Here is a 57,671-nt window from a genome sequence, read left to right as displayed (position 1 = left end):
AGCGCCCTGGCGCTGGTAAAGAAATGCGTCCAATGGTGAAATTGGTTGACGGTTCTGGTAACGACGTACTTATTGCCGGTACTGATATTCCAGCTCAGTACTTCTTGTCTGCAAAAGCGATTGTAAACTTAGAAGATAATGCTGAAGTAGGTGTTGGTGATGCAATTGCTCGTATCCCACAAGAATCAAGCGGTACTAAAGATATTACCGGTGGTCTACCTCGCGTAGCCGACTTGTTCGAAGCTCGTCAGCCTAAAGAGCCAGCTATTTTGGCAGAAATTACCGGTACTATTAGTTTCGGTAAAGAAACCAAAGGTAAGCGCCGCTTGGTGATTACTCCTGCTGAAGGCGATGCTTACGAAGAAATGATTCCTAAGTGGCGTAATCTAAACGTGTTTGAAGGTGAGAAAGTTGCTAAAGGTGAAGTAATTGCCGATGGTCCAGAATCACCACATGACATTTTACGTTTACGTGGCATTAGCCCTGTTTCTAACTACATCGTAAACGAAGTACAAGACGTATACCGTTTACAAGGTGTGAAGATTAACGATAAACACATTGAAACTATCGTGCGTCAAATGCTTCGTAAGTGTTTGATTCTAGATGCTGGTGATTCTAGCTTCTTGCTAGGTGAGCAAGCTGAAGTTGCCCGTGTGAATATTGAGAATCGTCAATTAGAAGCTGAAGGCAAACGTCCTGCGGTATACCGTCGTGAGTTACTAGGTATTACTAAGGCGTCACTATCTACAGAGTCGTTTATTTCTGCGGCTTCGTTCCAAGAAACTACTCGCGTGCTTACCGAAGCAGCAGTGGGTGGAAAACAGGACGAACTACGCGGTCTTAAAGAGAACGTTATTGTTGGTCGCTTGATTCCTGCTGGTACTGGTTATGCCTACCACGAGAATCGTCGCAATCAAACTGAAGCGCCAGCTCCAATTACTGCAGATGAAGCAGCTGATAACTTAGCAGCTCTACTAAATGCAGCCCCTGGTGGCGAAACAGAGTAGTAGCTGACTCTACTAAGATAAAAAAGGCAGCCATTGGCTGCCTTTTTTAATGTCTTCGCTTTAACTATCCCTCTGCAAAATATTTGACAAGTGTTAGCGTTCGTCACAGACTCCATTTTTAAAAACAACAAAATCCAGAGCATTTTATGAGCAAACAAATTGTATCGACAGAAGCGGCTCCAGCTGCAATTGGCCCATATTCTCAAGCAACTAAAATTGACGAATTGGTCTTTACTTCAGGCCAAATCCCGTTAGATCCTGAATCGATGGAGATCGTGGAAGGAGGAATAAGCGAGCAAACAAAACAAGTAATGGAGAATCTAATGGCGGTATTAGCTGCTGCTGGTGCAGATGCTTCAACAGTGTTTAAAACTACCTGCTTTCTAAGTGATATGGCTAATTTTGTTGCCTTTAATGATGTTTACGCGAGTTACTTCCCAGAAAGTGCACCTGCGCGTTCATGTGTAGAAGTAGCGCGTTTACCTAAAGATGTGTTGGTAGAAGTAGAAGCTATTGCGCATATTAAGTAGTTTATGAGCCTTACCTATACTCTGGTTGTTACTAGCCCCTTGTATGGCAAGCAGGGAAGTGCTTCGGCGCTTAACTTTGCCAATGCTTTGATTGAAGCTGGCCATCAGATAAAAACGGTATTCTTTTATCTAGATGGGGTGAGTAATGGCCTGTCTACTTCGCTACCAGCAAGTGATGAAGTAAATATTCATCAGCACTGGCTCGATATAAAAAAAGCATCTGCGTGTTCGCTTCTTGTATGCAGTGCAGCTGCCTACCGCAGAGGAGTTATTGGTCAGGAAGAAGCAGCAGTAAATCAATTGCCGGCGAATATGCACAACGAGTTTAATATGTCTGGTTTAGCCGAAATGGCTACTGCGATGTTAAGTAGCGATAGAGTGGTGCATCTATGAGCAAATCATTAGTGTTTGTATTTAGTCACGCACCACACGGCAACTCTTTAGCACGAGAAACACTGGATGCTGCACTTGCTGCCTCTGCCGTATCGGAAGATATTGTCGCCTATTTTGAGGGCGATGGGGTTTATCAGTTATTGAAGGGGCAAAACCCCACTAACATTAAGCAACGAGATGTGCTTCCTACCTATGGTTTGTTGGATCTTTACGACGTTGAAGAGATCTACGTTGATCAACAATCATTAAAAGAACGTGGCCTTTCTTTAGAACAACTTGCTATTAGCGTTAGAGTTAAACAAGCAAAACAGTTCTATTCAGAATGCTGTCATGCTCATGCAATATTGAGATTTTAGCATGCTACATATTATGCGACATCCTTATGCAAGTGACCCTTACGAACGCTGCCTTGCTCAGCTTGAAAACGGTGGGCATCTAGTACTCATCGAAGATGCTGTTTACTCATGGCTGCGTGATGACACGCGTTTAACGGTACTTGCACAAAGCGCTAGAGTCTCTGTGTTAAGTGCCGATGTGAGGGCTCGGGGTATTGAAGTCTGCGATAGCGTACTGATCGATTACCAAGATTTGGTAATGTTAACCGAACAACACACGCCCTCTATGACTTGGTAACTCAGCTCCCATTCATCAAAAATATCAAGCTTGTGATCATTGCAAGCCTTGACTCTTTACCTGCAAGCGCATAAAATTTCGCCTCCCCAAAATTGGGGTAGATTTTTTCACATGTTTAAATGTAATTTCAGGAGCTATTTCGAATGGCAACGATTAACCAGTTGGTTCGCAAGCCACGTGCAAGTAAGGTTGCTAAAAGCAACGTACCAGCACTAGCTGCGTGTCCACAACGTCGTGGTGTATGTACTCGTGTATATACCACCACACCAAAGAAACCAAACTCAGCACTACGTAAAGTAGCTCGTGTTCGTTTAACTAACGGATTCGAAGTGACTTCTTACATCGGTGGTGAAGGTCACAACCTACAAGAGCACAGCGTAATTTTGATTCGCGGTGGTCGTGTTAAAGATTTACCAGGTGTGCGTTATCACACCGTACGCGGCGCATTAGACTGTGCTGGCGTAAGTGATCGTCGTCAAGGACGTTCAAAGTACGGCGCTAAACGTCCTAAGTCATAACGGCTCTCCGTTAAGTAAGGCCAAACATTTAGTTATAGCGAAATTTTTTTAAAATTCGTTTTGGGGAAACCTGAAGCAAACCGGAGATATTAAAATGCCAAGACGTCGAGTGATCGGTCAACGCAAAATCTTGCCAGATCCTAAGTTCGGATCAGAACTACTGGCTAAGTTCATCAACGTAGTAATGGTTGATGGTAAAAAATCAATTTCAGAAAAGATTGTATATGGTGCATTAGACGCTGCTGCTGATAAATCAGGCAAGTCTCACCAAGAAATTTTTGAAGTTGCTCTTGAAAACGTGCGCCCATCGGTAGAGGTTAAATCTCGCCGTGTAGGTGGTTCTACTTACCAAGTACCTGTTGAAGTACGTCCAGTACGTCGTAACACTCTAGGTATGCGTTGGATGGTAGATGCAGCACGTAAACGTGGTGAAAAATCTATGGCTTTACGTCTAGCGGGTGAAATCCTAGACGCAGCTGAAAACAAAGGTTCTGCGGTTAAGAAACGTGAAGACGTTCACCGTATGGCCGACGCAAACAAAGCGTTTGCACATTACCGCTGGTAATTGGTTGCGCAGCTGCTTAGCAGCTGCGCTACTTTCTATGTGAGACTAAGGATTACTCCTTAGCAAGAGGATAACAATGGCTCGTACAACTCCAATTGAGCGCTACCGTAACATTGGTATTGTTGCTCATGTTGACGCTGGCAAAACAACAACTACAGAACGTGTCCTTTTCTACACCGGTCTATCTCACAAAATAGGTGAGGTGCATGATGGCGCAGCCACCATGGACTGGATGGAGCAAGAACAAGAACGCGGTATTACCATCACCTCTGCGGCTACTACCACCTTTTGGCGTGGTATGAACGCCCAGTACGACGAACACCGTATTAATATCATCGATACCCCTGGACACGTTGACTTTACTATTGAAGTTGAACGTTCATTGCGTGTATTAGATGGTGCAGTTGTTGTATTTTGTGGTTCATCTGGTGTTGAACCTCAATCAGAAACAGTGTGGCGCCAAGCTGACAAATATTCTGTTCCGCGAATGGTATTCGTGAACAAAATGGATAGAGCTGGTGCAGACTTTGAACGAGTAATTGATCAAATCCGTGATCGCTTAGGTGCCAACTGTGTACCTATTCAGTTGAACATAGGCGCTGAGGACGAATTTGTTGGTGTTATTGACCTGATCAAAATGAAGGCCATTAACTGGAACGAAGCAGACCAAGGTACCACCTTCAATTACGAAGATATTCCTGCTCATTTGGTAGAGCGTGCAGAGGCTTTACACGAAGAACTCGTTGAAGCTGCTGCAGAAGCTACCGATGAATTAATGGATAAATATCTTGAAGAAGGCGAGTTGACTGAAGCCGAGATTAAGTTTGGTTTGCGTAAGCGCACCCTAAACAATGAGATCGTGCTAGCGACTTGTGGTAGTGCATTTAAAAACAAAGGTGTTCAAGCAGTGCTTGACGCGGTTGTAGAATACTTGCCTGCTCCAAACCACGTTGAAGCAATTAAAGGTACAGACGAAAAGGACAATGAAGTTGCTTGTCCGGCAGATGACGACGCGCCGTTTGCGGCTCTTGCGTTTAAAATTGCCACCGACCCATTTGTGGGTACACTTACCTTTATGCGTGTTTATTCGGGGACGGTTGAAACCGGCACTGCGGTGTATAACTCGGTTAAACAAAAACGTGAACGTTTAGGTCGTATGGTGCAAATGCACTCAAATGATCGTAAAGAGATCAAAGAAGTTCGTGCTGGTGATATCGCCGCTGCGATTGGTCTTAAAGACGTAACCACGGGTGACACTTTATGTGATATGAATCGTAAAGTGATTCTTGAGCGTATGGAATTCCCTGAGCCGGTAATTCAGATTGCCGTAGAGCCTCGAACCAAAGCTGACCAAGAAAAAATGGGCGTAGCTTTAGGTAAGTTGGCTGCCGAGGATCCATCGTTCCGCGTAGAAACTAACGAAGAATCTGGACAAACCCTTATCTCTGGTATGGGTGAGTTACACTTAGATATCATCGTAGATCGCATGAAGCGCGAATTTAGCGTTGATTGTAATGTAGGTAAACCTCAAGTTGCTTATCGCGAAGCAATTCGCAAGCAAGTTGAAGTGGAAGGAAAGTTTGTACGTCAATCGGGTGGTCGTGGTCAATACGGTCATGTTTGGTTGCGTATGGAACCTCTAGAGCCAGGTGCTGGTTACGAATTTGTCAACGAGATTGTTGGTGGTGTTGTTCCAAAAGAATACATCCCAGCTGTTGATAAAGGCTGTAAAGAGCAGATGGATCAGGGTGTATTGGCTGGCTATCCGCTACTTGATGTTAAGGTCACCTTATTCGATGGATCATTCCACGATGTTGACTCTAACGAAATGGCGTTTAAAATTGCCGGTGCAATGGGCTTTAAGAAAGGTGCATTGGACGCTGATCCAGTACTGCTCGAGCCGATGATGAAAGTAGAAGTTACAACCCCTGAAGATTGGATGGGGGATGTAGTGGGTGACTTGAATCGTCGTCGTGGCATAATTGAAGGCATGGACGATGGGGCTGCGGGCTTAAAGATTGTTAAGTCTAAAGTGCCGCTGTCTGCAATGTTCGGCTATGCTACAGATCTACGTTCGGCAACTCAGGGGCGAGCCTCTTACTCTATGGAATTCCTAGAGTACAACGAAGCGCCGAAAAATGTTGCTGATGCTATTGTTGAAGCAAAGTAAACTAATTCAACTATGATTGGTCTGTCTCGGGTGAGGCAGATTGGAATGGAAAAGAAGGTACATATCGTGTCTAAAGAAAAATTTGAACGTTCAAAACCGCACGTAAACGTTGGTACAATTGGCCACGTTGACCACGGTAAAACAACTCTAACAGCAGCTATTACCAACGTACTTGCAAAAGTATACGGTGGTGAAGCTAAAGATTTCGCAGCAATCGATAACGCTCCAGAAGAGCGCGAGCGCGGTATCACCATTTCTACTTCACACGTAGAGTACGACACTCCAACTCGTCACTACGCACACGTAGACTGTCCTGGACACGCCGATTACGTTAAAAACATGATCACTGGTGCAGCACAGATGGACGGCGCTATCCTAGTAGTAGCTTCTACAGATGGCCCAATGCCACAAACACGTGAGCACATCCTACTTTCTCGTCAGGTTGGTGTACCTTACATCATCGTATTCATGAACAAATGTGACATGGTAGACGACGAAGAGCTTCTAGAATTAGTAGAAATGGAAGTACGTGAACTTCTATCTGAATACGAATTCCCAGGTGATGACATTCCAGTAATCCAAGGTTCAGCGCTTAAAGCCCTAGAAGGCGAAGAAGCGTGGGAAGCAAAAATTGTAGAACTAGCAGAAGCGCTAGATACTTACATCCCAGAGCCAGAGCGTGACATCGACAAGCCATTCCTACTACCAATTGAAGATGTATTCTCAATTTCAGGTCGTGGTACGGTAGTAACAGGTCGTGTAGAGCGCGGTATCATCAAGGTTTCAGAAGAAATTGAAATCGTAGGTGTTAAAGAGACTACTAAGACAACTTGTACTGGTGTAGAAATGTTCCGCAAGCTTCTAGACGAAGGTCGTGCTGGTGAGAACTGTGGTATTCTTCTACGTGGTACTAAGCGTGACGAAGTACAGCGTGGTCAAGTATTGGCAGCACCTGGTTCAATTACTCCACACACCAAGTTCGAAGCTGAAGTATACGTACTAAGCAAAGACGAAGGTGGCCGTCACACGCCATTCTTCAAAGGCTACCGTCCACAGTTCTACTTCCGTACAACTGACGTAACTGGTTCTGTAGAGTTACCAGAAGGCGTAGAAATGGTAATGCCAGGCGACAACTTGAAATTTGTTGTAGAGCTAATTTGCCCAATCGCGATGGACGAAGGTTTACGCTTCGCAATCCGTGAAGGTGGCCGTACAGTAGGTGCGGGTGTTGTAGCTAAAATCTTCGAATAAGAAGAGTAGCACAGCAGAAAAAAGGTCGCTTAGGCGGCCTTTTTTGTTTTTGAAGGCAAGATCTTTAAGTTCTGCTCTGGTGTTATAAATACCCGGGCAATTTATTGTTTGCCTAGTCGCGTTTTTTCGACATTCAAGGGTTACAATCTTGAAACAAAGTGCCTATAATGTCGGGCTTCGTGCTATAGGGGTGTAGTTCCAATGGCAGAACGTCGGATTCCAAATCCGAATGTTGGGAGTTCGAATCTCTCCACCCCTGCCACTATCCCTATATGAAGGGATTTATGATTTTGTGGGATTATTTGTAGGTTGTTTGATGAGTACCAGTACTGAAAACCAAAGTGGGTCGTTAGATGGCCTAAAATGGGCATTAGCTGCTCTAATTTTAATCGCCGCTGTTGTAGGTAACTACCTATATACAGATATGTCGATCTTGGTGCGTGTAATCGGTGTTGTGATTGCCGTGATTGCTGCTTTAGGCATTGCATCGCAAACCAATAAAGGCAAGCAAGCCTTCGAATTTGCTAAAGAGTCGCGTATGGAAGTGCGTAAGGTTATCTGGCCTACTCGTCAAGAAGCCATTCAAACTACCATGATTGTATTAGCTGCTACTGCATTCATGTCACTAATTTTGTGGGGCCTAGATGCGATATTGGTTCGCCTAGTTGCCTTTGTAACAGGGGTAGGTATCTAATGACTGAAGAGCGCAAATTGCGTTGGTACGTGGTTCAGGCTTTTTCTGGCTATGAAGCTCGCGTATCTAAATCATTAAAAGAGTACATCCAAATCCATTCTATGGAAGATTCTTTTGGTGAGATTCTAGTACCGACTGAAGAAGTAGTTGAAATGCGCGCTGGTCAAAAACGTAAGAGTGAGCGCAAGTTCTTCCCTGGTTACGTTTTGGTTCAAATGGATCTAAACGATGAAAGCTGGCACTTAGTGAAAAGTGTGCCGCGGGTACTAGGCTTTATTGGTGGAACGGCAGAGCGCCCAGCTCCAATTTCTGATAAAGAAGCGAAAGCTATCTTGGATCGCTTGGATGAAACCAGTGATAAGCCAAGACCAAAAACTCTATTCGAACCAGGCGAAGTGGTTCGTGTTACCGATGGCCCATTCGCCGACTTCAACGGTACTATCGAAGAAGTGGATTACGAAAAGAGCCGTGTAAAAGTATCAGTATTGATTTTCGGCCGAGCTACGCCAGTAGAGCTAGAATTCGGACAAATCGAGAAAGGCTGATAAAAAATAAACAATCAGTTGTTTTTAGGGCAGGGGATCGACTATAATCCGCTGCCCTTTGTTCTATCGGGAAGCTAATCGCATGTGCGAAAGGCGTTTGAACCCAAAATAAGGTAAATTTAAAATGGCTAAAAAAGTCCAAGCTTATATTAAGCTTCAAGTTGCTGCGGGTGCCGCAAACCCGTCACCACCAGTTGGTCCTGCTCTAGGTCAACATGGTGTAAACATCATGGAATTCTGTAAAGCATTCAACGCGAAAACAGATTCAATTGAAAAAGGCGCGCCAGTACCAGTAGTAATTACTGTTTATTCTGACCGTTCTTTCACTTTTGAAACCAAAACTCCACCTGCTTCTTACTTATTGAAGAAAGCGGCTGGCATCAAGTCTGGTTCTGGTGTTCCAAACAAAGAAAAAGTTGGCAAAGTAACACGCGCTCAACTAGAAGAAATTGTTAATACTAAAGCAGTAGATATGACTGGTGCTGACGTAGACGCAATGGTTCGTTCAATTGAAGGTTCTGCCCGTTCTATGGGCTTGGTTGTAGAGGGCTAATACGATGGCAAAACTTTCTAAGCGCATGCGTGCGATCAACGAAAAAGTTGATTCAACAAAAGAATACTCAGTAAACGAAGCTGTTGCTCTTCTAAAAGAATTAGCGTCAGCTAAGTTCCTAGAAAGCGTAGATGCAGCGGTTAACCTTGGTGTTGACCCACGTAAATCTGACCAAAACGTTCGTGGTGCTACTGTACTACCACACGGTACTGGTCGTAACGTTCGTGTTGCTGTATTTACTCAAGGTGCTAACGCCGAAGCCGCTACTGAAGCTGGTGCTGACGTAGTTGGTATGGACGACTTGGCTGCTCAAGTTAAAGCAGGTGAGATGGACTTCGACGTAGTAATTGCTTCTCCAGATGCAATGCGCGTTGTTGGTCAACTAGGTCAAATCCTAGGTCCACGTGGTTTAATGCCTAACCCTAAAGTGGGTACAGTTACTCCTAACGTAGCTGATGCAGTTAAACTAGCTAAAGCGGGTCAGATTCGTTACCGCAACGACAAAAACGGTATTATCCATACTACTATTGGTAAAGCCGATTTTGATGCTGACAAGCTTAAAGAGAACCTTGAAGCATTGGTTGTTGCTCTTAAAAAAGCAAAACCTGCTCAATCTAAAGGTCAGTTCATCAAGAAAGTTAGCCTATCAACCACTATGGGTGCTGGTCTAACTGTTGATGTAGCTACTTTAGATACTCAAGCTTAATCATTTACAAAGCGCAAAATTTATACTATCATTTTGCGCTTTGTATTTATGGGTCAGGGCTTATGCCCTCATCCAAGACCGTAGGTGCTAGTTTCTAGCTTAATCTCCTACGTAGATGGTGAGGAAACCCAAGAATAAATTTTTTATTCTGGACAACCAAACCGTAAAGGCCTCTAAATCTAATGACTTAGAGGGAAGTAAACACCAGATTTATCTGGTATTGGAATCCAGGAGTAAAGCCAATGGCCTTAAGACTCGAAGACAAGAAGCAAATTGTTGCTGGCGTCAACGAAGCTGCCAAAGGTGCACTTTCTGCAGTAGTTGCTGATTCACGTGGCGTAACTGTAGATGCGATGACTTCACTTCGTGCTAAAGCACGTGAAGCTGGCGTATCTATGCAAGTGGTACGTAATACCCTTGCTCGTCGTGCAGTAGCTGGCACAGACCTAGAATGTCTTACTGAGTCATTCACTGGTCCTACTTTGATTGCCTTCTCTAATGAGCACCCAGGTGCTGCAGCGCGTCTATTTACAGACTTCGCTAAAGAGCAAGACAACTTTGAAGTACGTGCAGCAGCATTTGAAGGTGCATTAGCAGACGTAAACGTTCTTGCAAAACTACCAACTTACGAAGAAGCAATTGCCAAGTTAATGGCAACTATGAAAGAAGCTTCTGCAGGCAAGCTGGTTCGCACTCTGGCCGCACTACGCGATCAAAAAGAGTCAGAAGCAGCATAATTTGCTTGTTGCTACATTATTTTATAAATTTAATTGAATTTAGGAATTTGAGTCATGTCTATCACTAAAGACCAAATTATCGAAGCTGTTGCTGAAATGTCAGTAATGGACGTTGTTGAACTAATCGAAGCTATGGAAGAGAAGTTCGGCGTATCTGCTGCTGCAGCTGTTGCTGTTGCTGGTGACGCTGGTGCTGCTGCTGAAGAGCAATCAGAATTCGACGTAATTCTTACTGCTGCTGGCGCTAACAAAGTTGCTGCTATTAAAGCGGTACGTGGCGCTACAGGTCTAGGCCTGAAAGAAGCTAAAGGTCTTGTTGATTCAGCTCCTGCTGCAATCAAAGAAGGCGTTGAGAAAGAAGAAGCTGAAGCTCTTAAAGCTGCTCTTGAAGAAGCTGGTGCTTCTGTTGAGCTTAAGTAATCTACCTATAAGTAGATTGCAGCCTTTATAGGCTATGGCTGGTGGTTATTTAATCACCGGCCTTTTTGCGCTGTAGGACGCCGTCTTTTTTATCACCGTTTTAGATGGTGCGTCTAGCAAAAAACTTAGAGAAGGAATTCTCTTCGACAATGACAAACGGTATGTAAGAACTGTCCCAGATTTTGCGGACAGAGTGGGTCACTTATCAGCGAGCTGAGGAACCATATGGTTTACTCTTATACAGAGAAAAAACGCATTCGTAAGGACTTTGGAAAACGTCCTCAAGTAGTGGACACGCCTTACCTGCTTTCAATACAGCTTGACTCTTTTGAGAAATTCATAGAGATCGATCCTGAAGGCGAGTATGGGCTGGAAGCTGCATTCCGCAGTGTATTCCCGATTGCCAGTTATTCAGGATATTCAGAGCTACAATATGTTAGCTATCGTCTTGGCGAGCCGGTTTTTGACGTTAAAGAATGTCAAATTCGTGGAGTCACCTACTCTGCTCCCTTGCGCGTTAAATTGCGTTTAGTGTTGTTTGATCGTGAGGCTCCGGCTGGCACGGTTAAAGACATCAAAGAGCAAGAAGTATACATGGGTGAAATCCCATTGATGACAGGTAACGGTACCTTTGTAATTAATGGTACAGAGCGTGTTATCGTATCTCAGTTACACCGTAGTCCTGGTGTATTCTACGATCATGACCGTGGTAAAACACATTCATCAGGTAAAGTGTTATATAACGCGCGCGTTATTCCTTACCGTGGTTCATGGTTAGACTTCGAATTCGATCCTAAAGACAACTTGTTTGTTCGTATCGACCGTCGTCGTAAGCTTCCAGCATCTATTATTTTGCGCGCGTTAGAAATGACCACGCAAGAGATTCTAGAAACCTTCTTTGACTCTACTGCTTTCGAATTGAAAGACGGTAAGGTGATGATGGAGCTAGTACCAGCCCGTTTACGTGGTGACACTGTTTCTTTCGACGTTATGCTAAACGGCGAAGTATTGATTGAAGCAGGCCGTCGTGTAACAGCGCGCCATATTCGTCAACTGGAAAAATCAGGCGTTGAGCAAATCGAAGTGCCGGTTGAGTACCTTGCTGATAAAGTATTGGCTGAAGAGTATGTTGACGAAAGCACTGGTGAAGTTATTGCCGAGGCTAACAGCGAATTAAACCTAGAGTTAATTGCTGCGCTTTCGCAAGCAGGTCACTCGGTGATAAAAACGATTTATACCAATGACTTAGATCATGGTTCATTTATCTCTGATACCTTGCGTGTTGATTCTTCAACAAACCGCCTAGAGGCGTTAGTTGAAATCTACCGTATGATGCGTCCTGGTGAGCCACCAACAAAAGACGCAGCAGAAGCCTTGTTCGAGAACTTGTTCTTTAACGGCGACCGTTACGACTTGTCAACAGTAGGCCGTATGAAGTTCAACAGCCGTGTTGGCCGTGAAGACGGTTCAGTGGCTGGTGTACTTGATAAAGAAGACATCGTTAAGGTTATGCAAACGCTAATCGAAATTCGTAACGGCCGTGGTGAAGTTGATGATATCGACCACCTTGGTAACCGTCGTATTCGTAGCGTAGGCGAAATGGCTGAAAACCAATTCCGCGTTGGTCTAGTACGTGTAGAGCGTGCTGTTAAAGAGCGCCTAAGCTTAGGTGACCTTGATGCATTGATGCCACAAGACTTAATTAACGCTAAGCCAATCTCGGCTGCGGTTAAAGAGTTCTTTGGTTCAAGCCAATTGTCTCAGTTCATGGATCAAAACAACCCGCTTTCTGAAGTAACACACAAACGTCGTGTTTCTGCATTAGGCCCAGGTGGTTTAACTCGTGAACGTGCTGGCTTTGAAGTGCGAGATGTACACCCAACGCACTACGGTCGTTTATGTCCGATTGAAACGCCGGAAGGTCCAAACATTGGTTTGATTAACTCGTTGGCGGTTTACTCTCGCACTAATGAGTTTGGTTTCTTAGAAACCCCTTACCGCAAAGTAATTGAAGGCCAAATCACTGATGAAGTAGATTACTTATCAGCGATTGATGAAGGCACTTATGTGATCGCTCAGGCAAACGCTGAAGCCGACGCAAATGGTAAATTACTTGAAACAGATTTAGTACCTTGTCGCCACAAGGGTGAATCAACCTACATGCCTACTGACCAAATTCAGTACATGGACGTAAGTCCTCAGCAGATTATTTCTGTGGCGGCATCGTTGATTCCGTTCCTAGAACACGATGATGCAAACCGTGCATTGATGGGTTCTAACATGCAACGTCAAGCTGTACCAACACTGCGTGCTGATAAGCCGTTGGTAGGTACTGGTATTGAACGTGCTGTAGCGGTTGACTCTGGTGTAACTGTTGTATCGAAACGTGGCGGTACGGTTGACTACGCAGATGCTAGCCGCATCGTAGTTAAAGTAAATGAAGACGAGATGCTTCCTGGTGAGGCAGGTATCGACATTTACACGCTAACAAAGTACACCCGTTCTAACCAAAACACCTGTATCAACCAACGTCCGGTAGTTAAATCAGGCGAATTGGTAGCTAAAGGCGACGTACTAGCAGATGGTCCTTCAACTGACTTAGGTGAGTTGGCATTGGGTCAAAACATGCGCGTAGCGTTCATGCCTTGGAATGGTTACAACTTTGAGGATTCAATCGGTATTTCTGAGAACGTAGTTAAAGAAGATCGCTTTACTACTATTCACATTCAAGAGTTAAGCTGTATCGCTCGTGATACTAAGCTTGGCAGTGAAGAAATCTCAGCCGATATTCCAAACGTTGGTGAATCAGCGCTAAGCAAACTTGATGAGTCAGGTATTGTTTACGTTGGTGCTGAAGTTAAGCCAGGTGACATCTTAGTGGGTAAAGTAACCCCTAAAGGTGAAACACAATTAACACCTGAAGAGAAGCTATTGCGTGCCATCTTCGGTGAGAAAGCGTCTGATGTTAAAGATACATCACTACGTGTACCTAACTCTGTATTTGGTACCGTAATCGACGTTCAAGTCTTTACTCGCGATGGCGTAGAAAAAGACAAGCGTGCTCAAGAAATTGAGTCTATGCAGCTTAAAGAAGCGAAAAAAGATTTAACCGAAGAATTCAAGATCCTTGAAGACGGTATCTTTGCTCGTGCTAAATCTGTATTGATTGCAGCCGGTAAGTCAGAAGCTGACTTAGACCGCCAGCAACCAGCAGAGTGGCTAGAAGCGGCATTAAGCGATGAAGACGCGCAAACGCAGCTAGAACAAATTGCTGCGCAATACGACGAAATCAAAGCTGAATTCGACAAGCAGTTCGACATTAAGCGCCGTAAGATCACCCAAGGTGATGACTTAGCGCCTGGCGTACTGAAGATTGTTAAAGTTTACTTAGCAGTTAAGCGTCGTATTCAACCTGGTGACAAGATGGCTGGTCGTCACGGTAACAAAGGTGTAATTTCTACCATTGTTCCTCGTGAAGATATGCCTTATGACGAAACTGGTCGCCCAGTAGACATCTGCTTGAACCCACTAGGTGTACCATCGCGGATGAACATCGGTCAGATCCTTGAAACCCACTTAGGCCTAGCAGCTAAAGGTGTTGGTGAAAAAATTGATGAAATGCTGAAAGTTCAGCGTGAAATCGAAATGGATAAACTGCGTGACTTCATCCAGAAAGTGTACAACGTAGGTGATGACGCGCTTAAAGTTGACGTTGCTAGCTTCACTGATGAAGAAGTAATGACTTTAGCCAAGAACTTACGTGGCGGTGTGCCAATGGCTACCCCTGCATTTGATGGTGCTAAAGAAGCTGAAATTAAAGAGCTATTACGTTTAGCCGACTTACCTGATTCAGGTCAAATCGTGTTACGTGACGGCCGTACCGGTCAAGAATTTGAGCGCCCTGTAACTGTTGGTTACATGTACATGTTGAAACTTAACCACTTGGTTGATGACAAGATGCACGCTCGTTCTACTGGTTCTTACAGCTTGGTTACTCAGCAACCTCTAGGTGGTAAAGCACAGTTTGGTGGTCAGCGCTTCGGTGAGATGGAAGTATGGGCACTAGAAGCATACGGTGCTGCTTACACCCTACAGGAAATGCTAACGGTTAAATCTGATGACGTTAACGGTCGTACTAAGATGTACAAGAACATCGTTGATGGTAACCACCAGATGGAGCCAGGAATGCCTGAGTCGTTCAACGTGTTGCTCAAAGAGATTCGCTCTCTTGGTATCAACATTGAGTTGGATGAGCTGTAAGCACAGGACTTCACCTGAATTAAAAGCAAGGCGGGCGTTTCATTAGAAACGCCCCAGGTTTAACTCCAACCTGGAGAGAAACGTGAAAGATTTACTTAAGTTTCTTAAGCAACAAAGCAAGACCGAAGAGTTTGAAGGCATTAAAATTGGCCTAGCTTCACCAGACCAGATCCGCAGTTGGTCGTTTGGTGAGGTGAAGAAACCAGAGACGATTAACTATCGTACTTTTAAGCCTGAGCGTGACGGTTTATTCTGTGCCCGTATTTTTGGCCCAGTAAAAGATTACGAATGTTTGTGTGGTAAATACAAACGTTTGAAACACCGTGGTGTTATTTGTGAGAAGTGTGGCGTAGAAGTTACCCAATCTAAAGTTCGTCGTGATCGAATGGGTCATATCGAATTAGCTTCTCCTGTAGCGCACATCTGGTTCTTAAAATCATTACCATCGCGTATTGGTTTATTACTAGATATGACTTTACGTGATATTGAACGAGTGCTTTACTTCGAATCATTTGTTGTGACTGAGCCTGGCATGACCAGCTTAGAGCGCGGTCAAATGCTTACCGAAGAAACTTACTTGGATTCACTTGAAGAGTACGGTGACGAGTTTGAAGCTAAAATGGGCGCTGAAGCTGTATTAGCTTTATTGCGTCATTTAGAGCTTGACCAAGAAATCGAAGTAATGCGCGAAGAGTTACAAACTACTAACTCTGAAACTAAGCGTAAGAAGACCACTAAGCGTCTTAAGCTTATGGAAGCGTTCCGCGATTCAGGTAACAAACCTGAGTGGATGATTATGACCGTATTACCGGTTCTTCCACCAGATTTGCGCCCACTAGTACCACTAGATGGCGGCCGTTTTGCTACGTCTGATTTGAACGATTTATACCGTCGTGTAATCAACCGTAACAACCGTTTGAAGCGTCTATTAGACCTAGCTGCTCCAGACATTATTGTGCGTAACGAAAAGCGTATGCTGCAAGAAGCAGTTGATGCCTTGTTAGACAATGGTCGTCGTGGTCGTGCTATTACTGGTTCTAACAAGCGTCCGCTTAAATCTTTGGCCGATATGATCAAAGGTAAGCAAGGTCGTTTCCGTCAGAACTTGCTAGGTAAGCGTGTAGATTACTCAGGTCGTTCGGTAATTACCGTTGGTCCAACACTGCGTCTACACCAGTGTGGTCTTCCTAAGAAAATGGCACTTGAGCTATTCAAACCATTCATCTATGGCAAGCTAGAGCTGCGTGGTCTTGCGACTACAATTAAAGCTGCTAAGAAAATGGTTGAGCGCGAAGGCGGTGAAGTGTGGGATATTCTTGAAGAAGTTATCCGCGAACACCCAGTATTACTTAACCGTGCACCAACCTTGCACCGTTTGGGTATTCAAGCCTTTGAGCCTGTGCTAATTGAAGGTAAAGCAATTCAATTACACCCGCTAGTGTGTGCGGCTTATAACGCCGACTTCGATGGTGACCAAATGGCGGTACACGTACCGTTGACCTTAGAAGCACAGTTAGAAGCACGTTCGTTGATGATGTCGACCAACAACGTACTATCACCAGCTAACGGTGAGCCTATTATCGTTCCTTCGCAAGACGTTGTATTGGGTCTGTACTACATGACTCGTGAACGTGTTAACGCTGAAGGTGAAGGTATGTACCTTTCTGGCCCTAAAGAGGCTGAGAAGTTATACCGCGCTAAACAAGCCAGTATTCACGCACGTGTAAACGTACGTATTACTGAGGTTGTTGTAGCTGAAGACGGCTCTAAAATCGAAAAAACTGAGATTAAGCAAACTACCATTGGTCGTGCCATTTTATGGTTAATTGTACCTAAAGGTTTGCCATTTGATTTAGTTAACCAGTCAATGGGTAAGAAGCAAATCTCAGGATTGCTAAACACCTGTTACCGTAAACTAGGTCTTAAGCACTCAGTTATTTTTGCTGACCAATTAATGTACACCGGTTTCCATTACGCAACCTTGTCTGGTGCCTCTGTAGGTATTAACGACATGGTTATCCCTGATGCTAAGAAAGACATCGTGGAAGAAGCCAGTGACGAAGTAAGCGAAATTCAAGAGCAGTTCCTAGCTGGTTTGGTAACCGCAGGCGAGCGTTACAACAAAGTAATCGATATTTGGGCTTCGGCTAACGAAAAAGTATCGAAAGCGATGATGGACAACTTGTCTACTGAAACAGTTATCAACAAAGATGGCGAAGAAGAGAGTCAAGACTCATTCAACAGCATCTTTATGATGGCCGACTCTGGCGCACGTGGTAGTGCTGCACAGATTCGTCAGCTAGCTGGTATGCGTGGCTTGATGGCTAAACCGGATGGTTCGATTATCGAAACGCCGATTGTGGCTAACTTCCGTGAAGGTTTGAACGTACTTCAGTACTTCATCTCAACCCACGGTGCGCGTAAAGGTTTGGCCGATACCGCATTGAAGACTGCTAACTCTGGTTACTTAACACGTCGTCTAGTAGATGTTGCCCAGGATTTGGTTGTTACCGAAACTGACTGTGGTACCGAAGACGGTATTATCATGACGCCTCACATTGAGGGGGGTGATGTTGTTGAGCCATTACGTGAGCGTGTTCTTGGTCGTGTTCTAGTAGGCGATGTAATTAAGCCTGGTACTGAGAACGAAGTACTGCTTAAAGACAAAACACTACTTGACGAGAAACTGTGTGACCTTCTTGAAGAGAACTCAGTGGATACCGTTAAAGTACGCTCAGTAATTAGCTGTGCTAACGACTTTGGTGTTTGTGCTCTTTGTTATGGTCGTGACCTAGCTCGTGGCCACTTGGTTGGTCGCGGTGAAGCGGTTGGTGTAGTTGCAGCTCAATCAATTGGTGAGCCAGGTACTCAGCTTACCATGCGTACCTTCCACATTGGTGGTGCGGCATCGCGTGCGGCAGCAGAGAACAGCATTCAAGTTAAGAACGCAGGTACTATTAAGCTACACAACGCTAAAGTAGTAACTAACAGCGAAGGCAAGTTAGTTGTAACCTCTCGTTCTACTGAATTGACCATTATTGATGAAATGGGTCAAACCAAAGAAAGCCACAAGCTTCAATACGGTGCAATACTTGAAGTAGTAGACGGTGGTGCGGTTACCTCTGGCGACACAGTTGCTAACTGGGACCCACATACACACCCAATTATTACTGAAGTACCGGGTCGCGTTAAGTTCATCGACATGGTTGAAGGCGTAACTGTTAGCCGTCAAACTGATGAACTAACTGGTCTTTCTAGTATTCACGTTATGGACCCTAACGAGCGCCCTGGCGCTGGTAAAGAAATGCGTCCAATGGTGAAATTGGTTGACGGTTCTGGTAACGACGTACTTATTGCCGGTACTGATATTCCAGCTCAGTACTTCTTGTCTGCAAAAGCGATTGTAAACTTAGAAGATAATGCTGAAGTAGGTGTTGGTGATGCAATTGCTCGTATCCCACAAGAATCAAGCGGTACTAAAGATATTACCGGTGGTCTACCTCGCGTAGCCGACTTGTTCGAAGCTCGTCAGCCTAAAGAGCCAGCTATTTTGGCAGAAATTACCGGTACTATTAGTTTCGGTAAAGAAACCAAAGGTAAGCGCCGCTTGGTGATTACTCCTGCTGAAGGCGATGCTTACGAAGAAATGATTCCTAAGTGGCGTAATCTAAACGTGTTTGAAGGTGAGAAAGTTGCTAAAGGTGAAGTAATTGCCGATGGTCCAGAATCACCACATGACATTTTACGTTTACGTGGCATTAGCCCTGTTTCTAACTACATCGTAAACGAAGTACAAGACGTATACCGTTTACAAGGTGTGAAGATTAACGATAAACACATTGAAACTATCGTGCGTCAAATGCTTCGTAAGTGTTTGATTCTAGATGCTGGTGATTCTAGCTTCTTGCTAGGTGAGCAAGCTGAAGTTGCCCGTGTGAATATTGAGAATCGTCAATTAGAAGCTGAAGGCAAACGTCCTGCGGTATACCGTCGTGAGTTACTAGGTATTACTAAGGCGTCACTATCTACAGAGTCGTTTATTTCTGCGGCTTCGTTCCAAGAAACTACTCGCGTGCTTACCGAAGCAGCAGTGGGTGGAAAACAGGACGAACTACGCGGTCTTAAAGAGAACGTTATTGTTGGTCGCTTGATTCCTGCTGGTACTGGTTATGCCTACCACGAGAATCGTCGCAATCAAACTGAAGCGCCAGCTCCAATTACTGCAGATGAAGCAGCTGATAACTTAGCAGCTCTACTAAATGCAGCCCCTGGTGGCGAAACAGAGTAGTAGCTGACTCTACTAAGATAAAAAAGGCAGCCATTGGCTGCCTTTTTTAATGTCTTCGCTTTAACTATCCCTCTGCAAAATATTTGACAAGTGTTAGCGTTCGTCACAGACTCCATTTTTAAAAACAACAAAATCCAGAGCATTTTATGAGCAAACAAATTGTATCGACAGAAGCGGCTCCAGCTGCAATTGGCCCATATTCTCAAGCAACTAAAATTGACGAATTGGTCTTTACTTCAGGCCAAATCCCGTTAGATCCTGAATCGATGGAGATCGTGGAAGGAGGAATAAGCGAGCAAACAAAACAAGTAATGGAGAATCTAATGGCGGTATTAGCTGCTGCTGGTGCAGATGCTTCAACAGTGTTTAAAACTACCTGCTTTCTAAGTGATATGGCTAATTTTGTTGCCTTTAATGATGTTTACGCGAGTTACTTCCCAGAAAGTGCACCTGCGCGTTCATGTGTAGAAGTAGCGCGTTTACCTAAAGATGTGTTGGTAGAAGTAGAAGCTATTGCGCATATTAAGTAGTTTATGAGCCTTACCTATACTCTGGTTGTTACTAGCCCCTTGTATGGCAAGCAGGGAAGTGCTTCGGCGCTTAACTTTGCCAATGCTTTGATTGAAGCTGGCCATCAGATAAAAACGGTATTCTTTTATCTAGATGGGGTGAGTAATGGCCTGTCTACTTCGCTACCAGCAAGTGATGAAGTAAATATTCATCAGCACTGGCTCGATATAAAAAAAGCATCTGCGTGTTCGCTTCTTGTATGCAGTGCAGCTGCCTACCGCAGAGGAGTTATTGGTCAGGAAGAAGCAGCAGTAAATCAATTGCCGGCGAATATGCACAACGAGTTTAATATGTCTGGTTTAGCCGAAATGGCTACTGCGATGTTAAGTAGCGATAGAGTGGTGCATCTATGAGCAAATCATTAGTGTTTGTATTTAGTCACGCACCACACGGCAACTCTTTAGCACGAGAAACACTGGATGCTGCACTTGCTGCCTCTGCCGTATCGGAAGATATTGTCGCCTATTTTGAGGGCGATGGGGTTTATCAGTTATTGAAGGGGCAAAACCCCACTAACATTAAGCAACGAGATGTGCTTCCTACCTATGGTTTGTTGGATCTTTACGACGTTGAAGAGATCTACGTTGATCAACAATCATTAAAAGAACGTGGCCTTTCTTTAGAACAACTTGCTATTAGCGTTAGAGTTAAACAAGCAAAACAGTTCTATTCAGAATGCTGTCATGCTCATGCAATATTGAGATTTTAGCATGCTACATATTATGCGACATCCTTATGCAAGTGACCCTTACGAACGCTGCCTTGCTCAGCTTGAAAACGGTGGGCATCTAGTACTCATCGAAGATGCTGTTTACTCATGGCTGCGTGATGACACGCGTTTAACGGTACTTGCACAAAGCGCTAGAGTCTCTGTGTTAAGTGCCGATGTGAGGGCTCGGGGTATTGAAGTCTGCGATAGCGTACTGATCGATTACCAAGATTTGGTAATGTTAACCGAACAACACACGCCCTCTATGACTTGGTAACTCAGCTCCCATTCATCAAAAATATCAAGCTTGTGATCATTGCAAGCCTTGACTCTTTACCTGCAAGCGCATAAAATTTCGCCTCCCCAAAATTGGGGTAGATTTTTTCACATGTTTAAATGTAATTTCAGGAGCTATTTCGAATGGCAACGATTAACCAGTTGGTTCGCAAGCCACGTGCAAGTAAGGTTGCTAAAAGCAACGTACCAGCACTAGCTGCGTGTCCACAACGTCGTGGTGTATGTACTCGTGTATATACCACCACACCAAAGAAACCAAACTCAGCACTACGTAAAGTAGCTCGTGTTCGTTTAACTAACGGATTCGAAGTGACTTCTTACATCGGTGGTGAAGGTCACAACCTACAAGAGCACAGCGTAATTTTGATTCGCGGTGGTCGTGTTAAAGATTTACCAGGTGTGCGTTATCACACCGTACGCGGCGCATTAGACTGTGCTGGCGTAAGTGATCGTCGTCAAGGACGTTCAAAGTACGGCGCTAAACGTCCTAAGTCATAACGGCTCTCCGTTAAGTAAGGCCAAACATTTAGTTATAGCGAAATTTTTTTAAAATTCGTTTTGGGGAAACCTGAAGCAAACCGGAGATATTAAAATGCCAAGACGTCGAGTGATCGGTCAACGCAAAATCTTGCCAGATCCTAAGTTCGGATCAGAACTACTGGCTAAGTTCATCAACGTAGTAATGGTTGATGGTAAAAAATCAATTTCAGAAAAGATTGTATATGGTGCATTAGACGCTGCTGCTGATAAATCAGGCAAGTCTCACCAAGAAATTTTTGAAGTTGCTCTTGAAAACGTGCGCCCATCGGTAGAGGTTAAATCTCGCCGTGTAGGTGGTTCTACTTACCAAGTACCTGTTGAAGTACGTCCAGTACGTCGTAACACTCTAGGTATGCGTTGGATGGTAGATGCAGCACGTAAACGTGGTGAAAAATCTATGGCTTTACGTCTAGCGGGTGAAATCCTAGACGCAGCTGAAAACAAAGGTTCTGCGGTTAAGAAACGTGAAGACGTTCACCGTATGGCCGACGCAAACAAAGCGTTTGCACATTACCGCTGGTAATTGGTTGCGCAGCTGCTTAGCAGCTGCGCTACTTTCTATGTGAGACTAAGGATTACTCCTTAGCAAGAGGATAACAATGGCTCGTACAACTCCAATTGAGCGCTACCGTAACATTGGTATTGTTGCTCATGTTGACGCTGGCAAAACAACAACTACAGAACGTGTCCTTTTCTACACCGGTCTATCTCACAAAATAGGTGAGGTGCATGATGGCGCAGCCACCATGGACTGGATGGAGCAAGAACAAGAACGCGGTATTACCATCACCTCTGCGGCTACTACCACCTTTTGGCGTGGTATGAACGCCCAGTACGACGAACACCGTATTAATATCATCGATACCCCTGGACACGTTGACTTTACTATTGAAGTTGAACGTTCATTGCGTGTATTAGATGGTGCAGTTGTTGTATTTTGTGGTTCATCTGGTGTTGAACCTCAATCAGAAACAGTGTGGCGCCAAGCTGACAAATATTCTGTTCCGCGAATGGTATTCGTGAACAAAATGGATAGAGCTGGTGCAGACTTTGAACGAGTAATTGATCAAATCCGTGATCGCTTAGGTGCCAACTGTGTACCTATTCAGTTGAACATAGGCGCTGAGGACGAATTTGTTGGTGTTATTGACCTGATCAAAATGAAGGCCATTAACTGGAACGAAGCAGACCAAGGTACCACCTTCAATTACGAAGATATTCCTGCTCATTTGGTAGAGCGTGCAGAGGCTTTACACGAAGAACTCGTTGAAGCTGCTGCAGAAGCTACCGATGAATTAATGGATAAATATCTTGAAGAAGGCGAGTTGACTGAAGCCGAGATTAAGTTTGGTTTGCGTAAGCGCACCCTAAACAATGAGATCGTGCTAGCGACTTGTGGTAGTGCATTTAAAAACAAAGGTGTTCAAGCAGTGCTTGACGCGGTTGTAGAATACTTGCCTGCTCCAAACCACGTTGAAGCAATTAAAGGTACAGACGAAAAGGACAATGAAGTTGCTTGTCCGGCAGATGACGACGCGCCGTTTGCGGCTCTTGCGTTTAAAATTGCCACCGACCCATTTGTGGGTACACTTACCTTTATGCGTGTTTATTCGGGGACGGTTGAAACCGGCACTGCGGTGTATAACTCGGTTAAACAAAAACGTGAACGTTTAGGTCGTATGGTGCAAATGCACTCAAATGATCGTAAAGAGATCAAAGAAGTTCGTGCTGGTGATATCGCCGCTGCGATTGGTCTTAAAGACGTAACCACGGGTGACACTTTATGTGATATGAATCGTAAAGTGATTCTTGAGCGTATGGAATTCCCTGAGCCGGTAATTCAGATTGCCGTAGAGCCTCGAACCAAAGCTGACCAAGAAAAAATGGGCGTAGCTTTAGGTAAGTTGGCTGCCGAGGATCCATCGTTCCGCGTAGAAACTAACGAAGAATCTGGACAAACCCTTATCTCTGGTATGGGTGAGTTACACTTAGATATCATCGTAGATCGCATGAAGCGCGAATTTAGCGTTGATTGTAATGTAGGTAAACCTCAAGTTGCTTATCGCGAAGCAATTCGCAAGCAAGTTGAAGTGGAAGGAAAGTTTGTACGTCAATCGGGTGGTCGTGGTCAATACGGTCATGTTTGGTTGCGTATGGAACCTCTAGAGCCAGGTGCTGGTTACGAATTTGTCAACGAGATTGTTGGTGGTGTTGTTCCAAAAGAATACATCCCAGCTGTTGATAAAGGCTGTAAAGAGCAGATGGATCAGGGTGTATTGGCTGGCTATCCGCTACTTGATGTTAAGGTCACCTTATTCGATGGATCATTCCACGATGTTGACTCTAACGAAATGGCGTTTAAAATTGCCGGTGCAATGGGCTTTAAGAAAGGTGCATTGGACGCTGATCCAGTACTGCTCGAGCCGATGATGAAAGTAGAAGTTACAACCCCTGAAGATTGGATGGGGGATGTAGTGGGTGACTTGAATCGTCGTCGTGGCATAATTGAAGGCATGGACGATGGGGCTGCGGGCTTAAAGATTGTTAAGTCTAAAGTGCCGCTGTCTGCAATGTTCGGCTATGCTACAGATCTACGTTCGGCAACTCAGGGGCGAGCCTCTTACTCTATGGAATTCCTAGAGTACAACGAAGCGCCGAAAAATGTTGCTGATGCTATTGTTGAAGCAAAGTAAACTAATTCAACTATGATTGGTCTGTCTCGGGTGAGGCAGATTGGAATGGAAAAGAAGGTACATATCGTGTCTAAAGAAAAATTTGAACGTTCAAAACCGCACGTAAACGTTGGTACAATTGGCCACGTTGACCACGGTAAAACAACTCTAACAGCAGCTATTACCAACGTACTTGCAAAAGTATACGGTGGTGAAGCTAAAGATTTCGCAGCAATCGATAACGCTCCAGAAGAGCGCGAGCGCGGTATCACCATTTCTACTTCACACGTAGAGTACGACACTCCAACTCGTCACTACGCACACGTAGACTGTCCTGGACACGCCGATTACGTTAAAAACATGATCACTGGTGCAGCACAGATGGACGGCGCTATCCTAGTAGTAGCTTCTACAGATGGCCCAATGCCACAAACACGTGAGCACATCCTACTTTCTCGTCAGGTTGGTGTACCTTACATCATCGTATTCATGAACAAATGTGACATGGTAGACGACGAAGAGCTTCTAGAATTAGTAGAAATGGAAGTACGTGAACTTCTATCTGAATACGAATTCCCAGGTGATGACATTCCAGTAATCCAAGGTTCAGCGCTTAAAGCCCTAGAAGGCGAAGAAGCGTGGGAAGCGAAAATTGTAGAACTAGCAGAAGCGCTAGATACTTACATCCCAGAGCCAGAGCGTGACATCGACAAGCCATTCCTACTACCAATTGAAGATGTATTCTCAATTTCAGGTCGTGGTACGGTAGTAACAGGTCGTGTAGAGCGCGGTATCATCAAGGTTTCAGAAGAAATTGAAATCGTAGGTGTTAAAGAGACTACTAAGACAACTTGTACTGGTGTAGAAATGTTCCGCAAGCTTCTAGACGAAGGTCGCGCTGGTGAGAACTGTGGTATTCTTCTGCGTGGTACTAAGCGTGACGAAGTACAGCGTGGTCAAGTATTGGCAGCACCTGGTTCAATTACTCCACACACCAAGTTCGAAGCTGAAGTATACGTACTAAGCAAAGACGAAGGTGGCCGTCACACGCCATTCTTCAAAGGCTACCGTCCACAGTTCTACTTCCGTACAACTGACGTAACTGGTTCTGTAGAGTTACCAGAAGGCGTAGAAATGGTAATGCCAGGCGACAACTTGAAATTCGTTGTAGAGCTAATTTGCCCAATCGCGATGGACGAAGGTTTACGCTTCGCAATCCGTGAAGGTGGCCGTACAGTAGGTGCGGGTGTTGTAGCTAAAATCTTCGAATAAGAAGAGTAGCACAGCAGAAAAAAGGTCGCTTAGGCGGCCTTTTTTATTTTAGTGCACAAAGCCTTACCGTTGACTCCGCGTATATTAGCGATTCAAGCTAGAAAAATTGACCACCTTCAACATTAACAAAAATAATCTCTCTATAACTAATGACTTTCTACTTAAAAGTATTAAGGTCACTTAATTAAATGATATTATTGGCGAATATGTCATTTTTATTGAATTTTTGCTGACAAGGAAGCGGTATGTTTAAAGGACGTAAGATAAAACTTGCTATGGCATTTTTAGTGTCATTTAGTTTATTTGGGTGTGGAGGTGATGGTAGCGTTGCTTTAGATGGAAGTAATTCAACAGCTGATGAAAACAATGCATCGACGATACCTACTAGTGCGGCATTTCTGAATCTATACATTAACCCTTATGATGCAGAGTACTCTCTTCCTCTTGACCTTTATTATAGTTACGTTAACACCCCCAGTAGTTTAATTGGTGAAGGCGTTGCATACGCAAATCATAATGGTGAGTTTGTTAATTTTGATAGCTGGGAAGAAGATATATCCTCTAAAAGTGTTGTTTTTACCGCTTATGACTCAAACGCCGGGACGATTGTTGGTCAAGCTGGTTCAACTTTCACGATTAGCTCAAATAGTCGAAACTGGATATACGCATACGGTTATATAGGTAGTAATAAAGGTCTCCGTTTAGCGAAGGTACCTTTTCAAGGCTCTAGACCCTCTAACGTGAGCGTTAATGTACGTCTACTTAACGTTTATAGTTATGCTGATTATGAAGGCCCTCTCGACTTCTACATGACCAAAGAAGATGGTGGGGAACTGGTTTTGGTAGCTAGCAGTGTGGCTGTTGGGGAGTATAGTAGTGCTATCAATGTACCTGCTCACCCTTATAGCAACCAATTTGCTGTAGTGCCAGCAGGAGACAGCTTACCAGCAGACCCAGAAACAGCTTTATTTTATACAGACTTTAATGATGGTGTTGGCTTAAATGGTGGCAATAACTACATCATGCTGCCAGTGTTGCAGCCAACAGGTAAGCAACTGCTTCCTCAATTAGAGTTTGTTATCGAAAAAACCTAAGTTTTATTTCTCTAAAGCTCTAAAGCTCTAAAGCTCTAAAGCTCTAAAGCTCTAAAGCTCTAAAGCTCTAAAGCTCTAAAGCTCTAAAGCTCTCGGGCATTAGAGCTTTCTATTTTTTTCCTGAAGCTGTCCTCGGCATTTCCACGTTTAATTAACCTCTTTTCGATAATTGTTACACTAGTGAAGTTATTGATTTAGGATCTATAAATAGAGAGTTTAATAAAACCCTGGGGATACCTTTTGAATTTAAGAGATTTGGAGTATTTAGTCGCTTTGCAAGAGCAGAAGCATTTTCGCAAAGCGGCTGAAAAATGTTTTGTTAGTCAACCTACCTTGAGTGGGCAAATAGCTAAGTTAGAAGAAGAGCTTGGTTTATTGCTTATTGAACGTACTTCGCGCAAAGTGATATTCACTCATGCTGGTGATGAGTTAGCAGCCAAAGCTAGAGTCATCTTGCTCGAAGTAAAAGGTCTTAAAGATATGGCTAAGAGCTTCCAGGCTCCGATGGCTGGGCCACTTCATGTTGGCCTAATTCCTACCGTAGCTCCTTATCTGTTACCCAAGATTGTTCCGCATATTCGTTCAGAGTTTAGCGAAATGGAACTTTTCCTTTATGAAGAACAGACCAATGTATTGTTGCAGAGGTTAGAAGAAGGAGAGCTAGACTGCCTTCTGCTTGCTTATCTTCCAGAAATGGATCGCTTTGGAGCCATCGATCTGTTTGATGAGCCGCTAATGCTTGCTATGCCCTCAAACCATAAGTGGCAGCAGCAAAATGAGGTCGAGCTTTCAGAGCTCAGTGGTGAGCAGGTACTAATGCTAGAAGATGGTCACTGCTTACGCGACCAAGCAATGGGCTACTGTTTTGCTGCCGGCGCAAAAGAAGATACTAGCTTTAAGGCGACGAGTTTGGAGACTTTGCGTCATATGGTGGCTGCGGGTATGGGAATTACCTTGCTACCGCAGTTAGCTATTCCTGATACTGAAGAACAAAGCGGTATCTGCTATAGAAGATTTAGTTCGCCTGAGCCGAGCCGCCGAATAAGTTTGCTATATCGCAATAACTCTGTTCGGCGCCCCTGCTTTAACCAGTTAGCTAAGTTGATTCAACAGCATTCTGCGCTGTCTTAAAATAGCTCTTCTTCACTATCGAACACTGAGTTAACAGATTGTTTTACATATTCTGTTGGCTCGGTGCCTTCCTCAAAAAATTCAAAGCGGGTGGTATGGTCACTAGATTTAGTGAGTAAGCCCGTTGAGCGATCAATACGAACTGTTGATACATTTCGTGGGGCTTGCCAAGCTTGTTCTGGTACACCCGCTAAACCTACTTCCATAAAATCTATCCATGCAGGTAGGGCTGTTCGTGCGCCAAATTCCTTTCCAGTAACTTGGTTTTTGTCTAAATTGGCATTATAAGACGCTTCACCAAGTTCACGGTTAAAGTCATCAAAGCCTATCCAAGACGTAACCACCAAGTCGGGGCCAAAGCCAGAGAACCAAGCATCTTTAGCATCATTGGTGGTACCGGTTTTGCCGGCAATATCTCGGCGTTTTAAAGCTCTTGCAGCACGCCAACCGGTGCCGTTCCAACCGGTTTTATGTGCCCAGCTCCCGCCACCCCAAACCGCGCTGTTCATCGCTTGAGAAACTAAGAAGGCATTTTCGGCACTGATGATTCTTGGTGCTAAATCGCTTTCATCAGCAAAAGATATATCACATTGTTTTAAGGGATCGCCGGCTTGGTTTAATAGTTCTTCAAGATTTGGCGCTTTATCAATGATCTCAAAACAGCTATCACAGGCTACCTTAGGTACCTGTTGAAATATTATGTTGCCTTCACCGTCTTCGATTCGATCAATAAAATAAGGGCTCACTAGGTAGCCCCCGTTAGCAAATGAACCATAGGCGCTAGCCACTTGCATTGGAGTTAGCGATGCTGAACCTAGCGATAGAGATTCGTTTCGCGGCAATTCATTTTTAGGAAACCCAAATTTTGCCAGATGATCAATTATGGTATCGACACCTAGGTCTCGCATTAAGCGCACCGATACCACGTTTTTAGATTGGGCCAATGCAACTCTTAGGCGGATCGGTCCGTCGTATACAGGCGGCGAGTTTTTGGGTCTCCACGCAACCCCCATTGCCTTATCCCAGCGGTTAATTGGGGCATCATTTTCTAAGCTTGCTAAGGTCATGCCTTGCTCAAATGCTGCAGAATAAAGGAAAGGTTTTATATTTGAGCCTACTTGGCGGCTAGCCTGAGTTACCCGGTTAAATTTACTTTGGTTAAAGCTAAAGCCTCCTACTAGCGCTTCAATCGCACCATCTAATGGCGATATAGCAACTAATGCTGCCCCAGCATCAGGCAACTGAGAGAGCGAGTAGTTACTAACGCTTTGTTGTTCTGCGTCGTCACTTAAGGCTACATCGCTTACTTCAACAGTACTATTTACTTGAGTTGCTAGTGGCTCAACCCAAATCACATCACCTACATTAAGAATTTCTTGAGCAGATTTTGGTGCTGGACCCTGGCGAGTATCGGTTACAAAGCGCCGAGCCCATTTCATATCATCCCAAGCAATTACGCCAAAAGAACCACCTTTTACAATCACTTTTGCCTGTTTATCTTCAATGCTGGTCACTGCAGCAGCCCGTAGCTCTCCATAGTTCGGTAGAGAGCTAAGTTGCTTAACTATCTCTTCAGCGCTTAATTGGGCTTGTTCGGCCGTCCATAACCGTTTAACCGCTCCACGAAAACCGTGGCGTTGGTCATAACTTTTTAAGTTAGCTCTTAGTGCTAGAGTCGCTGCATTTTGACGTTTGGCACTGATTGTGGTGTAAACATCCATCCCAGTGGTATAAGCGTCTTCGCCAAATTGCTGCAGTATTTGCTGACGCACCATTTCTGCTAAGTAAGGTGCTGCTAGAGTAATCTCAGCCCCATGGTAAGTCGCTGTCATTGCCGCTTGATTGGCTTCATCAAAAGTCGCCTGATCAATGTAGCCTGTCTCTAACATTCGCCCTAACACCACGCGGCGGCGGTCTTTGGCCCGTTCTGGCGAGCGAATAGGATTTAATGCTGAAGGGGCTTTAGGTAAGCCTGCAATTACCGCAATTTGTGGCAGTGTTAGCTGGTCTACGGTTTTTCCATAGTAAACCTGTGCTGCTGCGCCAACACCAAAAGAGCGATAACCTAAGGGGATTTTGTTCAAATAAAGCGCCAAGATTTCATCTTTCGATAGTTCTTGTTCGATTTTTATTGCTAGAAAGATCTCTTTGATCTTTCGGATGTAGGTTTTTTCTCGGGTTAAAAAGAAATTTCGCGCCACCTGTTGGGTAATGGTACTCGCACCTTGGCTTTTTTCTCCCGTGGCGATTAAGTTAACCGCTGCGCGAGTAATACCGATCGGATCGATACCTGGATGAGAGTAGAATCGAGCATCCTCGGTAGCGAGAAATGCTTGTAACATTTGTTCAGGTACTTCTTCAATTTGTAGAGGGATCCGTCTTTTTTCACCAAATTGGGAAATCAATTCTCCGTCTGCGCTAAACACTCGCATTGGAGTTTGCAATTGCACATCGCGTAAGGTTGAGACGTCTGGTAGTTGTGGCGCAAAATAAAAATATAGTGCGGTGATGGCTGCTAAGCCTAAGCTTGTTCCCAAGAAAACTAAAAATAACAGTCTTTTAAGCCATTTCATTCCGAATTTTGCACTCTGTATCTAAAGAATCGCCGATTATATCGTCAAATTGTGACCTGTTTCGACAACTTTCTTAATAACTATTAGCACCTAAATCAATAACCCGTTATTCTGCAACAACAGGTAACTGTTTAAATTTAAAAAAGATAGTTGGCGAGTCATGGTACTAGGGATAGGTAAAAAAACATCGACTGCTCTACTAGGGATCGACTTTGGTTCTTCCACCATTAAAGGACTTTTACTTTCTAAATCCTCAAAAGGTTTAAAAGTTGAGTCTGTGGCCGAAGTCGAAACACCGGTAGGCGCATTAGTTGATAACCAAGTTGTTTCTCCGGAAGAGATTACTGAATCTTTGCGTGAATTAAGGCGAAAGCTCCCCTCACGCAACCGTCAGGTTGCGACCGCAGTCGCAGGTAGTCATGTAATTACTAAAGTAATTTACATGGACAGTAGTTTGTCTGAATTAGAGTTAGAGACTCAAGTTGAACTTGAAGCTGAAAACTCAATTCCATTTCCTATTGATGAAATTAGTCTTGATTTTGAAGTGTTAGGTATTAACGAAAGTGAGCCTAACCGTAATAATGTATTGCTTAGTGCTGCGCGCACTGAGGCAGTAAGCATTCGTGCTGAAGTATTGGCAAACGCAGATTTCGACGCAAAAATTGTCGACGTAGAGTCGCATGCTCTAGGACGGGCTTGGAATTTTGTATTAAACCAACAAGACGAAGAACTCGATGAAAACAAAATCATTGGTCTGGTCGACATTGGTGAAACCACACTAAACTTCGCTATTTTGGATAAAGGCGAGGTGGTATATAACCGGGCGCAAAACTTTGGTGGGGCGCAATATACCCAACAAATTGCTAGCTTCTATAGTTTGAGTATCGAAGAAGCCAAAGAGATGAAGGTAAGTGGTCGCTTACCTGAAAACTATGAAATAGATGTTTTCGCTCAGTTTGTTAGCGGTGTCATTCAAAACGTACGTCGTCAGGTGTCGTTGTTTTTAAGTTCAAGTGGTTATAAGTCGCTGGATGCAATTGCGGTAAGTGGCGGTAGTGCCTTATCGGATGAGTTAGTGTTTCAAATGCAGACTGACTTAGAAATGCCGGTCATAAAGGCGCAGCCATTTAATGATTGTTTATTCGACCGCTCTGTTGATAGAGAACGCCTTCGCCAGGAAGGCGGAAAGTATATGGTAGCCCTAGGCTTAGCGTTAAGGAGTTTTGATAATGTCTAACATTAACTTACTGCCTTGGCGTGAAGAGGTTAAAAGCAAACAAAAACGCGATTTTTGGGTAGCTCTAGCTTCATCTGCTGGTATCACTGTGTTAGCGCTGTTGTTGGTGCAAAACTATTACACAGGCTTGCAAGATAAACAAAGTGCTCGAAATCAGTTCTTAGAAAAAGAAATTGCCATTTTGGATCATCAAATTGGCGAAATTCGTAAAATTAAAGAGCAGAAGCAAAGCCTTAAAGAACGTATCGCTCTTATTCAAACGCTTCAAGAAAGTCGAAATATTCCAACTAAGATTTTCAATAACCTGCCTTTGATTGCACCCACTGGCGTATATCTAGATAGTTTAGCCTTTAAGGACTCCGCAATTAATTTAGATGGTAAAAGTGAAGCGAATTACCGCGTAGCAAGTCTCATGCGTAATATTGAACAGCGCGTGTGGTTAGGAACGCCAAGTATTCGTTCTATTGTTGCCTTACCGGGTAAACAAGCGGATATGGAACTCAGTAAGTTCCAACTAAACTTTGCGGTGAATCTCGGCCTTCCTAATGATAAAAAGGAGGCTAAGTAATGGATTTACAAGAGCTTAACGAACTCGACTTAGAAAGTATTGGAACTTGGCCGAAACTAGCTAAAATCGTTTTTGTCGTCGTAGTCTGTGGTTTAATCACTGCTGGGTATTATTACTACCAAATCGCCGATGAAAAAACCAAGCTGGTTCAGCTTGAGGCGAAAGAGCAAGAGTTGCGACAAAAATTTGAAGTGAAAGCGGCTTTAGCGGGTAATCTACCTGAGTACCAGAAGCAAGTTGAGGAAATGAAAAAGGCCTTCGCTTCTTTGCTTAAACAGCTTCCTGAAAAGCATGAAATTCCAGGTTTGTTAGACGAGCTTAGCTTTATTGGCATTGATAATGGTCTAGAGTTCCGCCGGATTAACTGGGAGCCAGAAGTCGAGCATGAGTTTTCCACAGAACTACCAATCAAATTGGAAGTGAGTGGTAGCTATCACCAGCTTGGCGCCTTTGTTAGCGCTGTTGCAGCATTACCACGGATCGTGATTTTGGATAACATCACCATGAAAAAACAAGGTGATGGCGGGACATTAAGTATGGCCATGTTAGCCAAAACCTACCGCTATAAAGAAAAACCGGCGGCGAAGGGGAAATGATGAGAGCACTAGCAATTGGATTAACCATGCTTGCATTGTTTGGCTGTGAAGGTTCGAAAGACGATCTACAGCAATACGTAATGGAAGTGAAGGCGCGTAAAGTTCCGGTCAAAGAAGATGTACCTGAAATTAAACCTTTTGAGCATCTTGCTTATCAGGCGAGTGAACGGAGAAATCCATTTACTAGCCCTGCTCCTGAAGCGGCTAATACCGCTTTAAGTACTGAGAAAGAATGTTCCTTAGCGCCAAACGCCGAGCGCACTAAGCAAGCTTTAGAACAGTTTTCGCTGTCTAGTTTGACCATGCGAGGCATATTAGGTGATGGGCCCAGTCTTTGGGCGCTTGTTGAAGCGCCAGGTGGCGAGCTTTATCGCGTGAAGAAAGGCTACTACTTAGGGTTACATCATGGCGTAATCACTAAAGTAAGTGACTTAGGTTTAGATATTCAAGAAGTTGTTTCAGATGGCGAAGGCTGCTGGAACGAAAGAACTACTCAGCTTTCGCTCTCGAAAGCTGATCAATAGGGAAATAGGCATGAAGGGAAAGATGCTGCAAGGAGTATACAAAAGCGGCTTGGTGTTGGCTGGTGTGTTTTGTTGCATAACGCAGGCTTGGGCAAATGCTCAACTTATTCAATTAAATACCAACCCGATGGTTAAGGGGGCGGTGGAAATCGAACTGTTGTTTGATGGACCCGTGGAAAATGTCAGTGACCATCTCGAGTACTCTCCAAATCAACTTGTAATCGATGTGGCCAACGCAAGCTCAGCACTAAAAATTAACCCGTTACCCATTGATGGTGGCGGCGTTAAGCAAGTTCAGAGTTTACAAACTGAGTCTGGCTTACAGTTGGTATTAGCACTAGAGCGCTTGGTTCCATACCAAGTAAGCAAAGAGTCACAGCGCATTTTAGTTAAGCTTGGCGCTTTGCCTGTGGCCGCGGCTGCAGCACAAAGCACAGTTGATGATGCTTTCGAAAATGCTAGTCGCGTAGAGCATGCGACTATCAATACGGTGCAAGGCATAGACTTTAGACGCGGTAAAGGCGGCTCTGGTCAGATTATGGTGGATCTCAACAATAGCTCTATAGCGGCTGATATTAAGCGCCGGGATAATAGCTTAATTGTTGATTTTTATAATACTGATATCGCAGAAGAAAACGTTTATGTCATGGACGTAAATGACTTTGCTACTCCAGTAGAGAGTGTTGAAGTATTTAAGCATGATGCCAAGGTTCAGCTTAAAATTGCTATCGACGGCGAATTTGATTACCGCTATGACCAATCAGGCGAATTGTTCTTAGTTGAAGTTAAAAAGCTCGAGGCAGAAGAAGGCAGCATAGTTGAGTATCAAGGAAAACCTATTTCCCTGAACTTCCAAGATATTCCAGTGCGTACGGTATTGCAGTTAATCGCCGACTTTAACAAACTGAATTTGGTTACTACCGATTCTGTGCGCGGCAACATTACCCTACGTATGGATGATGTGCCTTGGGAGCAAGCGCTTGATATTATTCTTAAAGTCAAAGGCCTAGATAAACGCTTAGATAACAACGTATTGCTAATTGCCCCTGCTGCGGAGCTAGCAGAGCAAGAGCGACAGCAACTAGAAAGTGCCCAGCAAGTGGCTGATTTAGCACCACTCTACTCTGAATACATTGAGGTAAATTATGCTAAAGCATCAGACTTGTCTGCACTGCTTAAAAGTGAGCAAACCTCTATGTTGTCTGAGAGAGGCTCTGTAGCGGTTGATGAGCGTACCAATACCTTGCTTATTAAAGACACTGAAGAGTCACTGGCCAACATTAAAACCATGGTTAAGAAACTCGATATTGCGGTTAAGCAAGTTGTTATCGAAGCGCGTATGGTTACCGTAACCGATGATGTAAGTGAAGAACTAGGTATTCGTTGGGGTGTAACCAACTCAGGTTCAGTGGGCAGTAGCACTGGTATTACTTCGGGTACACTTGAGGGCGCTGATGATGTGCTAGCAGGCAATATCCCAGATTTAGATGACCGCTTAAACGTTAACTTACCAGTGGCTGACCCAGCCGGTTCGATCGCGTTCCAAGTTGCTAAACTAGCCAATGGTCAGATTCTGGACTTAGAGCTTTCAGCACTAGAGCAAGAGAACAAAGGTGAAGTGATCGCCAGTCCGCGAATCACAACCGCTAATCAAAAAGCAGCATACATCGAGCAAGGTCGTGAGATCCCTTATGTAGAAAATGCCTCAAGTGGTGCTACGTCGGTTACCTTCAAAAAAGCGGTGCTCAGTTTACGGGTGACCCCGCAAATTACCCCAGACGGCAATGTGATTCTTGATTTAGTTATTACCCAAGATTCTGAAGGTGAAGCTGTACTTACACCAACAGGTCCTGCGGTTGCGATTAACAAGCAAGAAATTGGTACTCAGGTATTAGTTAAAAACGGCGAAACCATTGTGCTTGGTGGTATTTACCAACAGCAAAATGTTGACCGTGTGAAGAAGGTGCCAATTTTAGGTGACGTACCTGGCTTGGGTTACTTCTTTAGAACAACCTCTGAAAGCGTTAAAAAGAACGAGTTGTTAATCTTTGTAACGCCTCGAATCTTGCTCGACGCACTATAAACGCCCACCTGTTATCACTCCTATACCGAGTCATTCGGTATAGGAGTGATTTTGCTGTTGCCAAACTCCCGCTCAAACGAGATAATCGCGCCCTGATCTTTTTACTAAGGTTGGTACATCAGGTGCCCGCATTGCGGGGAGAAAATAGACAAAGACAAATTTGAAGAAGCATGGCTGAGAAACGAAATATCTTCCTTGTAGGACCAATGGGTGCTGGGAAAAGCACAATTGGTCGTCATTTAGCACAGCAGTTACATTTGCAATTTTACGATACCGATCAAGAGATTGAGCGCCGCACTGGTGCCGATATCGCTTGGGTATTTGACGTAGAAGGTGAAGCCGGATTTAGGGTTCGTGAAGAAGGTGTTATTGATGACCTTTCACAACTTCAGGGCATTGTATTAGCAACAGGTGGTGGCTCTGTAATTAGTAAAGAGAACCGCAATCATCTTTCTGCTCGTGGTATTGTTGTGTACCTTGAAACCACAATCGACAAACAGTTTGCTCGCACGCAACGCGATAAGCGTCGCCCACTGCTACAAACCGATGAGCCTCGCGAAGTATTAGAGAACTTGGCAGAAGAACGTAATCCAATGTACTCAGATGTCGCTGACTACACAGTGAAAACTGATGACCAAAGCGCAAAAGCAGTGGCAAACCAAATCATCGAATTATTAGGATTCTAAAATAACAATGGAATGTTTGACCGTTGCTCTAGGCGAGCGCAGCTACCCAATTAGTATTGGCCAAGGGTTATTAAACCAACTTGACTTATTTAGTTCTGCGATTACCAGTAAAAAGGTAATGGTGGTTACAAATACTAAGGTTGCGCCGCTATATTTGGAGCAATTGTTGGCATGTTTAAGTCAGTATCAAGTGGATGTAGTAACCTTACCTGATGGTGAGCAATACAAAAACTTAGATACCTTAAACCAAATATTTTCTGAGTTATTAGCCCAGCAACATAGCCGTGATACCACCATTGTTGCGTTGGGCGGTGGCGTTATTGGTGACATGGCCGGCTTTGCTGCAGCCTGTTATCAACGCGCAGTACCTTTTGTTCAAGTGCCTACTACATTGTTATCACAAGTTGATTCATCAGTGGGCGGTAAAACGGCAGTTAATCATCCTTTGGGTAAAAATATGATAGGCGCGTTCTATCAGCCTAAAGCCGTGGTGATTGACATAAATTGTTTAGCCACTTTGGATAAGAGAGAGCTTGCCGCTGGTATGGCGGAAGTGATTAAGTATGGCATTATTTATGATGCAGAGTTTTTTGCATGGTTAGAGATTCATCTTGATCAGCTTATGGCAATCGACCCAGAGTTAATGACACGAGCAATTGCGCGTTGTTGTGAAATTAAGGCTGAAGTAGTGGCTAAAGACGAAACCGAGCAAGGTATTCGTGCATTACTAAACCTTGGTCATACTTTTGGCCACGCTATTGAAGCTGAGCAGGGCTACGGTGTTTGGTTACATGGTGAAGCCGTTGGAGCGGGTATGGTTATGGCCGCCGAAACTGCTGAGCTAGCGGGTATGATTGGTCAAAGTGAAGTAACACGTATGCGGACGTTGATTGAACGTGCTGGGCTACCCATTGTTCCACCCCAAGGTATGGGCTTAGCTGAATTTATTCCGCACATGATGCGTGATAAGAAAGTATTGGATGGAAAACTCCGTTTAGTTCTACCTAGCTCTATTGGTACAGCAGAAGTAGTTGATACAATTACTGAAAGTGATATAAAAACAGTTATCAATCGATTTCAATAAGGCAAATTTGAATGGTGGGAGTGCGGCGTGATGCCGAGTTTGCACAATTGCAAAGTCAATTGCGCTTACGCGATAGGCTGATCACTCAAATTCGCTTTAGCGCAAAGCTCATTTGCGTTAACGGAGAGGCGGGGTCTGGCAAGTCGTCAATGGCCAACTCCGTACTTGAAAGCGCTGCTTTTGCCAATCATGCCTTGGTAAGCGCTGCCAATGAGCAAGACGGTCGCTTACGCCGAGATTTGTTGCAACAATTATTGAAAGACCCGCTGTTTAATCAAGACGATCCATTATTCGACAGTTTTCAACGCAATGTAAAAGAAACTTCAGCGCCGCTCATTATCATCATAGATGCAGCGCATAATGTGAGTGTAGAGCTACTAAACGAGTTGGTAGAGTTCTACCAACATTACAATCAGTTGTATCAGCATGATTTATCATTAATACTGTTTGCCGAATCTAGCAGTAGTTTTAATGCGCAACTGGATGCGCTAAGCAACCAGGTTCTCTATTTTGATGTCCCGCCTTTAAATAATACTGAATCTTTCGAATTGGCTTCACTACTATTTAATCGTGCTGAGTACGTGGCGGAATTTGAGAACCAACAAGCAATTGAGCAACACATCGCCTCGGCGAAAGGAAATCCTCGTTTAATTTATCAGTTTGTCGATCAAATCGTTACCGGAGATATTCCCATGGCGGAAGCAAGTGCCCCAAATAGAAGTAAGTTATATATCGTTATTGCGGTGGTGTTATGTGCAGCGGTAGCCGGTTTACTGGTGCAAGTTATCAACGACTGGGGCGGTAATGAACAAAGCGATGACAGCCGTATTGCCTTAGCGTTAATGGAAGAGCCCACCTTAGCCAATGGTAGCTCTCCAAGCCAAAGCGCTGCTAATGAATCACAACAGAATAAATCAGAGTTTGCTGGTTCAAATAGTGAAGCAGACACGGCAGAGCTGCCGTCTCAAGATCTACCTAAAGAGCTAGATTTAACCAGCCAAAGCTCAGAGTCTGAGTTGCGGGTAGTGGTTGAAGATGATGTGGTTAATAAGCTCCTGGCTGAACAAAGCCAGCCTAGTGAAGACACTGAGCTAGTCGCTCAAATTCAGGATAGTGGTAATTTATTGGCAGAGTCTGCAGAAGAGCTAGCTGTTGAGCAAGTGCCTAGCGAAGTAACTCAAGAAGAAGTACCTATCAAAGTCACTAACGTAAAAGCGCTGTTGGATGCTAAACCAAGCAAGCGTTATACCCTGCAGTTAATGGCGCTAAATAATCGCGAAAAAGCGCAACAGTTTGTGTCGGCTCGACAATGGGCGCATGAGGTGTGGGTATATCGTTCAAGCGCCAATCCAAATGTTCCTTATAAAATTATTTATGGTGACTTTGCCACACGCGAAGAAGCCCAAGCCGCTCGTAATAGTTTAAAACAGCAAAATCTTGATTCTTTGATTAAGCAATTTAAACAGGTTCAGTTTGAATTGACTCAATAGTAATGAAGAAAACACGTGCTTTTTTAAAATGGGCTGGCGGAAAATACGGCTTAATTGAAGATATCCAGCAACAATTGCCCGAAGGTGATTTGCTGGTAGAACCTTTTGTGGGCGCCGCTTCGGTGTTTTTAAACACCGATTATCCCCGCTACTTATTGAGTGACATCAATCCCGATTTGATCAACATGTATCAAATATTGCAGCAACGCCCGCAGCAGTTCATTGATGATGCCAAACACTACTTCACGCAAGAGTGCAATCAAAGCGAGTATTACTACCAGGTGCGTAAACGTTTTAATGCCACCAAAGACAGCTACCAACGTTCTTTAATGTTTTTGTATATGAATCGTCACGGTTATAACGGCTTATGTCGCTATAACCGAGGTGGTGGCTTTAACGTGCCCTTTGGTTCTTATAAGCGCCCTTACTTCCCTGAACAAGAGCTAGAGTTTTTTGCCGAGAAGTCACAGAAGGCCGAATTTCGTTGCTGTTCTTACGTGGAAACCTTTGCCGAGGTAAAGGCTGGCGATATAGTTTATTGCGATCCGCCTTATGCTCCGCTTAGCCCTACAGCTAGTTTTACCAACTACGCAAGTAAAGGCTTTAATCGAAGTGACCAAGAACGTTTAGGTGATTTAGCCATAGAGGCCCAGCAGCGGGGCGCTTCTGTATTGATTAGCAATCATGATTTACCGCTCACTCGCAGCATTTATCAGCATAGTGAATTGAGCCAACTAAGTGTGCGCCGAACCATTAGTCGTAAAGGGCAGCAACGAATGAAAGTTGCTGAGCTATTGGCTTATTATCAGGCCAATTAATCACCCTTAGGTAATTGCCGACACTAGCGCTGCTATCGCTAATACAAACAACGTAACCATAATGATGCCAACTAGGATGAATTTCCAAGCTTTGCCTTGGCTAAAGTCATGTTGGCGTTGCTTATCCGATTGAACACCAAACAATGCACCGAGAACACTTTTCAACACAGACATGATATTTCTGCCATTTGTTGCCCCTTTTGCTTAATAACTTCAGCATGACATAAAAACAATCTTTGTACAGAGATTGGATCACAGCACAAGCTGCGCTAAAATTGCGCACTTTCAAATCCAATGGTTAACCCAATGAGCAAACCTTTTTTAATTGCCCCTTCAATTTTAGCCGCAGATTTTGCCCGTTTGGGTGAAGAAGTGGATAACGTACTAGCTGCTGGTGCAGATGTAGTCCACTTTGATGTAATGGACAATCACTACGTACCTAATCTAACCGTTGGTCCAATGGTATGTAAGGCACTGAGAGACTACGGTATTACTGCACCAATTGATGTGCATTTAATGGTTAAGCCGGTAGATGCCATTATTCCTGAGTTTGCTAAAGCCGGGGCCAGCATGATTACATTTCATGCAGAAGCCTCAGAGCACATCGACCGCAGTTTACAGCTGATTAAAGAACATGGCTGTAAAGCAGGTTTGGTATTAAACCCTGCTACACCTCTACACTGTCTTGATTACGTAATGGATAAGCTAGACATGATATTATTAATGTCGGTAAACCCTGGTTTTGGCGGTCAAAAGTTCATTCCAAATACCCTAGACAAACTGCGTGCTGTGCGCAAAAAGATTGACGAGAGTGGCTACGATATTCGTTTAGAAATTGATGGCGGTGTGACGCCAGACAATATTGCTGAAGTAGCACAAGCGGGTGCCGATATGTTTGTGGCGGGTTCTGCCATCTTCAATCAACCTGATTACAAAGCGGTAATCGATAAAATGCGTGCCGAACTGGCTAAAGTTGCTAATTAAGGTTAAACAAATGAGCCAATTACAAGCGGTAAAGTTAATTGCTTTTGATTTAGACGGTACCTTGGTAGACAGTGCACCTGATTTAGCCTTGGCTATTAATGCCATGCTGCTGGACTTGGGGCGCGAGCAATTTCCAGAACAAACCATTCGCCACTGGGTAGGCAATGGTGCCGAAGTGTTAATAAAGCGCGCTTTGTCTGGTTCATCTGCTATTTCTAGCGATATTGAAGAGAGCCTGTACCTACAAGCGAAAGATTTGTTCGTTCAACATTATTCAGAAAAATTGTGTGTTGCCAGTAAGTTGTATGATGGCGTTGCAGAGAGTTTAGAACAGCTTTCTAAGTTGAATGTGCCAATGACTATTGTCACCAATAAACCTGGCGTATTCACTCAGCCGTTATTAGAAGCTTTAAATTTGGCACAATACTTTGACGTAGTATTATCGGGTGATTCTCTGCCACGTAAAAAGCCCGATCCACTGCCGCTGCAGCACTTAGTTGAGCGCTGCGAGGTTGAGATGGCTGATTTATTGATGGTGGGTGACTCAAAAAATGATATTCAAGCTGCAAAAGCGGCGGGTTGTCGCTCGCTAGGCTTGACCTATGGTTATAACTACGGTGAAGATATCGCACTTAGTGGCCCCGATTTTGTGGCAGACAGCCTAGTATCATTGCTTGAGTTAATTAAAGGCTCGGTAACGGCTTAAGCCCATAGTATTAGTTTTTATAGGAAGAACATGAGTAAACCGATTGTATTAAGTGGCATTCAGCCTTCTGGTTCATTAACCATTGGTAACTATGTTGGGGCGATAAATCAGTGGATTGACATGCAAAATGACTATGATTGTTATTTTATGTTGGTTGATCTTCACGCCATTACAGTACGTCAAAAGCCCGAAGAACTTAAAGCGCGAGTATTAGATGGTTTAGCCACTTACTTAGCGTGTGGCTTAGATCCAGATAAAAGTACTATTTTTGTTCAGTCGCAAGTACCAGAGCATGCTCAGCTAGCGTGGGTATTAAACTGTTACACGCAAATGGGCGAGCTGAGCCGTATGACTCAGTTTAAGGATAAATCAGCGTCGCATGCCAACAATATCAACGCTGGCTTATTTACTTACCCAGCTTTAATGGCTGCAGATATATTGTTGTATCAGGCTAATGCTGTACCTGTAGGCGATGACCAAAAGCAGCACCTTGAATTGACACGAGATGTGGCAAATCGCTTTAACGCACTATATGGCGACATATTCAAAGTGCCTGAGCCGTATATTCCTGAGTTTGGTGCGCGGGTAATGTCTCTTCAAGAGCCAACCAAAAAAATGTCGAAGTCAGATGCTAACCCTAAGGCTTTCATTTTACTAAACGATACGCCTAAGCAAATTGCCAAAAAGATTAAAGCTTCGGTAACTGACTCTGATGAGCAGGCGCGTATCTACTTTGATCGTAATGAAAAACCTGGTGTATCTAACCTACTAACTTTGCAGTCGGTGGCAACTGGTAAGTCAATTGATGACTTAGTAGCAAGCTACGAAGGTAAAATGTACGGACACCTGAAAGTAGACACCGCTGACGCTGTGGTTGCGATGATGGAGCCTATTCAAGCTCGCTATCAAGCGCTACGAGAAGATGAAGTAGCTCTGCAGGCTATTATGGCTAAAGGCGCAGAACGTGCCAGTGAGCAAGCCAGTAAAACCCTACGTGCAGTTTATGACGTACTAGGTTTTATTAGTTTGAAGTAGTAGCGACTTAATTAACGACAAGCCCAGCTAATTGCTGGGCTTTTTTATGTCTAGCTAATACTAGTGGCATAGCCTAGTGCTTGCTAGTATCTATTTGTATATCAATGTGTTGATAATTGGCTCTGTGAGGAATAGATGGATCTTGAACGTAAAACCTTAGTTGTGTCGGCAATAATTGCTTTGCTGCTTGCTATGTGGGGCATAGCCATGGGGGTCTACACCGAATCTGGCGCCATTATGCTAGATGGCGTATTTAATCTACTATCCTCAATTATGGCATTCATAGGTATCCGTATCGCTTACTTAACTAGCCAAAACTACAATGAACGTTTTCCCATGGGCTATTTTGCATTTGAGCCCTTAATGGTCATGGTGAAAGGCATCTCGATTTTAGTTTTGGTAGCATTTGCCTTATCAGCCAATTTGCAAACCATGCTAGCTGGTGGGCGAGAACCACAAATAGGCATGATGTTAGTGTATGTGGTGCCGGCCGTAGCGGGATGCTTACTTGCGTGGTATGTATGTTTGCGTAGCAATCAAAAACAAGCATCTAATTTGCTTCTAGCGGAGCAGCAGGGTTGGTTAATCAACTCTGTGATCTCTGGTGCTATTGGCGTCGCGCTTATCATTGTGTTGTTGATTCAAGATAGCAGCATCGGCTGGATAGCCCGCTACGTGGACCAAATATTGGTAATTGTGTTCTCCTTGGTGTTTCTAAAAGATCCGTATTTATTGGTTAAAAACGGTTTTAAAGAGTTACTGCTTAGTGCCCCTGATGATGCCCACACTAAGCCATTTTTAGCGGCACTTAATGAGCAGTCATTAGTTGATGGTTTTAGTGTTGCTGATGCCATGGTAATGAAAACCGGCCGCAGGTTTTGGGTAACTCTAGAGTTAGAATGCCAACAATCTCAACTTGCCCTTAGCGATTTGGTGCAGCAGCGTAAACAGCTGCGAGCATTAGCCAATCAGTTTTATGAGAATAACTACACTGAGATAGTATTTGTTGAGCCTAAAGCTTTGAGCGAAGATGCTGCAAGTTGAATTAAACTAAACTGCACCGAATAGTCGCTGTGTCGCCGTTTAAAATCGGCTACTATAGCGACTTTCTTGGTTTTGACTTATACACGGTTTGCTCAAGCTACATGTTACTTATCATCGACAATTACGACTCATTTACCTACAACCTATATCAATACTTTTCGCAGTTAGGTATTCAGGTTGAAGTGCGTCGTAACGATCAAATTACTCTAGAGCAAATTGAACAATTAGCCCCCAGCCATTTGGTAATATCGCCAGGGCCCTGCTCGCCTAACGAGGCTGGCATATCTCTAGATGTGATTGCCAGGTTTGCTCAGCGCTTGCCTATTTTGGGGGTGTGTTTGGGTCATCAATGCATTGCGCAGCATTTTGGTGCACAGGTGGTGCGTGCAGCACAAGCTATGCACGGCAAAGTACGGCCCATTTATCATCAGCAGCAATCAGTGTTTAAGGGCTTGGCTAATCCACAAATGGTAACGCGTTACCATTCTTTAGTGGTGGCGAAAGACAGCTTGCCAGAGTGCTTAGAAGTCACTGCATGGAGCCAAGATGATGAGGGCGAAGCGCTTGAAATTATGGGGTTAAAACACCGGGATTTACCGATCCATGCAGTGCAGTTTCATCCAGAAAGTATACTTACACAACAAGGTTTACAGTTATTAGCTAACTTTGTTGATTCTACAAAGTAGAACGTTTTAGATTCTATAAATGCTTATCTAGTGATTTTATAGAATGAATAGATTGTGCATATTTATGCTGTAGTGGCTAAGTCTTTGGCTGTTTTCTGTCAGCTTAGCAATAATTGATTTAGAACTATGCACTGAATATGCGTAAAAATGGCCATATTTTGTATGGCTTAAAGGTACTATGCTCAGACAAGGCTCTTGAGATTTGCCATAATCGCCAAACTGTTTACAAACTATTAACCTTTCTGGCCCTGTATAACGGAATAGCCAGAAAGCTAAAAGGAGAACACTACATGTCACACGCTGTTACTCGCGCGCTATTCGATGAAGTTATGGTTCCAAACTATGCACCAGCGGCCATTATTCCGGTGAAGGGTGAAGGTTCGCGTTTATGGGATCAAGACGGTCGTGAGTATATCGACTTTGCTGGTGGTATCGCCGTTAACTGCTTAGGCCATTGTCATCCTGCGTTGGTGAAGAGCTTAACCGACCAAGGCAACTCACTATGGCACTTAAGTAATGTACTCACTAATGAGCCAGCATTGCGTTTAGCCAAAAAATTGGTAGACAGTACCTTTTCTGAGAAAGTGTTCTTTTGTAATTCTGGCGCAGAAGCCAACGAAGCCGCACTAAAACTAGCGCGCCGTTATGCTATTGAGCATGGCTCTGCCGATAAAACCAAAATCATCGCTTTTGAACAAGGCTTCCATGGACGTACTTTCTTTACTGTAACCGTGGGTGGTCAAGCAACTTATTCAGACGGCTTTGGACCAAAACCCGGCGATGTAGAACACATTCCTTACAATGATCTTGCAGCCTTAGAAGCCATTATTGATGATCAAACCTGTGCGGTGATGATGGAGCCCTTGCAAGGTGAAGGCGGCATTATTAGCCCTGACTTAGAGTTTGCCCAAAAAGTACGTGAGCTATGTGATAAACACCAAGCATTGCTAATTTTTGATGAAGTGCAAACCGGTGTCGGCCGTACTGGCGAACTATACGCATACATGGGCTTAGGTGTAACGCCAGATATTTTAACCTCGGCTAAAGCCTTAGGTGGCGGTTTTCCAATTGGCGCGATGTTAACCACTACGGCTATTGCAGCTTCAATGAAAGTCGGCACCCACGGTAGCACCTATGGTGGTAACCCATTGGCTTGTGCCGTAGCTGAAACGACTTTTGATATTGTTAATTCTGAAGAAGTGCTAAGTGGCGTTAAGCAACGTGAACAATGGTTTAGAGAAGCACTTAATCGCATCAACGAAAAGTATCAGGTATTTGCAGAAGTGCGTGGCAAAGGTTTGCTGTTAGGTGCGGTATTAAATGAACAATACCAGGGCCGAGCTAGAGACTTCTTAGTAGCTGCTGCAGCAGAAGGCTTAATGGTTCTGGTTGCTGGTGCTAATGTTGTGCGTTTTACTCCTTCTCTTATTGTTCCTCAGGCAGACGTTGAATCAGGCATGCAGCGTTTTGAGCAAGCTGTTGCCAACGTGGTAAACGGCTAAACCAGTTGGGCTGGGGCCGTTAAAGGTTTCAGCCCAAGCAATACTTTTAATAAACACAAATAGTGGCTAATACTTAGCTACGGCTTCATGCTATTTAATAAAGGGAGAAATAGCCATGTTAGTTATCCGTCCTATTAAGGAAACGGATTACCCTGCCTTGTTACAAATGGCAGTGGGTTCGGGGATAGGCTTTACTTCTTTACCGGTAGACGAACCTTTATTGCGTGAAAAGCTCGCGCATTCTATTCGATCGTTTGCCAGTGATATCGACCACCCTGGCGACCTGCATTATTTAATGGTGGCCGAAGATACCGAAACTGGCGAAGTAGTGGGAACCAGCGCCATAGATGCCGCAGTAGGCATGGCCAGCCCATTTTATACTTATCATCTCGGCAAAGTTGTACATGCTTCACGTAGCCTAAATGTATACAACGTGGTGGAAACGCTCACCTTAACCAATGATTACACCGGCGTGACCGAGCTATGCACCTTGTTTTTGCAAGAGTCTCACCGACAAGGTCAAAATGGTCGTTTATTGTCGAAGTGTCGCTTTTTGTTGATGGCCGAGCACCCGCAACGCTTTAACGACTCAGTTATTGCTGAAATGCGCGGCGTATCCGACGAGCAAGGCCGTTCTCCTTTCTGGCAATGGCTGCAAGATAACTTCTTTAGTGTTGATTTCCCTACCGCCGATTACCTAACCGGTGTAGGTAAGAAAGAGTTTATTGCTGAACTCATGCCCAAGTATCCCATTTACGTCAATTTGCTTAGTAAAGAAGCGCAAGCGGTAATTGGTGAAGTACATGAAAAAACTCGACCGGCGCTGCGATTATTGGAGGCTGAGGGTTTCTGCAAGCACGGTTATGTAGACATCTTTGATGCTGGCCCTACCGTTGAGTGTCCACTCAAGCTGATTGAGAGTGTTAAGCATTCCTTCAAAGTAATCGTACATGTTGGGCAACCTAGCGAAGCAGCCGAAGAAATGCTGCTTACCAATGCGCGTTTACAAGAGTTTAGAGCATGTGTTTCTCAGATAGAGTTAGATAGCAAAAAAAGCCACGCAGTGATTTCTAAAGAAGCTGCTAAGGCCTTAGAGGTGACCGATGGTGAGCAAATTCGCATTGGCGCACTGCGTTTCGAACAATAATTTTGCCCGCGGGCAGCAATAAAGGATTTGAGGTTGTAGATGGAACATTTAAATCAGTTTATTAACGGTCAATGGTTGGCTGGTGAGGGCGAGGCTTTTAACTCGATTGATCCGGCTAAAAATGTGTCAGTGTGGCAGGGTAAGTCAGCAGTTGCGAGCCAAGTAGATAACGCAGTAGCAGCAGCACGAGATAGCCAATTTTCTTGGTACATGAGCGGTGTTGAGGCGCGCCTTGCAATCATCAAAAAATTTGCTGGCTTGCTTGAAGAAAACAAAGAAGCCTTAGCCTTGGTAATAGCTCAAGAAACGGGGAAACCTTTATGGGAAACTCGTACTGAAATTGCAGCAATGATCGGCAAGGCAGGCATTTCAGAGAAAGCCTATTTTGAGCGTACTGGCGAGTCAAGCTCTGAGCTGCCCATTGCAACTGCAGTATTGCGTCATAAACCCCATGGAGTGGTTGCGGTTTTTGGTCCATACAACTTCCCGGGTCATTTACCTAATGGCCATATTATCCCCGCGTTGATCGCAGGTAATACAGTGGTGCTTAAACCTTCGGAGCTAACACCTAAGACATCTGAGCACGTTGTGAAGCTATGGCAACAAGCAGGTGTTCCCAATGGCGTAATTAATTTGGTGCAGGGTGAAGTGCTCACTGGTAAAGCTTTAGCGTCGCATTCAGGCATTGATGGCTTGTTCTTTACGGGCAGCTCTAATACTGGCCACGTTCTGCATCAGCAGTTTGCTAGCCAGCCGGATAAAATCTTGGCCTTAGAGATGGGGGGGAATAATCCCTTAGTTGTGGCTGAGGTTGATGATGTAGATGCCGCGGTTCACGATATTGTGCAATCAGCCTTTATCTCTGCAGGTCAGCGCTGCACTTGTGCACGCCGTTTGTATTTACCAAAAACCGAGCAAGCTGAGCAAATCTTAGAGCGTTTAGTATCTGTGACTAAGGCAATTGAAGTGGGTGACTACGATGCCGAGCAACAACCATTCATTGGTGCCATGATCAGTGCAAAAGCGGCTGCAGGAATGGTTAGCGCTCAAGAAAAGTTAACAGCATTGGGTGGTGAGTCTTTAGTAGAGCTAGAGCAAACAGATGCGGATAAGGGCTTTGTTAGCCCGGGCATTATTGAGGTGAGCAAAATAGCCGATTTACCCGATGAAGAATACTTTGGCCCTTTGCTGCAGGTTGTTCGTTATGACGATTGGGACAGTGCAATTGCTCAAGCCAATAACACTCGATACGGCTTATCTGCGGGTTTGTTAAGTAACGATGCAGCTCTGTGGGAAAACTTCCGCCACCGCATTCGAGCAGGTATTGTAAATTGGAATCGCTCCATAACTGGCGCTTCTAGCGCAGCGCCTTTTGGCGGAGTTGGGGCTTCAGGTAATCATCGCGCTAGCGCGAAGTATGCTGCCGATTATTGTGCTTACCCAGTGGCGTCGATGGAAGGTAAAGCCAGTGTAATGCCAGCTACCTTAAGTCCAGGCTTACACTTCTAAGGAGTTAGCGATGACTATCGATTTATTCTTTGAGCGTTTATGGCAACAGTATTTGGCGGTAACACCAAGCGCAGAGTCGATTCATGCCTTACTGGGTGGCGGCGCTCCAATCGTTAATGATCACATCGCGGTGCGCACTTTTAATCTGCCTAATACCGGTGTAGAAGCGTTTGCCAAGCACTTGCTAGCAATGGGTTATGTCCAAGGTGGTACTTATCACTTTGCTAACAAGCACCTCGATGCGGCTCACTTTGAACATAGTGACCCAACCGTACCCAAGGTGTTTATTAGTGAGTTACAAGTCGAAAGCCTTTCTCCTCAAGCGCAAGATATTGTTCAGCGTTTGGCCAGCCAAGTGAACGACGAGTTATATCAACGCCCAGAAGTATTCTTTTCTGGTCGACCTTGGCAGTTAAGCTATAGCGATTACCAAGCATTACTCGCTGAAAGCGAATATGCTGCATGGTTAGCAGCCTATGGCTACCGCGCTAATCACTTTACCGTGTCGGTAAATCAGCTGGCGGGCTACCAAAGCCTACAAGCGGTTAATCAAAAATTGTTGGAAGCTGGCTTCAACTTAAATACGGTGGGTGGAGAGATTAAAGGGTCACCAGAAGTATTGCTTGAGCAATCTTCAACAATGGCCGATCAAACGGAGGTGGTGTTTAGTGACAGTAAACACAGCATACCCAGTTGTTTTTATGAGTTTGCGCTGCGTTATGCAAAGGCTGATGGCGAGTTGTACTCAGGCTTTGTAGAAGCGTCGGCAGATAAAATATTTAGTAGTACCGACAACCGTTCTTAAAAAACAAAAAAGCCGCATTAAGCGGCTTTTTATTTGAGCAATGGTGATTTTATTAGCGTGTGCCGTAAACCACTATAGTTTTACCGTGTGCGGTAATTAACTCTTGCTCTTCTAGCATCTTAAGAATACGGCCTACCGTTTCGCGAGAACAACCTACAATTTGGCCGATCTCTTGGCGAGTGATCTTAATCTGCATGCCATCTGGATGCGTCATAGCATCTGGCTGCTTAGCTAGGTTTAATAGCGTTTGAGCGATTCGACCAGTAACGTCTAAGAATGCTAAGTCACCTACTTTTTGGCTGGTGATTTGCAAGCGGTTAGCCATCTGGCCTGAAAGGCGCATTAAGATTTCAGGGTTAACTTGAATTAGCTGACGGAATTTCTTGTAAGAAATCTCCGCTACCTCACAAGGACTTTTTGCGCGGATCCAAGCAGTACGAATTGGATTTTCAGTGTCTTCGAAAAGACCCAATTCACCCATGAAATCACCTTGATTCAAGTAAGACAAGATCATTTCCTTGCCTTCTTCATCTTTAATCAATACTGCCACTGAACCTTTTACAATGTAGTAAAGTGTTTCAGCTTTTTCGCCAGCATGAATCAAAGTACTTTTTGATGGGTACTTATGAATGTGACAGTGAGAAAGAAACCACTCCATCACCGGATCAGCTTGAGGTTTGCCAATTACCATATTAAAGAAATCCTCTGTCTTTATAATTGTTTGCTAGCTTTATAACACGCAAACTGTATTTATTTTAATAGTCGTCCATTCCGCCTCTAGCATAAAAGGCTTCGGGCTTTGCTGCAAGGCATTTATACGCCTTTAGTATGAGTCAAACGCTGGCCTTGAACCTTGACCTAGATTAAGCTGGTCGACGAAATATTCCCTAGGAGAATCTAACATGAAAGCGACCGTTTCGTGGTCTAAAGAACTGCAATTTATTGGAAAAAGTAGCTCAGGTCACCAAATTGAGATGGATGGTGATGGTGCAAAGGCTGCGGCAAGCCCTATGGAGTACGTTTTAATGGCGGCTGGTGGCTGTAGTTCGGTAGATATTATTTCTATTTTGAGCAAAGCTAGACAGCAAGTTACTGATTGTACAGTTAATCTCGATTCTGAGCGGGCAGAAGGTACGCCGCGAGTATTTACCAAAATTCATCTCGAATTTGTGGTTACCGGGGTTGATTTAAGTGAAAAGCATGTGGCACGTGCAGTGCAATTAAGCATGGAGAAGTACTGTTCTGTGTCGCTAATGTTGAGTAAAAGCTGTGAAGTAAGCCACAGCTATCGTATTGAATCTGCTTAACTTAGCGAATTTTTCCTGTCTCTAATAGTTGCTGAATCATTGGCGACAGGATTAACTCCATGGCAAAACCCATTTTCCCGCCAGGTACCACAATGGTGTTTTGCCGTGACATATAAGCACCATCGATCATTTGCAATAAAAATGGAAAGTCGACGTTTTTTAGGCCACGAAAACGAATAACTAACATGCTTTCATCTAAGGTTGGAATGCTTTTAGCGCTAAATGGGTTAGAGGTATCTACCGTGGGGACTCGCTGAAAGTTGATATGAGTGCGAGAGAATTGAGGGGTGATGTAGTTAATGTAATCATCCATCGAACGTACGATAGATTCTTGCACTGCTTCGCGAGAATGGCCTCGCTCGGTGGTATCTCGCACCAGTTTTTGGATCCATTCTAAGTTTACAATCGGCACCATACCGATGAGCAAGTCAACTTTAGAGGCTACGTTTTTATCATCGTAGGCCACACCGCCGTGTAAGCCTTCATAAAACAGTACATCGGTGTCTTCGGGTAAATCTTGCCAAGGCGTAAAGGTACCCGGCATTTGGTTGTAAGGTACTGCTTCATCAAAGGTATGCAGATAACGACGATATTGGCCGGTGCCCGTTTCGCCATATTGTTTGAAGAAGTCGTACAGCAAATTAAAGTCGTTAGCTTCGGGGCCAAAATAGCTAATATGTTTACCATGTTCGCGAGCTTTACGAATAGCTACATCCATTTCTGGGCGAGTGTAACGGTGAAAGCTGTCCCCTTCGATAAAGGCGGCGTTTAGCTTGTGCTGCCTAAACAGATGAGCAAATACTTCGCTGGTAGTTGATGTTCCAGCGCCTGATGAACCGGTAACCGCAATAACGGGATGCTTAGCTGACATAGTGGCCTTATTTGTTGGTGATGATTATAAACAGGGTTTACCCATCATCCTGCTGCCCTTCCATGGCAGAGGCATCAAATTGCTCTTTGGCAATTAAGTTTACTGTTTCATGAAGTTCAGAGTATACGATTAAAACCGAGCCGTTAATAACTTGTTGTTTAATTTGTTCTAGTTTGTCACTAAGACTCAACTCTTGATCACCATAGTCGGTGCCTTCGCGCAGTACATAGCTTTCTAGTAATGCATCTAAGGTGGCGGGTTCTAATTGTTGCCAAGGAATGATCATTTTGATGTCTGCTCAAGTTGTTGTTTAAACCAAGCTGGAATAGTTGATTCAAGCCAAAATTGTGGGCGCAGCAGGCTACCACCAACAAATCCTACATGTCCACCGGTATTGCTGAGGCGATATTCTACAGCTTGGCTTAATTGATCTGCTTTGGGAATAACCCGTTGGTCCATGAAAGGATCATCAGCTGCATGGATTAACAAGGTTGGCTGGGTAATTTCTTTTAATAAAGGCAAGCCGCTACAGCGATGGTAATAGTCGGCGGCGCCCTTAAAGCCATGTGCTTTTGCAGTGTAGTGTTCGTCAAACTGTACGAAGTTACGCCAAGTTTGGACTTGTTGAGCATTAAGAGGAGCCTGCTGGGTACGCTCAATTTTTTTACATAGATTACGTTTCATTCGTGACAACAAGTGATGTTGATAAACTTTGGAAAAGCCACGCTGCAAACGCTCTGAACAAGCCCCCAAGTTTAAAGGAGGCGATACTACAGCGGCGGCAGCCAGTGGAGAGTTGGGCGTTTTGGCTAAATAGTTGACTAACATATTACCACCTAAGGAATAACCTAATGCCAGTAATGGAGCCTCGGGGTATTGCTGGTGTAAGTAATTGATACAGCTTGTAGCATCTTTAATTTCGCCACTGTGGTAACCACGCCACAAGTTATTCGGTTTACCGCTGCAGCCGCGAAAGTGCATGACCACTGCGCGCCAACCTTGTTGCTGGCAAGCCTGTAGTATCCCTTTCGCGTAAGGTGATTCAACACTGCCTTCCAAGCCATGAAACACCACAACAATGGGCTGGTTTGATGAACGAGCTTCAGCACTCTCTATCCAAGCCAGGTCTACAAAGTCTCCATCAGCTAAATCCAGTTTTTGCCAAGCTAGCTTTAAGCGCTTATTCCGCCGTAAAAAAGTAGGTAATAAGGTTTGAATATGCTTGTTTCTGGCCCACCAAGGAGCGGTAAATTGGTTTGGATTAATGATTGCTCTCCCTTTGTTCGATGCGACTAAACTATGCTACTGTTCGATGCGACTAAACTATGCTACCTGTCATAATTTTGTTCAAGTATCATCATTTATATTTTACAAGTTACCATGGGTAACATAATCTATTTATGATTATAGAGTGTTTATGGTGACAGATGTGAATCAACAGCAATTTTCTAGTGACTTAACCAACCTAAAACAAGCCTTTGTTCAGCAAAGCTACCCAAGTTTGCAGCAACGCAAATACAACCTACAACAGTTGCTAAAGTTGTTGATGGAAAATCAAAGCGCCATTATTGAGGCGATTAGCCGAGATTTTGGTCACCGTAGCTCACATGAAACCCAGTTGATCGAGTTATTTCCTTCTATTGAGGGAATACGCTATGCCTTAAAGCACCTTAAAAAATGGCTAAAGCCACAGAGGCGAGGTATTAGCATTTGGCACTTAGGCGCGAGTAATCAAGTGATTGCAAAACCACTAGGAGTGATAGGGGTAATAGTGCCCTGGAATTACCCATTGTATTTAGCTATAGGGCCGCTTACCGATGCTTTAGCCGCTGGCAACAAAGTGATGATTAAGATGTCGGAACTTAGCCCAGCATTAACCCAATTGCTTATCGAGCTAATGCCTCAGTATCTTCCTGAGGATTTGGTAAGGCTATATGCCGATGAGGATGGCAGCCGCGGTGCCCAATTCTCAAGCCTCGCCTTTGATCATCTGGTGTTTACAGGCTCAACCAATACTGGCCGCAAAGTTATGCAAGCTGCAGCTGCTAACCTTACCCCAGTTACCCTAGAGCTGGGCGGTAAATCTCCGGTCATTATTGCAAAAGACTATCCGGTCGAACTGGCCGCTGAGCGTATCATGATGGGTAAGCTGTTTAATGCTGGCCAAACCTGCGTAGCACCCGACTACGTTTTACTGCATCACTCACAGCGCCAAGCGTTTGTTGATGCTTGTGTGGCTTATTGTAAGAAGCATTATCAAGAGCTGAGCGATCAGGCATTTTCCAGCATCATTTCTGAAACCTTTTTAGATAGGCTAAATAAGCTAAGCCAGCAGGCAATAGAGCAGGGCGCCGAGAGCATTACTTTACTTCCAGGGGAGAGTAAGCAAAAGCTAGCGCCAAGTTTATTGTTAAATGTGGCTGAAGACGCCGATGTAATGCAGCAAGAGATCTTTGGCCCAATATTGCCAGTAGTGGAATATCAGCAGTTAGACGAAGCCATTGCTTATGTGCGGCAACATGCTCATCCGCTCGCTTTATATGTATTTTCTAATCAGGTCGCTACCCAGCAACAAGTTATTCAGCAAACTCAAGCTGGTGGGTTATGTATCAATGATGTGCTTTTGCACGTAGCCCAACATGAACTGCCTTTTGGTGGTGTTGGACCGAGTGGAATGGGGCACTATCACGGTTATGACGGTTTTGTGCAGTTTTCTAAAATGCTACCCGTGTTTAAGCAAGGGCGTTTTCCGGCAATAAAACTGATGCGTCCACCCTATACAAAATTCAGTGAGTTATTGATCAAACTGATGACTCGTGGATAATTTGCTTAGATTGTTTCTAACAGGGTTTAGCCGTGAGCTGTCAGTTTTGCCAAAAGGCATGGTTTTTAGAAAAGCTAGGCCGTTGCCAACAGTGTATGTGGCAAGCCAACCTAGGCAGTTTGCTGCTATTGGTGTGCTGTTTGGGCTACAGCGGTGAAGTGGCTGTTTACTCTGTCGCGCTATGGCTAGCTTTTGCAGCATTTGCCGGCTTAAGTTTGGCCCATTGGCTGATGTTTTTTTATTATCGGTGGTCGACGAAGCAACCACCAAGTAAGTAGTTGGCTTAAGGCAGCTCTGCACTTAAGCTTTCTAGTTGTGGCTCTACTAACTTTGCTGCTTGTTCTATCAGGCTTTGCTGAGGATCCAGCCAATGAATGGTATCACCACGGCGCTCCATTTTCCTAAACCAAGTATCCTGGCGTTTAGCAAATTGATGAATTTGAGAATTAAGCTTTTGAAACATATCGTTGTAGCTGAGCTGCTCTTGTAAATACTGAGCGACTAAGCGGTACTCCAAACCATAAAACTCTAGTTTGCTGTAACTCACGCCATCTCTATGAAGATTTTGTACTTCTTCAATTAAGCCCTCTTCTAAACGCTGCTTTAAGCGCAGGGTAATGCGTTTTCTTAGTACTGAGCGTTCCCAGCGAATCCCTATGTAAAGAGGATTGATCCTTGGATACTTGGGCGCGTTTTGCGGCTCAATAGTTTTGTCTGACTCGGCTATCTCTATCGCTCTTACTAAACGAGGCCGCACGGTTAAATCGGTACTATTGTGCTGCTCTGGTTTGAGCGACAATAAACGTTGCTGCAGCTGTTCTAGGCTTAGTGCAGCCAGCTCATCTCTAAGGGCTTTATTTACTGGCGCTTCGTGTAGTTGATAGTTTTGGGTTACTGCGTCGATGTATAAGCCGGTACCGCCTACCATAATCGGTAGTTTGTTAGCTTGTTTTATTTGCTGATAAGCCGCGAAGAAGTCTTGCTGAAAGTGAAATACACTGTACTCGGTGTCGGGCTCTACAATATCAATAAGATGGTAGGGGATCTCTTGGTACTCATCTAAGTCTTTGCCCGAGCCAATATCTAAACCTTTATATACTTGGCGTGAATCTGCCGATAGCACTTCACCCTTATAGCGGCGTGCTAGTTCTACACCTAGATGGGTTTTACCTGAAGCTGTAGGGCCTAATACAACAATAAGGTTAGCGGCTTGAGTTTGCATAGTGGTTTTAATTGCGTGGTAATTGAAAAGCGAATGGTAGCAAGAAAAAACAAAAACGGCATGTGCAAAGCAGCATGCCGTTTGTAATGAGCCTGAGGTCCTTGGCGAAAAGCGTTAAAGGAGCTTTAGTTTTCCCAGAAGTGTTTGCGTGATTCTTGGTAGCGGTCTGCTTCGCTTAAACCAATGTCACGTAGTAAGTAAGCTGGTAGTTGGGCTAACTGACGGCGTGTTTTTTGACGCAAAATCCATGTATTGCAAAGGTGGTAAACCTCAACAAGTTGTTGGAAGAAAGAAGTATTTTTGTTGTTGCCAATTGAATTAACGTTAGTGCTCATAATGGAAGACCTCATCTCAGTTGATGGGGCAATAATAGATCTGAAAATTCGCCTTCTCAAACAAGTAAAACTGCAACTTAATCATTAGAAAAACTAATGTTTATTTTGGTTTTTGAGAGCGGAATTTCCGTGTGAATAAATCATGAATAATTATTCTTTTTTTGTGCTTTGTTAATATGGGGAACTTTAAGCATTTAACCTTTTTTGTGTGTTTATTAAGCTGCTAAGCCAGAATCGGCGCGATTCTGCAGTTTGTGTTTTTTGTAGCTCTATTAGCATTGCCTTTGAGTAATTATTCTACAGCGAATTTTGTAGTGATTAAGTGGCTTAATGCCTTTTATTTAAAAGCTCTTGGGGTGGTTTATGATTTCGGTGTGTTTGTTGTTTTAGATCAATTTGTCGATGGTGGTTTTTGATCTTCTATGAAGATTTCAATGTTGCTTTTATGTGAATTTTGTTGTGTTTGAGTGTTTTTTGGGTAGCGTTAAAGATCTTATTCATATCTTGCTTGGCTTATAGAATGATTAGTTCAATAAATACTCGTTTTTATTAGCTTCTTTCTATTAGTTGTATTTGTCTTTTTAGGCTTTTTGATAAATGCCAAATGAGATATGTATCGGGTTTATGCGCTCAGTGAAAAGATCACTCAAAGGCTTATGCTTCTGGCTGTTTTGTGTTCAATTGTTGCCACCTGAATGTTAGAGTAATTACGCAACACTCATAATTACAATAAATAATTAGATTAAATATAAGGACATGCTTTCATGGATATTAGCTCTTTTAACCCTCCTCGTAGAATTTTGATGGGACCAGGGCCTTCAGATATTTCTCCACAAGTATTGCAGGCACAAAGCCGCCCTATCATTGGCCATTTAGATCCTTTGTTCGTGAACATGATGGACGAAATTAAAGCTTTGTTGCAGTACGCATTTCAAACCCAAAATGCTCACACCTTTGCCGTATCCGCGCCTGGCTCTGCAGGCATGGAAACCTGTTTTGTTAACTTGGTTGAGCCAGGTGATAAAGTTGTTGTGTGTATTAATGGCGTATTTGGTCAACGCATGCTGGAAAATGTAGAACGCTGTGGTGGTGTTCCAGTGGTGGTAGAAGACAGCTGGGGAGAAGCCGTTTCTATAGAGAAAGTGAGTCAAACACTTGAACAGCATCCCGACGCTAAAATTCTGGCCTTTGTTCACGCTGAAACATCTACCGGCGTAGCTTCTGATGCTCAAGCCTTATGTGCCTTAGCGAAACAACACAACTGCCTAACCATTGTTGATGCCGTTACCTCTCTTGGGGGGATCCCCGTGAAAGTGGACGAATGGGGCATAGATGCTATTTATTCTGGTAGTCAAAAATGTCTATCGTGTGTACCCGGTTTATCACCGGTAAGTTTTAGCCAAGCGGCAGTTAGTAAGTTAACTAGCCGAAACAGCAAAGTACAAAGTTGGTTTTTAGATCAAAGCTTAGTCATGGGCTACTGGTCTGGGGAGCAAAAGCGTTCTTACCATCATACTGCGCCAGTTACTGCATTGTATGCATTACATGAGTCATTACTGGCCCTATATAAAGAAGGTTTAGAGCAATCTTGGCAGCGGCACGCCGATATGCACAGTCAGTTGGCCGATGGTCTAACTGAGTTAGGCCTAGATTTGATGGTGGACCAAAGCTGTCGCTTACCCCAGCTAAATTTAGTGGCAATTCCCAACGGCGTAGACGAAGCTGCAATTCGTGCTAAGTTGCTTAATAACTATAACTTAGAGATTGGTGCGGGTTTAGGTCAGTTTGCTGGTAAAGCATGGCGAATAGGTTTAATGGGTTACGCTGCCCGCAAAGAGAACGTGAGTTTATGTTTAGCGGCATTGGCTGAAGTTCTTGGCGAAAGCTGATATTTTCTTTCTATACTAGTGCTTGAAGCCCGCAGTTGCGGGTTTCTTTTTATTCAAACCTATTATCGGCATATAGGAAGAGCTTAGATGTACATCGATTTTTCAAGTTTAAGTGCTAATCAGATATACCACTGCATGACTCAAACAGTAGTGCCTCGTCCTATAGCTTGGGTGCTTAGCTATAACGGAGAGCCTAGCTCTTATAACTTAGCGCCCTTCTCATACTTTACAGCCGTTAGCTCCAATCCACCTCTGATGATGCTTTCGGTGGGCAAAAAACCAGATGGCAGCGATAAAGATACCAAAGTTAATATTGAACAACGTAAACATTGTGTAGTGCATATCGCAAGCGCAGCCCAGGCCGAGCAAGTCACCGAGTCGGCAAAAACGTTGCCGCATGGCGAGTCAGAAATAGAGCTCCAACAACTTGGTTTAACTCAATTTGATTGCTTTTCTCTACCAAGGCTTACCAACGCCCCTATTGCCATGGCTTGCGAGCTTTATGAAATGCATAAAGTGGGGAATACACCTCAAGCAATGATACTGCTTAAAGTATTGCACCTATATATAGAAGAGCAGTTTGTCACTGAA

General features: G+C 44.1%; 58 protein-coding genes and 1 tRNA gene (2 of these 59 cut by a window edge). 51 read left to right on the top strand and 8 right to left on the bottom strand.

Annotated elements, in window-relative coordinates; translation table 11 throughout:
* The 28 genes from rpoC (K5620_RS18835) to oxyR all read left to right on the top strand — a co-directional run.
* Window positions 1-1,007, top strand: the 3' portion of a protein-coding gene (gene rpoC / locus K5620_RS18835; RefSeq protein WP_221077416.1) for a DNA-directed RNA polymerase subunit beta'. Its footprint begins 3,199 nt before the window's first position; only the last 1,007 of its 4,206 coding nucleotides appear in the window; the start codon falls outside the window, past its left edge; it ends in the stop codon at window positions 1,005-1,007.
* Window positions 1,008-1,153: 146 nt separating this feature from the next.
* The gene (locus K5620_RS18830; RefSeq protein WP_016404069.1) at window positions 1,154-1,537 is read left to right on the top strand and encodes a RidA family protein; all 384 of its coding nucleotides are present in this window, start codon (window positions 1,154-1,156) and stop codon (window positions 1,535-1,537) included.
* Window positions 1,538-1,540: 3 nt separating this feature from the next.
* Entirely contained in the window at window positions 1,541-1,930 is a 390-nt protein-coding gene (tusD, locus tag K5620_RS18825; protein WP_016404068.1) for a sulfurtransferase complex subunit TusD, read from the top strand.
* The gene (tusC, locus tag K5620_RS18820) at window positions 1,927-2,286 is read left to right on the top strand and encodes a sulfurtransferase complex subunit TusC (protein WP_016404067.1); all 360 of its coding nucleotides are present in this window, start codon (window positions 1,927-1,929) and stop codon (window positions 2,284-2,286) included. Before tusD (K5620_RS18825) ends, tusC (K5620_RS18820) begins: the two co-directional genes overlap by 4 nt.
* Before the next feature lies 1 nt (window position 2,287).
* Window positions 2,288-2,563: a sulfurtransferase complex subunit TusB gene (gene tusB / locus K5620_RS18815; protein WP_040307734.1), complete on the top strand. Its 276-nt coding sequence runs from the start codon at window positions 2,288-2,290 to the stop codon at window positions 2,561-2,563.
* A gap of 143 nt (window positions 2,564-2,706) precedes the next feature.
* Window positions 2,707-3,081, top strand: a complete 375-nt coding sequence (gene rpsL, locus K5620_RS18810; RefSeq protein ID WP_016404065.1) for a 30S ribosomal protein S12 — start codon at window positions 2,707-2,709, stop codon at window positions 3,079-3,081.
* 94 nt (window positions 3,082-3,175) lie between these two features.
* On the top strand, window positions 3,176-3,646 hold the full coding sequence (rpsG, locus tag K5620_RS18805; RefSeq protein WP_016404064.1) for a 30S ribosomal protein S7: 471 nt from the start codon (window positions 3,176-3,178) through the stop codon (window positions 3,644-3,646).
* Window positions 3,647-3,722: 76 nt separating this feature from the next.
* Window positions 3,723-5,816 carry an elongation factor G gene (gene fusA, locus K5620_RS18800; RefSeq protein ID WP_016404063.1) on the top strand — a complete coding sequence of 698 codons (2,094 nt, stop codon included), beginning with the start codon at window positions 3,723-3,725 and terminating at the stop codon, window positions 5,814-5,816.
* A 66-nt stretch (window positions 5,817-5,882) separates the two neighbouring features.
* On the top strand, window positions 5,883-7,067 hold the full coding sequence (tuf, locus tag K5620_RS18795; RefSeq protein ID WP_221077417.1) for an elongation factor Tu: 1,185 nt from the start codon (window positions 5,883-5,885) through the stop codon (window positions 7,065-7,067).
* A gap of 186 nt (window positions 7,068-7,253) precedes the next feature.
* Window positions 7,254-7,329: transfer RNA gene (locus K5620_RS18790), tRNA-Trp, on the top strand.
* A gap of 54 nt (window positions 7,330-7,383) precedes the next feature.
* Window positions 7,384-7,761 (top strand): preprotein translocase subunit SecE, encoded by a 378-nt coding sequence (gene secE, locus K5620_RS18785; protein WP_016404044.1) that lies wholly within the window; start codon window positions 7,384-7,386, stop codon window positions 7,759-7,761.
* On the top strand, window positions 7,761-8,306 hold the full coding sequence (gene nusG, locus K5620_RS18780; RefSeq protein WP_016404043.1) for a transcription termination/antitermination protein NusG: 546 nt from the start codon (window positions 7,761-7,763) through the stop codon (window positions 8,304-8,306). The genes secE and nusG overlap by 1 nt, the downstream gene beginning before the upstream one ends.
* Window positions 8,307-8,430: 124 nt before the next feature.
* On the top strand, window positions 8,431-8,859 hold the full coding sequence (gene rplK / locus K5620_RS18775; protein ID WP_016404042.1) for a 50S ribosomal protein L11: 429 nt from the start codon (window positions 8,431-8,433) through the stop codon (window positions 8,857-8,859).
* Window positions 8,860-8,863: 4 nt separating this feature from the next.
* Window positions 8,864-9,565: a 50S ribosomal protein L1 gene (rplA, locus tag K5620_RS18770; RefSeq protein ID WP_016404041.1), complete on the top strand. Its 702-nt coding sequence runs from the start codon at window positions 8,864-8,866 to the stop codon at window positions 9,563-9,565.
* A 242-nt stretch (window positions 9,566-9,807) separates the two neighbouring features.
* The gene (gene rplJ / locus K5620_RS18765; protein ID WP_016404040.1) at window positions 9,808-10,302 is read left to right on the top strand and encodes a 50S ribosomal protein L10; all 495 of its coding nucleotides are present in this window, start codon (window positions 9,808-9,810) and stop codon (window positions 10,300-10,302) included.
* Window positions 10,303-10,356: 54 nt separating this feature from the next.
* Window positions 10,357-10,722 carry a 50S ribosomal protein L7/L12 gene (gene rplL, locus K5620_RS18760; RefSeq protein ID WP_016404039.1) on the top strand — a complete coding sequence of 122 codons (366 nt, stop codon included), beginning with the start codon at window positions 10,357-10,359 and terminating at the stop codon, window positions 10,720-10,722.
* A gap of 225 nt (window positions 10,723-10,947) precedes the next feature.
* Complete coding sequence (gene rpoB / locus K5620_RS18755) at window positions 10,948-14,982, top strand: DNA-directed RNA polymerase subunit beta (RefSeq protein WP_016404038.1); 4,035 nt, start codon at window positions 10,948-10,950, stop codon at window positions 14,980-14,982.
* Window positions 14,983-15,064: 82 nt separating this feature from the next.
* On the top strand, window positions 15,065-19,270 hold the full coding sequence (rpoC, locus tag K5620_RS18750) for a DNA-directed RNA polymerase subunit beta' (protein ID WP_221077416.1): 4,206 nt from the start codon (window positions 15,065-15,067) through the stop codon (window positions 19,268-19,270).
* 146 nt (window positions 19,271-19,416) lie between these two features.
* Window positions 19,417-19,800, top strand: coding sequence for a RidA family protein (locus K5620_RS18745; RefSeq protein ID WP_016404069.1), 384 nt, complete (start codon window positions 19,417-19,419; stop codon window positions 19,798-19,800).
* Window positions 19,801-19,803: 3 nt separating this feature from the next.
* Entirely contained in the window at window positions 19,804-20,193 is a 390-nt protein-coding gene (gene tusD, locus K5620_RS18740) for a sulfurtransferase complex subunit TusD (protein ID WP_016404068.1), read from the top strand.
* Window positions 20,190-20,549 (top strand): sulfurtransferase complex subunit TusC, encoded by a 360-nt coding sequence (gene tusC, locus K5620_RS18735; RefSeq protein ID WP_016404067.1) that lies wholly within the window; start codon window positions 20,190-20,192, stop codon window positions 20,547-20,549. Before tusD (K5620_RS18740) ends, tusC (K5620_RS18735) begins: the two co-directional genes overlap by 4 nt.
* Window position 20,550: 1 nt before the next feature.
* Complete coding sequence (tusB, locus tag K5620_RS18730) at window positions 20,551-20,826, top strand: sulfurtransferase complex subunit TusB (protein ID WP_040307734.1); 276 nt, start codon at window positions 20,551-20,553, stop codon at window positions 20,824-20,826.
* A gap of 143 nt (window positions 20,827-20,969) precedes the next feature.
* Window positions 20,970-21,344 (top strand): 30S ribosomal protein S12, encoded by a 375-nt coding sequence (gene rpsL / locus K5620_RS18725; RefSeq protein WP_016404065.1) that lies wholly within the window; start codon window positions 20,970-20,972, stop codon window positions 21,342-21,344.
* A 94-nt stretch (window positions 21,345-21,438) separates the two neighbouring features.
* Window positions 21,439-21,909 (top strand): 30S ribosomal protein S7, encoded by a 471-nt coding sequence (gene rpsG / locus K5620_RS18720; protein ID WP_016404064.1) that lies wholly within the window; start codon window positions 21,439-21,441, stop codon window positions 21,907-21,909.
* Window positions 21,910-21,985: 76 nt separating this feature from the next.
* Window positions 21,986-24,079, top strand: a complete 2,094-nt coding sequence (gene fusA, locus K5620_RS18715; protein WP_016404063.1) for an elongation factor G — start codon at window positions 21,986-21,988, stop codon at window positions 24,077-24,079.
* A 66-nt stretch (window positions 24,080-24,145) separates the two neighbouring features.
* Complete coding sequence (gene tuf / locus K5620_RS18710) at window positions 24,146-25,330, top strand: elongation factor Tu (protein WP_221077417.1); 1,185 nt, start codon at window positions 24,146-24,148, stop codon at window positions 25,328-25,330.
* A gap of 245 nt (window positions 25,331-25,575) precedes the next feature.
* Window positions 25,576-26,424, top strand: coding sequence for a hypothetical protein (locus K5620_RS18705; protein ID WP_016403792.1), 849 nt, complete (start codon window positions 25,576-25,578; stop codon window positions 26,422-26,424).
* A gap of 240 nt (window positions 26,425-26,664) precedes the next feature.
* A complete protein-coding gene (gene oxyR / locus K5620_RS18700) occupies window positions 26,665-27,555 on the top strand; it encodes a DNA-binding transcriptional regulator OxyR (RefSeq protein ID WP_016403791.1) in 891 nt (296 codons plus the stop codon).
* On the opposite strand, the gene K5620_RS18695 is transcribed toward oxyR, so the two are convergent.
* Window positions 27,552-30,128, bottom strand: coding sequence for a penicillin-binding protein 1A (locus tag K5620_RS18695; RefSeq protein ID WP_016403790.1), 2,577 nt, complete (start codon window positions 30,126-30,128; stop codon window positions 27,552-27,554). The genes oxyR and K5620_RS18695 overlap by 4 nt on opposite strands.
* Window positions 30,129-30,288: 160 nt before the next feature.
* Between K5620_RS18695 and pilM the strand changes: the two genes are divergently transcribed.
* The 9 genes from pilM (at window position 30,289) to K5620_RS18650 (ending at window position 39,214) form a co-directional block, all read left to right on the top strand.
* Window positions 30,289-31,365 carry a type IV pilus assembly protein PilM gene (gene pilM, locus K5620_RS18690; protein ID WP_016403789.1) on the top strand — a complete coding sequence of 359 codons (1,077 nt, stop codon included), beginning with the start codon at window positions 30,289-30,291 and terminating at the stop codon, window positions 31,363-31,365.
* A complete protein-coding gene (locus K5620_RS18685) occupies window positions 31,358-31,933 on the top strand; it encodes a PilN domain-containing protein (protein ID WP_016403788.1) in 576 nt (191 codons plus the stop codon). Before pilM ends, K5620_RS18685 begins: the two co-directional genes overlap by 8 nt.
* Complete coding sequence (locus tag K5620_RS18680) at window positions 31,933-32,529, top strand: type IV pilus inner membrane component PilO (RefSeq protein ID WP_016403787.1); 597 nt, start codon at window positions 31,933-31,935, stop codon at window positions 32,527-32,529. Before K5620_RS18685 ends, K5620_RS18680 begins: the two co-directional genes overlap by 1 nt.
* On the top strand, window positions 32,526-33,053 hold the full coding sequence (locus K5620_RS18675; RefSeq protein ID WP_084682024.1) for a pilus assembly protein PilP: 528 nt from the start codon (window positions 32,526-32,528) through the stop codon (window positions 33,051-33,053). Before K5620_RS18680 ends, K5620_RS18675 begins: the two co-directional genes overlap by 4 nt.
* 10 nt (window positions 33,054-33,063) lie before the next feature.
* Window positions 33,064-35,136, top strand: coding sequence for a type IV pilus secretin PilQ (locus tag K5620_RS18670; RefSeq protein ID WP_016403785.1), 2,073 nt, complete (start codon window positions 33,064-33,066; stop codon window positions 35,134-35,136).
* Between the two features lie 170 nt (window positions 35,137-35,306).
* Complete coding sequence (gene aroK, locus K5620_RS18665) at window positions 35,307-35,822, top strand: shikimate kinase AroK (protein ID WP_040307650.1); 516 nt, start codon at window positions 35,307-35,309, stop codon at window positions 35,820-35,822.
* Window positions 35,823-35,829: 7 nt separating this feature from the next.
* Complete coding sequence (aroB, locus tag K5620_RS18660) at window positions 35,830-36,906, top strand: 3-dehydroquinate synthase (RefSeq protein ID WP_016403783.1); 1,077 nt, start codon at window positions 35,830-35,832, stop codon at window positions 36,904-36,906.
* Between the two features lie 11 nt (window positions 36,907-36,917).
* Window positions 36,918-38,396, top strand: a complete 1,479-nt coding sequence (locus K5620_RS18655; protein WP_016403782.1) for an AAA family ATPase — start codon at window positions 36,918-36,920, stop codon at window positions 38,394-38,396.
* Window positions 38,397-38,398: 2 nt separating this feature from the next.
* Window positions 38,399-39,214: a Dam family site-specific DNA-(adenine-N6)-methyltransferase gene (locus K5620_RS18650; protein ID WP_016403781.1), complete on the top strand. Its 816-nt coding sequence runs from the start codon at window positions 38,399-38,401 to the stop codon at window positions 39,212-39,214.
* Between the two features lie 6 nt (window positions 39,215-39,220).
* Here the strand turns inward: K5620_RS18650 and K5620_RS18645 are convergent, their stop codons facing one another.
* Complete coding sequence (locus K5620_RS18645) at window positions 39,221-39,388, bottom strand: DUF2970 domain-containing protein (protein WP_016403780.1); 168 nt, start codon at window positions 39,386-39,388, stop codon at window positions 39,221-39,223.
* A gap of 132 nt (window positions 39,389-39,520) precedes the next feature.
* Here K5620_RS18645 and rpe point away from each other — a divergent pair, with 132 nt between their 5' ends.
* From rpe to K5620_RS18600, 9 genes are all read left to right on the top strand, one after another.
* A complete protein-coding gene (gene rpe / locus K5620_RS18640; protein ID WP_040307653.1) occupies window positions 39,521-40,198 on the top strand; it encodes a ribulose-phosphate 3-epimerase in 678 nt (225 codons plus the stop codon).
* Window positions 40,199-40,208: 10 nt separating this feature from the next.
* The gene (locus K5620_RS18635; protein WP_016403778.1) at window positions 40,209-40,904 is read left to right on the top strand and encodes a phosphoglycolate phosphatase; all 696 of its coding nucleotides are present in this window, start codon (window positions 40,209-40,211) and stop codon (window positions 40,902-40,904) included.
* 30 nt (window positions 40,905-40,934) lie between these two features.
* Window positions 40,935-41,939 (top strand): tryptophan--tRNA ligase, encoded by a 1,005-nt coding sequence (trpS, locus tag K5620_RS18630; RefSeq protein ID WP_016403777.1) that lies wholly within the window; start codon window positions 40,935-40,937, stop codon window positions 41,937-41,939.
* 135 nt (window positions 41,940-42,074) lie between these two features.
* Window positions 42,075-42,983, top strand: coding sequence for a cation efflux transmembrane domain-containing protein (locus tag K5620_RS18625; RefSeq protein WP_016403776.1), 909 nt, complete (start codon window positions 42,075-42,077; stop codon window positions 42,981-42,983).
* A 101-nt stretch (window positions 42,984-43,084) separates the two neighbouring features.
* Window positions 43,085-43,669: an anthranilate synthase component II gene (locus tag K5620_RS18620; protein ID WP_016403775.1), complete on the top strand. Its 585-nt coding sequence runs from the start codon at window positions 43,085-43,087 to the stop codon at window positions 43,667-43,669.
* A gap of 290 nt (window positions 43,670-43,959) precedes the next feature.
* Window positions 43,960-45,171, top strand: a complete 1,212-nt coding sequence (locus K5620_RS18615; RefSeq protein WP_040307652.1) for an aspartate aminotransferase family protein — start codon at window positions 43,960-43,962, stop codon at window positions 45,169-45,171.
* Between the two features lie 115 nt (window positions 45,172-45,286).
* Window positions 45,287-46,318: an arginine N-succinyltransferase gene (gene astA, locus K5620_RS18610; RefSeq protein WP_016403773.1), complete on the top strand. Its 1,032-nt coding sequence runs from the start codon at window positions 45,287-45,289 to the stop codon at window positions 46,316-46,318.
* A gap of 39 nt (window positions 46,319-46,357) precedes the next feature.
* Window positions 46,358-47,827 (top strand): succinylglutamate-semialdehyde dehydrogenase, encoded by a 1,470-nt coding sequence (gene astD / locus K5620_RS18605; protein WP_016403772.1) that lies wholly within the window; start codon window positions 46,358-46,360, stop codon window positions 47,825-47,827.
* Window positions 47,828-47,837: 10 nt separating this feature from the next.
* The gene (locus tag K5620_RS18600; protein WP_016403771.1) at window positions 47,838-48,632 is read left to right on the top strand and encodes a DUF1338 domain-containing protein; all 795 of its coding nucleotides are present in this window, start codon (window positions 47,838-47,840) and stop codon (window positions 48,630-48,632) included.
* Window positions 48,633-48,684: 52 nt separating this feature from the next.
* Here K5620_RS18600 and crp read toward each other — a convergent pair whose 3' ends face one another.
* The gene (gene crp / locus K5620_RS18595) at window positions 48,685-49,323 is read right to left on the bottom strand and encodes a cAMP-activated global transcriptional regulator CRP (protein WP_016403770.1); all 639 of its coding nucleotides are present in this window, start codon (window positions 49,321-49,323) and stop codon (window positions 48,685-48,687) included.
* Window positions 49,324-49,534: 211 nt separating this feature from the next.
* Between crp and K5620_RS18590 the strand changes: the two genes are divergently transcribed.
* Complete coding sequence (locus K5620_RS18590) at window positions 49,535-49,939, top strand: OsmC family protein (protein ID WP_016403769.1); 405 nt, start codon at window positions 49,535-49,537, stop codon at window positions 49,937-49,939.
* Window position 49,940: 1 nt separating this feature from the next.
* Here the strand turns inward: K5620_RS18590 and K5620_RS18585 are convergent, their stop codons facing one another.
* Genes K5620_RS18585 through K5620_RS18575 form a run of 3 tightly spaced genes read right to left on the bottom strand, consistent with a single transcriptional unit; the run spans window position 49,941 to window position 52,076 of the window.
* Window positions 49,941-50,810: a phosphoribulokinase gene (locus tag K5620_RS18585; RefSeq protein WP_016403768.1), complete on the bottom strand. Its 870-nt coding sequence runs from the start codon at window positions 50,808-50,810 to the stop codon at window positions 49,941-49,943.
* A 37-nt stretch (window positions 50,811-50,847) separates the two neighbouring features.
* Window positions 50,848-51,096 carry a YheU family protein gene (locus tag K5620_RS18580; protein WP_016403767.1) on the bottom strand — a complete coding sequence of 83 codons (249 nt, stop codon included), beginning with the start codon at window positions 51,094-51,096 and terminating at the stop codon, window positions 50,848-50,850.
* A complete protein-coding gene (locus K5620_RS18575) occupies window positions 51,093-52,076 on the bottom strand; it encodes a hydrolase (RefSeq protein WP_281423316.1) in 984 nt (327 codons plus the stop codon). The genes K5620_RS18580 and K5620_RS18575 overlap by 4 nt, the downstream gene beginning before the upstream one ends.
* A gap of 163 nt (window positions 52,077-52,239) precedes the next feature.
* Between K5620_RS18575 and K5620_RS18570 the strand changes: the two genes are divergently transcribed.
* Window positions 52,240-53,634, top strand: a complete 1,395-nt coding sequence (locus tag K5620_RS18570; RefSeq protein WP_016403765.1) for a coniferyl aldehyde dehydrogenase — start codon at window positions 52,240-52,242, stop codon at window positions 53,632-53,634.
* 32 nt (window positions 53,635-53,666) lie between these two features.
* A complete protein-coding gene (locus K5620_RS18565; protein WP_016403764.1) occupies window positions 53,667-53,912 on the top strand; it encodes a DUF3624 family protein in 246 nt (81 codons plus the stop codon).
* 5 nt (window positions 53,913-53,917) lie between these two features.
* Here K5620_RS18565 and miaA read toward each other — a convergent pair whose 3' ends face one another.
* Complete coding sequence (miaA, locus tag K5620_RS18560; RefSeq protein ID WP_016403763.1) at window positions 53,918-54,856, bottom strand: tRNA (adenosine(37)-N6)-dimethylallyltransferase MiaA; 939 nt, start codon at window positions 54,854-54,856, stop codon at window positions 53,918-53,920.
* 125 nt (window positions 54,857-54,981) lie between these two features.
* Window positions 54,982-55,191 (bottom strand): DUF1127 domain-containing protein, encoded by a 210-nt coding sequence (locus tag K5620_RS18555; protein WP_016403762.1) that lies wholly within the window; start codon window positions 55,189-55,191, stop codon window positions 54,982-54,984.
* A gap of 764 nt (window positions 55,192-55,955) precedes the next feature.
* Between K5620_RS18555 and K5620_RS18550 the strand changes: the two genes are divergently transcribed.
* Both K5620_RS18550 and K5620_RS18545 read left to right on the top strand, forming a co-directional pair.
* On the top strand, window positions 55,956-57,080 hold the full coding sequence (locus K5620_RS18550; protein WP_016403760.1) for a pyridoxal-phosphate-dependent aminotransferase family protein: 1,125 nt from the start codon (window positions 55,956-55,958) through the stop codon (window positions 57,078-57,080).
* An 87-nt stretch (window positions 57,081-57,167) separates the two neighbouring features.
* On the top strand, window positions 57,168-57,671 hold the 5' portion of the coding sequence (locus tag K5620_RS18545; protein WP_016403759.1) for a flavin reductase family protein. It continues 111 nt past the right edge of the window; the window shows 504 of its 615 coding nt (coding positions 1-504); the start codon lies at window positions 57,168-57,170; the stop codon falls past the right edge of the window.

It is taken from the genome of Agarivorans albus (assembly GCF_019670105.1).
Taxonomy (GTDB): domain Bacteria; phylum Pseudomonadota; class Gammaproteobacteria; order Enterobacterales; family Celerinatantimonadaceae; genus Agarivorans; species Agarivorans albus.
This window is presented reverse-complemented; position numbering and strand designations above follow the sequence as displayed.

Bases quoted from the DNA above. Each gene is read 5' to 3' on its own strand.
- tusB (WP_040307734.1), top strand. From the start codon at position 2,288: ATGCTACATATTATGCGACATCCTTATGCAAGTGACCCTTACGAACGC.
- K5620_RS18680 (WP_016403787.1), top strand. From the start codon at position 31,933: ATGGATTTACAAGAGCTTAACGAACTCGACTTAGAAAGTATTGGAACT.
- K5620_RS18585 (WP_016403768.1), bottom strand. From the start codon at position 50,810: ATGTCAGCTAAGCATCCCGTTATTGCGGTTACCGGTTCATCAGGCGCT.
- aroB (WP_016403783.1), top strand. From the start codon at position 35,830: ATGGAATGTTTGACCGTTGCTCTAGGCGAGCGCAGCTACCCAATTAGT.
- K5620_RS18745 (WP_016404069.1), top strand. From the start codon at position 19,417: ATGAGCAAACAAATTGTATCGACAGAAGCGGCTCCAGCTGCAATTGGC.
- K5620_RS18635 (WP_016403778.1), top strand. From the start codon at position 40,209: ATGAGCCAATTACAAGCGGTAAAGTTAATTGCTTTTGATTTAGACGGT.
- K5620_RS18590 (WP_016403769.1), top strand. From the start codon at position 49,535: ATGAAAGCGACCGTTTCGTGGTCTAAAGAACTGCAATTTATTGGAAAA.
- K5620_RS18550 (WP_016403760.1), top strand. From the start codon at position 55,956: ATGGATATTAGCTCTTTTAACCCTCCTCGTAGAATTTTGATGGGACCA.
- K5620_RS18555 (WP_016403762.1), bottom strand. From the start codon at position 55,191: ATGAGCACTAACGTTAATTCAATTGGCAACAACAAAAATACTTCTTTC.
- K5620_RS18645 (WP_016403780.1), bottom strand. From the start codon at position 39,388: ATGTCTGTGTTGAAAAGTGTTCTCGGTGCATTGTTTGGTGTTCAATCG.
- K5620_RS18675 (WP_084682024.1), top strand. From the start codon at position 32,526: ATGATGAGAGCACTAGCAATTGGATTAACCATGCTTGCATTGTTTGGC.
- rplA (WP_016404041.1), top strand. From the start codon at position 8,864: ATGGCAAAACTTTCTAAGCGCATGCGTGCGATCAACGAAAAAGTTGAT.
- K5620_RS18695 (WP_016403790.1), bottom strand. From the start codon at position 30,128: ATGAAATGGCTTAAAAGACTGTTATTTTTAGTTTTCTTGGGAACAAGC.
- trpS (WP_016403777.1), top strand. From the start codon at position 40,935: ATGAGTAAACCGATTGTATTAAGTGGCATTCAGCCTTCTGGTTCATTA.
- tusC (WP_016404067.1), top strand. From the start codon at position 20,190: ATGAGCAAATCATTAGTGTTTGTATTTAGTCACGCACCACACGGCAAC.
- K5620_RS18705 (WP_016403792.1), top strand. From the start codon at position 25,576: ATGTTTAAAGGACGTAAGATAAAACTTGCTATGGCATTTTTAGTGTCA.
- astA (WP_016403773.1), top strand. From the start codon at position 45,287: ATGTTAGTTATCCGTCCTATTAAGGAAACGGATTACCCTGCCTTGTTA.
- K5620_RS18600 (WP_016403771.1), top strand. From the start codon at position 47,838: ATGACTATCGATTTATTCTTTGAGCGTTTATGGCAACAGTATTTGGCG.
- aroK (WP_040307650.1), top strand. From the start codon at position 35,307: ATGGCTGAGAAACGAAATATCTTCCTTGTAGGACCAATGGGTGCTGGG.
- secE (WP_016404044.1), top strand. From the start codon at position 7,384: ATGAGTACCAGTACTGAAAACCAAAGTGGGTCGTTAGATGGCCTAAAA.
- miaA (WP_016403763.1), bottom strand. From the start codon at position 54,856: ATGCAAACTCAAGCCGCTAACCTTATTGTTGTATTAGGCCCTACAGCT.
- rpsG (WP_016404064.1), top strand. From the start codon at position 21,439: ATGCCAAGACGTCGAGTGATCGGTCAACGCAAAATCTTGCCAGATCCT.
- K5620_RS18580 (WP_016403767.1), bottom strand. From the start codon at position 51,096: ATGATCATTCCTTGGCAACAATTAGAACCCGCCACCTTAGATGCATTA.
- rpsL (WP_016404065.1), top strand. From the start codon at position 20,970: ATGGCAACGATTAACCAGTTGGTTCGCAAGCCACGTGCAAGTAAGGTT.
- K5620_RS18685 (WP_016403788.1), top strand. From the start codon at position 31,358: ATGTCTAACATTAACTTACTGCCTTGGCGTGAAGAGGTTAAAAGCAAA.
- tusD (WP_016404068.1), top strand. From the start codon at position 19,804: ATGAGCCTTACCTATACTCTGGTTGTTACTAGCCCCTTGTATGGCAAG.
- tusB (WP_040307734.1), top strand. From the start codon at position 20,551: ATGCTACATATTATGCGACATCCTTATGCAAGTGACCCTTACGAACGC.
- fusA (WP_016404063.1), top strand. From the start codon at position 21,986: ATGGCTCGTACAACTCCAATTGAGCGCTACCGTAACATTGGTATTGTT.
- tusC (WP_016404067.1), top strand. From the start codon at position 1,927: ATGAGCAAATCATTAGTGTTTGTATTTAGTCACGCACCACACGGCAAC.
- nusG (WP_016404043.1), top strand. From the start codon at position 7,761: ATGACTGAAGAGCGCAAATTGCGTTGGTACGTGGTTCAGGCTTTTTCT.
- K5620_RS18625 (WP_016403776.1), top strand. From the start codon at position 42,075: ATGGATCTTGAACGTAAAACCTTAGTTGTGTCGGCAATAATTGCTTTG.
- rplK (WP_016404042.1), top strand. From the start codon at position 8,431: ATGGCTAAAAAAGTCCAAGCTTATATTAAGCTTCAAGTTGCTGCGGGT.
- K5620_RS18655 (WP_016403782.1), top strand. From the start codon at position 36,918: ATGGTGGGAGTGCGGCGTGATGCCGAGTTTGCACAATTGCAAAGTCAA.
- K5620_RS18620 (WP_016403775.1), top strand. From the start codon at position 43,085: ATGTTACTTATCATCGACAATTACGACTCATTTACCTACAACCTATAT.
- K5620_RS18615 (WP_040307652.1), top strand. From the start codon at position 43,960: ATGTCACACGCTGTTACTCGCGCGCTATTCGATGAAGTTATGGTTCCA.
- rplJ (WP_016404040.1), top strand. From the start codon at position 9,808: ATGGCCTTAAGACTCGAAGACAAGAAGCAAATTGTTGCTGGCGTCAAC.
- rpe (WP_040307653.1), top strand. From the start codon at position 39,521: ATGAGCAAACCTTTTTTAATTGCCCCTTCAATTTTAGCCGCAGATTTT.
- rpsG (WP_016404064.1), top strand. From the start codon at position 3,176: ATGCCAAGACGTCGAGTGATCGGTCAACGCAAAATCTTGCCAGATCCT.
- K5620_RS18830 (WP_016404069.1), top strand. From the start codon at position 1,154: ATGAGCAAACAAATTGTATCGACAGAAGCGGCTCCAGCTGCAATTGGC.
- astD (WP_016403772.1), top strand. From the start codon at position 46,358: ATGGAACATTTAAATCAGTTTATTAACGGTCAATGGTTGGCTGGTGAG.
- rpoB (WP_016404038.1), top strand. From the start codon at position 10,948: ATGGTTTACTCTTATACAGAGAAAAAACGCATTCGTAAGGACTTTGGA.
- K5620_RS18650 (WP_016403781.1), top strand. From the start codon at position 38,399: ATGAAGAAAACACGTGCTTTTTTAAAATGGGCTGGCGGAAAATACGGC.
- tusD (WP_016404068.1), top strand. From the start codon at position 1,541: ATGAGCCTTACCTATACTCTGGTTGTTACTAGCCCCTTGTATGGCAAG.
- pilM (WP_016403789.1), top strand. From the start codon at position 30,289: ATGGTACTAGGGATAGGTAAAAAAACATCGACTGCTCTACTAGGGATC.
- crp (WP_016403770.1), bottom strand. From the start codon at position 49,323: ATGGTAATTGGCAAACCTCAAGCTGATCCGGTGATGGAGTGGTTTCTT.
- K5620_RS18670 (WP_016403785.1), top strand. From the start codon at position 33,064: ATGAAGGGAAAGATGCTGCAAGGAGTATACAAAAGCGGCTTGGTGTTG.
- fusA (WP_016404063.1), top strand. From the start codon at position 3,723: ATGGCTCGTACAACTCCAATTGAGCGCTACCGTAACATTGGTATTGTT.
- rpsL (WP_016404065.1), top strand. From the start codon at position 2,707: ATGGCAACGATTAACCAGTTGGTTCGCAAGCCACGTGCAAGTAAGGTT.
- rplL (WP_016404039.1), top strand. From the start codon at position 10,357: ATGTCTATCACTAAAGACCAAATTATCGAAGCTGTTGCTGAAATGTCA.